The 56,450-nt window shown below is 68.4% G+C and carries 51 protein-coding genes, 2 tRNA genes, 1 other RNA gene and 1 pseudogene (2 of these 55 only partly in view); 14 read left to right on the top strand and 41 right to left on the bottom strand.

The features are described from left to right. The 14 genes from ACQUSX_RS13620 to ffs form a co-directional block, all read right to left on the bottom strand. Positions 1–295: the beginning of a thymidine kinase gene (locus ACQUSX_RS13620; RefSeq protein ID WP_428907444.1), read on the bottom strand. The gene continues 335 nt to the left of window position 1, outside the view; only the first 295 of its 630 coding nucleotides appear in the window; its start codon is at positions 293–295; its stop codon lies off the left edge, out of view. A gap of 10 nt (positions 296–305) precedes the next feature. Further along, a complete protein-coding gene (locus tag ACQUSX_RS13615) occupies positions 306–1,778 on the bottom strand; it encodes a malate:quinone oxidoreductase (protein WP_428907443.1) in 1,473 nt (490 codons plus the stop codon). Positions 1,779–1,820: 42 nt separating this feature from the next. Beyond that, a complete protein-coding gene (locus tag ACQUSX_RS13610; protein ID WP_428907442.1) occupies positions 1,821–2,891 on the bottom strand; it encodes an aspartate-semialdehyde dehydrogenase in 1,071 nt (356 codons plus the stop codon). Positions 2,892–3,018: 127 nt separating this feature from the next. After that, positions 3,019–4,305: an aspartate kinase gene (locus ACQUSX_RS13605; RefSeq protein WP_428907441.1), complete on the bottom strand. Its 1,287-nt coding sequence runs from the start codon at positions 4,303–4,305 to the stop codon at positions 3,019–3,021. A gap of 87 nt (positions 4,306–4,392) precedes the next feature. Continuing rightward, positions 4,393–5,316, bottom strand: a complete 924-nt coding sequence (locus tag ACQUSX_RS13600) for a DMT family transporter (protein WP_428907440.1) — start codon at positions 5,314–5,316, stop codon at positions 4,393–4,395. Continuing rightward, a complete protein-coding gene (gene recR, locus ACQUSX_RS13595) occupies positions 5,313–5,906 on the bottom strand; it encodes a recombination mediator RecR (RefSeq protein ID WP_428907439.1) in 594 nt (197 codons plus the stop codon). Before recR ends, ACQUSX_RS13600 begins: the two co-directional genes overlap by 4 nt. Then, positions 5,906–8,368 (bottom strand): DNA polymerase III subunit gamma and tau, encoded by a 2,463-nt coding sequence (locus tag ACQUSX_RS13590; protein ID WP_428907438.1) that lies wholly within the window; start codon positions 8,366–8,368, stop codon positions 5,906–5,908. Before ACQUSX_RS13590 ends, recR begins: the two co-directional genes overlap by 1 nt. 64 nt (positions 8,369–8,432) lie before the next feature. Further along, positions 8,433–10,922 (bottom strand): glycoside hydrolase family 65 protein, encoded by a 2,490-nt coding sequence (locus tag ACQUSX_RS13585; protein WP_428907437.1) that lies wholly within the window; start codon positions 10,920–10,922, stop codon positions 8,433–8,435. Then, the gene (locus tag ACQUSX_RS13580; RefSeq protein ID WP_428907436.1) at positions 10,919–11,686 is read right to left on the bottom strand and encodes an HAD family hydrolase; all 768 of its coding nucleotides are present in this window, start codon (positions 11,684–11,686) and stop codon (positions 10,919–10,921) included. Before ACQUSX_RS13580 ends, ACQUSX_RS13585 begins: the two co-directional genes overlap by 4 nt. A gap of 125 nt (positions 11,687–11,811) precedes the next feature. Beyond that, entirely contained in the window at positions 11,812–13,035 is a 1,224-nt protein-coding gene (locus tag ACQUSX_RS13575; RefSeq protein WP_428907435.1) for an acetate/propionate family kinase, read from the bottom strand. Continuing rightward, the gene (gene pta / locus ACQUSX_RS13570) at positions 13,032–15,137 is read right to left on the bottom strand and encodes a phosphate acetyltransferase (RefSeq protein WP_428907434.1); all 2,106 of its coding nucleotides are present in this window, start codon (positions 15,135–15,137) and stop codon (positions 13,032–13,034) included. The genes ACQUSX_RS13575 and pta overlap by 4 nt, the downstream gene beginning before the upstream one ends. A gap of 4 nt (positions 15,138–15,141) precedes the next feature. After that, entirely contained in the window at positions 15,142–15,783 is a 642-nt protein-coding gene (locus ACQUSX_RS13565; RefSeq protein WP_428907433.1) for a hypothetical protein, read from the bottom strand. Beyond that, on the bottom strand, positions 15,780–16,382 hold the full coding sequence (locus ACQUSX_RS13560; RefSeq protein WP_428907432.1) for a rhomboid family intramembrane serine protease: 603 nt from the start codon (positions 16,380–16,382) through the stop codon (positions 15,780–15,782). The genes ACQUSX_RS13565 and ACQUSX_RS13560 overlap by 4 nt, the downstream gene beginning before the upstream one ends. A 56-nt stretch (positions 16,383–16,438) precedes the next feature. Further along, positions 16,439–16,535: signal recognition particle sRNA small type (ffs, locus tag ACQUSX_RS13555), an RNA gene on the bottom strand. A gap of 80 nt (positions 16,536–16,615) precedes the next feature. Between ffs and ACQUSX_RS13550 the strand changes: the two genes are divergently transcribed. Genes ACQUSX_RS13550 through ACQUSX_RS13540 form a run of 3 tightly spaced genes read left to right on the top strand, consistent with a single transcriptional unit; the run spans position 16,616 to position 21,053 of the window. Then, the gene (locus tag ACQUSX_RS13550; protein ID WP_428907431.1) at positions 16,616–17,596 is read left to right on the top strand and encodes an AAA family ATPase; all 981 of its coding nucleotides are present in this window, start codon (positions 16,616–16,618) and stop codon (positions 17,594–17,596) included. 12 nt (positions 17,597–17,608) lie between these two features. Continuing rightward, positions 17,609–18,796 (top strand): DUF58 domain-containing protein, encoded by a 1,188-nt coding sequence (locus ACQUSX_RS13545; RefSeq protein WP_428907430.1) that lies wholly within the window; start codon positions 17,609–17,611, stop codon positions 18,794–18,796. Next, positions 18,789–21,053 carry a transglutaminase TgpA family protein gene (locus tag ACQUSX_RS13540; RefSeq protein WP_428907429.1) on the top strand — a complete coding sequence of 755 codons (2,265 nt, stop codon included), beginning with the start codon at positions 18,789–18,791 and terminating at the stop codon, positions 21,051–21,053. The genes ACQUSX_RS13545 and ACQUSX_RS13540 overlap by 8 nt, the downstream gene beginning before the upstream one ends. Before the next feature lie 75 nt (positions 21,054–21,128). Here ACQUSX_RS13540 and trhO read toward each other — a convergent pair whose 3' ends face one another. After that, positions 21,129–22,037 carry an oxygen-dependent tRNA uridine(34) hydroxylase TrhO gene (gene trhO, locus ACQUSX_RS13535; RefSeq protein WP_428907428.1) on the bottom strand — a complete coding sequence of 303 codons (909 nt, stop codon included), beginning with the start codon at positions 22,035–22,037 and terminating at the stop codon, positions 21,129–21,131. Positions 22,038–22,124: 87 nt separating this feature from the next. On the opposite strand from trhO, the gene ACQUSX_RS13530 reads away from it, so the two are divergent. Next, positions 22,125–22,212, top strand: a tRNA-Ser gene (locus tag ACQUSX_RS13530). Positions 22,213–22,466: 254 nt separating this feature from the next. On the opposite strand, the pseudogene ACQUSX_RS13525 reads toward ACQUSX_RS13530, so the two are convergent. Beyond that, positions 22,467–22,667 (bottom strand): annotated as a pseudogene (locus ACQUSX_RS13525) (helix-turn-helix transcriptional regulator); the annotation flags it as partial. 62 nt (positions 22,668–22,729) lie between these two features. Here ACQUSX_RS13525 and ACQUSX_RS13520 point away from each other — a divergent pair. Together ACQUSX_RS13520 and ACQUSX_RS13515 are read left to right on the top strand one after the other, a co-directional pair. After that, positions 22,730–23,800, top strand: a complete 1,071-nt coding sequence (locus tag ACQUSX_RS13520; protein ID WP_428907427.1) for an ABC transporter ATP-binding protein — start codon at positions 22,730–22,732, stop codon at positions 23,798–23,800. After that, complete coding sequence (locus ACQUSX_RS13515; RefSeq protein WP_428907426.1) at positions 23,797–24,573, top strand: ABC transporter permease; 777 nt, start codon at positions 23,797–23,799, stop codon at positions 24,571–24,573. Before ACQUSX_RS13520 ends, ACQUSX_RS13515 begins: the two co-directional genes overlap by 4 nt. 36 nt (positions 24,574–24,609) lie before the next feature. Here the strand turns inward: ACQUSX_RS13515 and ACQUSX_RS13510 are convergent, their stop codons facing one another. Continuing rightward, positions 24,610–25,209 carry a GNAT family N-acetyltransferase gene (locus ACQUSX_RS13510; RefSeq protein WP_428907425.1) on the bottom strand — a complete coding sequence of 200 codons (600 nt, stop codon included), beginning with the start codon at positions 25,207–25,209 and terminating at the stop codon, positions 24,610–24,612. Continuing rightward, entirely contained in the window at positions 25,184–25,849 is a 666-nt protein-coding gene (locus tag ACQUSX_RS13505; protein WP_428907424.1) for a phosphatase PAP2 family protein, read from the bottom strand. The genes ACQUSX_RS13510 and ACQUSX_RS13505 overlap by 26 nt, the downstream gene beginning before the upstream one ends. 63 nt (positions 25,850–25,912) lie before the next feature. On the opposite strand from ACQUSX_RS13505, the gene ACQUSX_RS13500 reads away from it, so the two are divergent. Continuing rightward, positions 25,913–26,245, top strand: a complete 333-nt coding sequence (locus ACQUSX_RS13500) for a cupin domain-containing protein (RefSeq protein WP_428907423.1) — start codon at positions 25,913–25,915, stop codon at positions 26,243–26,245. Positions 26,246–26,263: 18 nt separating this feature from the next. Here ACQUSX_RS13500 and ACQUSX_RS13495 read toward each other — a convergent pair whose 3' ends face one another. From ACQUSX_RS13495 to ACQUSX_RS13485, 3 genes are all read right to left on the bottom strand, one after another. Further along, the gene (locus ACQUSX_RS13495; RefSeq protein WP_428907422.1) at positions 26,264–27,232 is read right to left on the bottom strand and encodes a carbohydrate ABC transporter permease; all 969 of its coding nucleotides are present in this window, start codon (positions 27,230–27,232) and stop codon (positions 26,264–26,266) included. Next, positions 27,232–28,578 (bottom strand): carbohydrate ABC transporter permease, encoded by a 1,347-nt coding sequence (locus tag ACQUSX_RS13490; protein WP_428907421.1) that lies wholly within the window; start codon positions 28,576–28,578, stop codon positions 27,232–27,234. Before ACQUSX_RS13490 ends, ACQUSX_RS13495 begins: the two co-directional genes overlap by 1 nt. Before the next feature lie 133 nt (positions 28,579–28,711). Beyond that, the gene (locus tag ACQUSX_RS13485) at positions 28,712–30,043 is read right to left on the bottom strand and encodes an ABC transporter substrate-binding protein (RefSeq protein WP_428907420.1); all 1,332 of its coding nucleotides are present in this window, start codon (positions 30,041–30,043) and stop codon (positions 28,712–28,714) included. 270 nt (positions 30,044–30,313) lie between these two features. Here ACQUSX_RS13485 and ACQUSX_RS13480 point away from each other — a divergent pair, with 270 nt between their 5' ends. Continuing rightward, a complete protein-coding gene (locus ACQUSX_RS13480; RefSeq protein ID WP_428907419.1) occupies positions 30,314–31,318 on the top strand; it encodes a LacI family DNA-binding transcriptional regulator in 1,005 nt (334 codons plus the stop codon). A 58-nt stretch (positions 31,319–31,376) separates the two neighbouring features. On the opposite strand, the gene rplL is transcribed toward ACQUSX_RS13480, so the two are convergent. From rplL to ACQUSX_RS13465, 3 genes are all read right to left on the bottom strand, one after another. Further along, on the bottom strand, positions 31,377–31,760 hold the full coding sequence (gene rplL, locus ACQUSX_RS13475) for a 50S ribosomal protein L7/L12 (protein WP_428907418.1): 384 nt from the start codon (positions 31,758–31,760) through the stop codon (positions 31,377–31,379). Positions 31,761–31,808: 48 nt separating this feature from the next. Further along, the gene (rplJ, locus tag ACQUSX_RS13470) at positions 31,809–32,297 is read right to left on the bottom strand and encodes a 50S ribosomal protein L10 (protein ID WP_428907417.1); all 489 of its coding nucleotides are present in this window, start codon (positions 32,295–32,297) and stop codon (positions 31,809–31,811) included. A gap of 352 nt (positions 32,298–32,649) precedes the next feature. Continuing rightward, on the bottom strand, positions 32,650–33,633 hold the full coding sequence (locus tag ACQUSX_RS13465; protein ID WP_428907416.1) for a hypothetical protein: 984 nt from the start codon (positions 33,631–33,633) through the stop codon (positions 32,650–32,652). Positions 33,634–33,900: 267 nt separating this feature from the next. Between ACQUSX_RS13465 and ACQUSX_RS13460 the strand changes: the two genes are divergently transcribed. Further along, the gene (locus ACQUSX_RS13460) at positions 33,901–34,578 is read left to right on the top strand and encodes a YqaJ viral recombinase family protein (protein WP_428907415.1); all 678 of its coding nucleotides are present in this window, start codon (positions 33,901–33,903) and stop codon (positions 34,576–34,578) included. A gap of 30 nt (positions 34,579–34,608) precedes the next feature. Here the strand turns inward: ACQUSX_RS13460 and ACQUSX_RS13455 are convergent, their stop codons facing one another. Further along, positions 34,609–35,493 carry a LysR family transcriptional regulator ArgP gene (locus tag ACQUSX_RS13455; RefSeq protein ID WP_428907414.1) on the bottom strand — a complete coding sequence of 295 codons (885 nt, stop codon included), beginning with the start codon at positions 35,491–35,493 and terminating at the stop codon, positions 34,609–34,611. Positions 35,494–35,564: 71 nt separating this feature from the next. Here ACQUSX_RS13455 and ACQUSX_RS13450 point away from each other — a divergent pair, with 71 nt between their 5' ends. Continuing rightward, the gene (locus tag ACQUSX_RS13450; RefSeq protein ID WP_428907413.1) at positions 35,565–36,239 is read left to right on the top strand and encodes a LysE/ArgO family amino acid transporter; all 675 of its coding nucleotides are present in this window, start codon (positions 35,565–35,567) and stop codon (positions 36,237–36,239) included. Between the two features lie 61 nt (positions 36,240–36,300). Here the strand turns inward: ACQUSX_RS13450 and rplA are convergent, their stop codons facing one another. The 14 genes from rplA to gabT all read right to left on the bottom strand — a co-directional run bounded on the left by rplA (position 36,301) and on the right by gabT (position 48,684). Continuing rightward, on the bottom strand, positions 36,301–36,990 hold the full coding sequence (rplA, locus tag ACQUSX_RS13445; RefSeq protein WP_428907412.1) for a 50S ribosomal protein L1: 690 nt from the start codon (positions 36,988–36,990) through the stop codon (positions 36,301–36,303). A gap of 11 nt (positions 36,991–37,001) precedes the next feature. Further along, positions 37,002–37,433, bottom strand: coding sequence for a 50S ribosomal protein L11 (gene rplK / locus ACQUSX_RS13440; protein WP_428907411.1), 432 nt, complete (start codon positions 37,431–37,433; stop codon positions 37,002–37,004). Positions 37,434–37,634: 201 nt separating this feature from the next. After that, entirely contained in the window at positions 37,635–38,657 is a 1,023-nt protein-coding gene (nusG, locus tag ACQUSX_RS13435; RefSeq protein ID WP_428907410.1) for a transcription termination/antitermination protein NusG, read from the bottom strand. 41 nt (positions 38,658–38,698) lie between these two features. Then, positions 38,699–38,968, bottom strand: a complete 270-nt coding sequence (gene secE, locus ACQUSX_RS13430) for a preprotein translocase subunit SecE (RefSeq protein ID WP_428907409.1) — start codon at positions 38,966–38,968, stop codon at positions 38,699–38,701. A 41-nt stretch (positions 38,969–39,009) separates the two neighbouring features. Beyond that, a tRNA-Trp gene (locus ACQUSX_RS13425) sits at positions 39,010–39,082 on the bottom strand. A 154-nt stretch (positions 39,083–39,236) separates the two neighbouring features. Then, positions 39,237–39,671: a pyridoxamine 5'-phosphate oxidase family protein gene (locus ACQUSX_RS13420; RefSeq protein WP_428907408.1), complete on the bottom strand. Its 435-nt coding sequence runs from the start codon at positions 39,669–39,671 to the stop codon at positions 39,237–39,239. Positions 39,672–39,709: 38 nt separating this feature from the next. Next, the gene (locus ACQUSX_RS13415) at positions 39,710–40,246 is read right to left on the bottom strand and encodes a DUF2165 family protein (RefSeq protein WP_428907407.1); all 537 of its coding nucleotides are present in this window, start codon (positions 40,244–40,246) and stop codon (positions 39,710–39,712) included. Continuing rightward, positions 40,243–40,440, bottom strand: coding sequence for a DUF4177 domain-containing protein (locus tag ACQUSX_RS13410; protein WP_428907406.1), 198 nt, complete (start codon positions 40,438–40,440; stop codon positions 40,243–40,245). The genes ACQUSX_RS13415 and ACQUSX_RS13410 overlap by 4 nt, the downstream gene beginning before the upstream one ends. A gap of 120 nt (positions 40,441–40,560) precedes the next feature. Then, on the bottom strand, positions 40,561–41,922 hold the full coding sequence (locus ACQUSX_RS13405) for an aldehyde dehydrogenase family protein (protein WP_428907405.1): 1,362 nt from the start codon (positions 41,920–41,922) through the stop codon (positions 40,561–40,563). Between the two features lie 20 nt (positions 41,923–41,942). Next, positions 41,943–43,415: an NAD-dependent succinate-semialdehyde dehydrogenase gene (locus ACQUSX_RS13400; RefSeq protein ID WP_428907404.1), complete on the bottom strand. Its 1,473-nt coding sequence runs from the start codon at positions 43,413–43,415 to the stop codon at positions 41,943–41,945. A 36-nt stretch (positions 43,416–43,451) separates the two neighbouring features. Continuing rightward, a complete protein-coding gene (locus tag ACQUSX_RS13395; RefSeq protein WP_428907403.1) occupies positions 43,452–44,993 on the bottom strand; it encodes an APC family permease in 1,542 nt (513 codons plus the stop codon). A 9-nt stretch (positions 44,994–45,002) separates the two neighbouring features. Then, positions 45,003–45,893 (bottom strand): universal stress protein, encoded by an 891-nt coding sequence (locus ACQUSX_RS13390; protein WP_428907402.1) that lies wholly within the window; start codon positions 45,891–45,893, stop codon positions 45,003–45,005. Then, positions 45,890–47,251 carry a flavin monoamine oxidase family protein gene (locus ACQUSX_RS13385; protein ID WP_428907401.1) on the bottom strand — a complete coding sequence of 454 codons (1,362 nt, stop codon included), beginning with the start codon at positions 47,249–47,251 and terminating at the stop codon, positions 45,890–45,892. Before ACQUSX_RS13385 ends, ACQUSX_RS13390 begins: the two co-directional genes overlap by 4 nt. A gap of 74 nt (positions 47,252–47,325) precedes the next feature. Next, the gene (gene gabT, locus ACQUSX_RS13380; protein ID WP_428907400.1) at positions 47,326–48,684 is read right to left on the bottom strand and encodes a 4-aminobutyrate--2-oxoglutarate transaminase; all 1,359 of its coding nucleotides are present in this window, start codon (positions 48,682–48,684) and stop codon (positions 47,326–47,328) included. Positions 48,685–48,775: 91 nt separating this feature from the next. Between gabT and ACQUSX_RS13375 the strand changes: the two genes are divergently transcribed. After that, positions 48,776–50,278 carry a PucR family transcriptional regulator gene (locus ACQUSX_RS13375; protein ID WP_428907399.1) on the top strand — a complete coding sequence of 501 codons (1,503 nt, stop codon included), beginning with the start codon at positions 48,776–48,778 and terminating at the stop codon, positions 50,276–50,278. A 21-nt stretch (positions 50,279–50,299) separates the two neighbouring features. On the opposite strand, the gene ACQUSX_RS13370 is transcribed toward ACQUSX_RS13375, so the two are convergent. Further along, positions 50,300–51,751, bottom strand: coding sequence for a helix-turn-helix domain-containing protein (locus ACQUSX_RS13370; RefSeq protein ID WP_428907398.1), 1,452 nt, complete (start codon positions 51,749–51,751; stop codon positions 50,300–50,302). A 173-nt stretch (positions 51,752–51,924) separates the two neighbouring features. Between ACQUSX_RS13370 and aceB the strand changes: the two genes are divergently transcribed. The 3 genes from aceB to rraA all read left to right on the top strand — a co-directional run bounded on the left by aceB (position 51,925) and on the right by rraA (position 55,781). Further along, positions 51,925–53,571 carry a malate synthase A gene (gene aceB / locus ACQUSX_RS13365; RefSeq protein ID WP_428907397.1) on the top strand — a complete coding sequence of 549 codons (1,647 nt, stop codon included), beginning with the start codon at positions 51,925–51,927 and terminating at the stop codon, positions 53,569–53,571. A gap of 46 nt (positions 53,572–53,617) precedes the next feature. Then, complete coding sequence (locus ACQUSX_RS13360; RefSeq protein ID WP_428907396.1) at positions 53,618–55,213, top strand: isocitrate lyase; 1,596 nt, start codon at positions 53,618–53,620, stop codon at positions 55,211–55,213. Positions 55,214–55,316: 103 nt separating this feature from the next. Beyond that, positions 55,317–55,781: a ribonuclease E activity regulator RraA gene (gene rraA, locus ACQUSX_RS13355; protein WP_428907395.1), complete on the top strand. Its 465-nt coding sequence runs from the start codon at positions 55,317–55,319 to the stop codon at positions 55,779–55,781. A gap of 17 nt (positions 55,782–55,798) precedes the next feature. Here the strand turns inward: rraA and ACQUSX_RS13350 are convergent, their stop codons facing one another. Then, positions 55,799–56,450: the final stretch of a polysaccharide lyase 8 family protein gene (locus ACQUSX_RS13350; protein WP_428907394.1), read on the bottom strand. It continues 1,757 nt past the right edge of the window; the window shows 652 of its 2,409 coding nt (coding positions 1,758–2,409); its start codon lies beyond the right edge, outside the window; it ends in the stop codon at positions 55,799–55,801.

The raw sequence follows: 56,450 nt of genomic DNA, 5'->3' as shown, positions 1-56,450 counted from the left end.
GCAGGCAGGCGACATCACCCGGCTCCGCGGGAAGCAGCTCGTCCTGACCCTCGTTTCGGACGCGCTCGCGCTCACCCGCGAACAGCTCGCGCGCGTCGTCGGCGGCGCCGATCAGGAAGTCGACCTCGCGGGTCACGCCGAGACGGCTCTCGATCTGCGAGGCGCCCTTCGTGTCGATCTCGGGCTTGGCCAGCAGCACGCGCTGACCGCGCTCCTCGTAGTTGTACGCGGCCTGGAGCAGCGCCGTCGACTTGCCGGAGTTCATCGCGCCGTAGCGGAAGTACAGCTTCGCCACGGTGGCTCCGTCAGGCCGTGAGCGAGAGGGTGGATGCGGTGGTGCTCATCGACTGCTCGGCCGCATCCGCATCGTCGTTGAGCTTCTCGCCCATGGTCGGGATGAGGTCGCGAAGCGCGGGTTCCCATCCGGCGTACTGCTCGGGGAAGCACCGCTTGAGCAGGCCGAGCATGATCGGCACCGCCGTCGATGCCCCCGGCGAGGCGCCGAGCAGTCCGGCGATGCTGCCGTCCTCGGCCGCGACGACCTCGGTGCCGAACTGCAGCACGCCGCCCTTCTCGGGGTCCTTCTTCATCACCTGGGCGCGCTGGCCGGCCTGGATGAGCTTCCAGTCGCCGTCCTTCGCCGTGGGCATGAACGTTCGCAGGCTGTCGACCTTCTTGCCGTGGTTCTTCACCAGCTCGCTGACGAGGTAGGTGATCAGATCCGGGTTGGCGAACGCGACCCGGAGCATCGGCCACAGGTTGTGCGCGCGCACCTGGCCGACGATGTCGAACCACGAGCCGTTCTTGAGGAACTTCGGGCTGAACGTCGCGAACGGTCCGAACATCAGCGATGCCTCGCCGTCGACGACACGAGTGTCGAGGTGCGGCACCGACATCGGCGGCGCGCCGACGGATGCCTGCGAGTAGACCTTCGCCTTGTGCTGCGACACGATCGCCGGGTCGGACGTCTTCAGGAACTGTCCGCCGATCGGGAACACGCCGTATCCCTTGATCTCGGGGATGCCCGAGCGCTGCAGCAGCTTGAGCGCCCAGCCGCCGGCTCCGACGAAGACGAAGCGGGCCTTGACCTGGCCGGGCGTGCGGCCGATGGTGCGGCGGTGCTTGACCAGCCAGGTGCCGTCGGACTGACGCTTGAGGCCACGCACCTCGTGGTCGGTGTACACCTGCACGCCGGAGTCTGCGAGGTGGTCGAAGAGCTGGTGCGTCAGCGCACCGAAGTCGACGTCGGTTCCCGACGGCACGCGGGTCGCCGCGAACGGCTCACCCTTACGGCGCTTCTGCATGAGAAGAGGCGCCCACTTGTTGATGACACGGGAGTCCTCGCTGTACTCGATGCCCTCGAACAGCGGCTGCTGCTTGAGCACCTCGTAGCGCGCCTTGAGGAAGTTCACGTCCTTCTCGCCGCGCACGAACGTCATGTGCGGCGTGGAGTTGATGAACGTTGACGGTCCGTCGAGAACGCCGCGGTCGACGAGCGTCGACCAGAACTGGCGACTCTGCTGGAACTGCTCGTTGATCGAGATCGCCTTGGCGGGGTCGAGCGAGCCGTCCTTGCCCTGCGGCATGTAGTTCAGCTCGCACAGCGCCGCGTGCCCGGTGCCCGCGTTGTTCCAAGGGTTGGAGCTCTCCTGCCCGACGTCGCTGAGTCGCTCGTAGGCGACGATCTTCCAGTCCGGCTGCAGCTCGTGCAGCAGGGTACCCAGCGTGGCGGACATGATGCCCCCACCGATCAGAACGACATCGACGGTTTCAGTCACCGAATCAGTCTAGCCGTCAGTTCCGGCCTGCCTCTCCGCGCGTCAAGCGGTCGGCACGAGCCGTCGAGTGAGCTCCTCGGCGATCTGCACGGCGTTCAGCGCGGCGCCCTTGCGCAGGTTGTCGTTGCTGATGAACAGCACGAGGCCCTTGCTCTCGGGTGCGGACTGATCGGCGCGGATGCGACCGACGAAGCTCGGGTCCTTGCCGGCTGCCTGCAGCGGCGTCGGGACCTCGTCGACGACGACGCCGGGAGCGGATGCCAGGACCTCGTACGCCCGAGCGGGAGTGATGTCGTTCGCGAACTCGGCGTTGATCGAGAGCGAGTGGCCGGTGAACACCGGCACGCGCACGCACGTGCCCGCGACGCGAAGGTCCGGCAGGCCGAGGATCTTGCGGCTCTCGTTGCGGAGCTTCTTCTCCTCGTCGGTCTCGTTGTCACCATCGTCGACGACCGCGCCGGCCATCGGGATGACGTCGAATGCGATCGGGGCGACGTAGTTGTTCGGCTGCGGGAAGTCGATCGATGAGCCGTCGTGCACGAGCCGCAGGGTGTCGCCCTGCGCGAGCACGCCCTCGACCTGTCCCAGCAGCTCCTGTGCCCCGGCGAGACCCGACCCGGAGACGGCCTGATACGTGCTGACGATGAGGCGCTCGAGACCGGCTTCGGCGTGCAGCGCCTTCAGCACGGGCATCGCTGCCATCGTGGTGCAGTTCGGGTTGGCGATGATGCCCTTGGGACGCTCGTCCATGGCATCCGGGTTCACCTCGCTGACCACCAGCGGGACCTCGGGGTCCATCCGCCACGCGCTGGAGTTGTCGACGACGACCGCGCCGGCGGCGGCGAACTTCTCGGCGTAGGCGCGGCTCGCGGTGGCGCCGGCGGAGAACAGCGCGATGTCGATGCCCGTGGCATCCGCCTTCTCGACATCTTCGACGATCACGGTCTCGCCGCCGTACTCGATCGCGGTCCCTGCGGAGCGGGCCGACGAGAACAGGCGCAGCTCGCGAATCGGGAAGTCGCGCTCGGCGAGGATGTCGCGCATCACGGTGCCGACCTGGCCGGTGGCACCGACGATCGCGAGGGAGAATCCGGAGTCGGAGATACGGGTCATGGAATGAGTCCTTGGCGTGGAGACGAGATACGCCAGGCTCAGTCCCAGGGTGCGGTGACTGCGCCTGGCGCCGATGTCAGGGTTGCCGTGAGTCTACCCGCTCACCCGAGCAGTTCGGGCCCGTGGGTCAGCGGCCGGTGCCGGCGTGCACGACGGCCTCGATCTCACTGTCGAGCCCGTAGGCTGCGTGCACGGTGCGGGCGGCCTCGGCGAGGTCGGAGCCTCGCAGCACCACCGAGATGCGGATCTCGGAGGTCGAGATCATCTCGATGTTGATGCCGCCTTCGCTGAGCGCCTCGAACAGGATCGCCGAGACGCCGGAGTGGGTGCGCATGCCGGCGCCCACGACCGAGAGCTTTCCGATCTGGTCGTCGTGCAGCAGATTCTCGAAGCCGACTTCGCCCTGCTCGACCGAAAGCGCCTTGAGCGCCGCCGGCGCATCGGCCTTCGGCAGCGTGAATGAGATGTCGGTGCGGCCGGTGGACGCCGCCGACACGTTCTGCACGATCATGTCGACGTTGGCGCCGGACTTCGAGACGATCTTGAAGATCTCGGCGGCCTTGCCCGGCACATCGGGCACTCCGGTGACCGTGATCTTCGCCTGGCTGAGGTCGGTCGCGACTCCGGCGACGATGGGCTCTTCCATGACTTCTCCCTCGGATGCACGCGGGGCGGTCATGCCCTCGCCAAGAACGTAGGTGCCCTCTGCCGACGAGAACGTCGAGCGGGCGTGGATCAGCACGCCGTGACGGCGGGCGTACTCGACGGCGCGGATGTAGAGCACCTTGGCGCCGTTGGCCGCGAGCTCGAGCATCTCCTCGCTGGAGATGCGGTCGAGCTTGCGCGCGAGCGGGATGACCCGCGGGTCTGCCGTGTAGATGCCGTCGACGTCGCTGTAGATCTCGCAGACGTCGGCCTTGAGCGCCGCGGCGAGTGCCACCGCGGTCGTGTCGGAGCCACCGCGGCCGAGCGTGGTGATGTCGCGGGTGTCGCGGTTGAAGCCCTGGAATCCGGCCACAATGACGATCGCGCCCTCGTCGAGGGCTTCGCGCAGACGCACCGGCGTGACATCGACGATGCGCGCCTTCCCATGGTGGGAGTCGGTGATCATGCCGGCCTGGCTGCCGGTGAACGAGCGCGCCTCGAAGCCCATCGAGTGGATGGTCATCGCCAGCAGAGCCATCGAGATGCGCTCACCGCTGGAGAGCAGCATGTCGAGTTCGCGCGGCGCCGGCAGCGGGGCGACCTCGTGGGCGAGCTCTAGCAGCTCGTCCGTCGTGTCGCCCATCGCACTCACCGCGACGACGACGTCGTGTCCGGCACGACGAGTGTCGACGATGCGCTTGGCGACGCGCTTGATGCTCTCAGCGTCGGCGACGGACGAACCGCCGTACTTCTGCACGATCAGGGCCACGATCACTCCCGGGGACAGCGGGCGGATCCGCCCACGGACATTCTACGGATGGCATCCATGCACCTGAGCGCATGTGTCGCATCACGATCACTGGAGAGGAGGCGGTGCCGCGGGAGCGCGGGGCCTGAGACGGCCGCCGGTGGCGGCGAACCAGCATCCGATCAGCACGATCGGGAGGCCGATGACCAGGCCCGGCGTGATCGGCTCGGCGAGGAACACGGTGCCGAGAACCAGTGCGACGATCGGGTTGACGTAGGTGAACAGCGGCGCGCGCACGGGGCCTACCTCGCGGATCAGGGCGAAGAACGCGACGAACGCCACAGCCGTGCAGATGACGCCGAGCAGCACGAGCGAGACGGTCGAGCGCAGCGTCGGGACTTCGTGCTGAGTGACCAGCGCGAACGGCAGGTAGCCGAGCCCGATGCCCATCAGAGCGAGGGTGATCGTGCCGATTGATGGCACGTCCGAGAGCTTGTAGGCGATCACGAACGGGGCGATGGCATACAGCAGCGCGGTGAGCAGGATCTCGCCGATCGCGAAGGCACTCGCCCCGTCGCGCGGGAAGAGACCGGGGCCCGCGACGACGACCGCGACACCCGCGAATCCGACCAGCAGGCCGCCGAGGCGCACGGGCGCGAGGGCGGAGCGGTCGCCGCGCAGCAGCGCGATGATCACGGCGAACAGCGGCACCGTGGCGACGAGGAGCCCGGTGAGGCCTGATGGCAGCTGCGTCTCGGCGTGACTGAGCAGCAAGAACGGTCCCGCCATCTCGATCAGCCCGAATGCGAGCACCCACGGCCAGTGCTTCCAGGCGGCCCTGAGCGCACCGGCGCGGATCGCGAACGGCAGCAGCACGAGAGCACCCAGCAGCGTTCGCGCCGAGACCACCGCGGGCGGTGAGTACGAGGCGACGGCCTCTTTGATGAACAGGTAGGTGATGCCCCAGACGACCGCCATGACGGCGAACAGCAACCACCCCTTCCGGGTGAAGCCCGGGTGCTGCGCGTTCACAGCCTCCGTCGGCCTTCGAAGGCGCGACCGAGCGTCACCTCGTCGGCGTACTCGAGGTCGCCTCCGACGGGAAGACCGGATGCCAGTCGCGAGACCGTGATGTCCATGCTGGTCAGCAGCCGGCTGAGGTAGCTGGCGGTCGCCTCGCCCTCGAGGTTGGGGTTCGTGGCGAGGATGACCTCCTGCACGGTGCCGTCGGCCAGCCGGCTCATCAGCTGTGCGATGCGCAGGTCGTCGGGGCCGATGCCCGCGATCGGGCTGATGGCTCCGCCGAGCACCTGGTACAGGCCGCGGAACTCGCGGGTGCGCTCGATCGCGGCCACGTCCTTGGCGTCCTCGACGACGCAGATCAGCTCTGGATTGCGGCGCGGGTCGCGGCAGATCGCGCAGCGATCCTGCTCGGAGACGTTGCCGCAGATCTCGCAGAAGCGCACGCGGGCGCGCACCTCGGTGAGCAGTTCCGACAGGCGTGCGACGTCGAACGACGGTGTCTGCAGGATGTGGAACGTGATGCGCTGCGCGGACTTCGGTCCGATCCCGGGGAGTCGGCCGAACTCGTCGATCAGCTCTTGAACGATGCCGTCGTACATCAGTTGAACCTCGTCGGGGGCTGGTATGGCTCCTCACGAAGGAACTTCGCGCCGAGCACCTGTCGGATCACTGCCTCACCGCGCCGCTCGACCCCGTCGACCACGCGCGACGCCGATGCCTGTGGGGCGCGCGCGGACTGCTGTGGTGCGGATGCGGGGCGCTGGGCGGGCGCGGATGACTGGGCGAGAGCCGGTGACTGTGCGTGCACCGGCGTCGAGGGGCCGGATGCCTGTGACGGGCGACCCGGTCGCGCTGCGGGCGGCTCGTCGTACATCGGGTCGTACGGCGGCTCGTCATCGTACGGCGGGTGATCGTCGTACGGCGGCACATCTTCGTCGGGCAGCGGGGGCGCGTCCATCCTGTCGATGGTTCCGTCGACGGGAGGGCGGGGAGCGGAGGCCGCAGCCTCGACCTCGGCGGGCTCTTCGTCGACGGGGAACTGCTGCTGCGCGGCGGGCGACGCAACCAGCGTCGCGGACCGCGCGGCTGTCTCGACTGCGGCGGCGGGTGTCACGACTTCCGCGGTAGGTGCCGCGGATGTCGGAATCGGTGCGACCGCCCATTCGGTGACGGCTGCAGACGACGGTCGCGAACCGCCGGAGCCGCCCTTCTCCGCACCCCCGTTCGAAGGGCCGCCGTTCGGCGGTGAACTCGGCGGGACGCTCTGCTGCGGGGCGCTCTGCGATGGCGTTCCGGCTGCGGGATCCGGTGCGCTCATCGGATTCGCCCAGCCTGCGGCGGGAGCGTCGTCTCCGGCGCTCGGTGCCGTGCGGGCGGGAGCGGATCCAGTCGGAGCGGGGCCCGAGGGCGCGGCCGCTCCCCCGCCTCCGCCGCCGGGAGGCAGCGGTGCGGGACGGTACTTCACGGTCACGCCGAGCTCCTGCTCGATGGCGGTGCGCAGGTGGTCCGAAGGCCCCTTGCCGGGCGTCGAGCCCTTGAAGCGGGTGACGTCGCTCGGGCTGGAGAATCCGAGCGTGAGCACCTCGCTCTCCGCGTCGTAGGCAAGCGGCTGGATGCTGGTCGCCATCAGCCAGGATGTGCGGCTGATCGATTCGAGCCTTTTCAGCACGGCGGGCCACGCACCGGAGATCCGCTCGATCGTCACCGGGCCGGTCGGCTCGGGCGCAGCCGCCTCGGCCACATCAGGCTCGGGCGCAGCCGCCTCGGCCACAACAGGTTCGGGCCCAGCAGTCCGGGGTGCAGCAGTCTCGGGTGCAGCAGCGGGCGCAGAATCAGCGGACTCGGTCGAAGCAGTGGGCTCCGGCGCAGAAGCCTGTTTGGGCGCGGGTGCGGGCGGCGTGGGCTTTACGGACGCAGGAGCAACCGCAGCACCAGCACCGGCCGCACTCGCAGCATCCGACAGCGCCCCGGCAAGCACGCGAGCGACCATCAGCTCGAGGTGCAGCCGTGGTGAGGTCGCTCCCGTCATGTCGTCGAGCGCGAGGCTGACCAGATCGGCTGTGCGAGACAGGCGGGCCGAGCCGAAGGCTGCGGCCTGCGACTGCATCCGCTGCATCTCATCGGCCGGGATGCCGCGCAGCACGGCCGACGCGCCGTCGCCGACCGCGGCGATCACGATCAGGTCGCGCAGCCGCTCGAGCAGATCGTCGACGAAGCGACGCGGATCCTGTCCGGTCTGCACGACGCGGTCCACGGCGGGGAATGCCGCTGCGGCGTCATCCGCGGCGAGAGCGTCGACGATCTCGTCGAGCAGCGCGGCGTGCGTGTAGCCGAGCAGCGCGACAGCGCGCTCGTACGTCACGTTGCCCTCCTCGGAACCGGCGATCAGCTGGTCGAGCAGCGAGAGCGTGTCACGGGGAGAGCCGCCGCCGGCGCGCACGACGAGCGCGAGCACCCCCTCGGCGACCTGCACGCCCTCCTCGGCGCACAGCTTCTCGACGTACTCGAGCATGGCCGCGGGCGGCACCAGCCGGAACGGGTAGTGGTGCGTGCGGGAGCGGATGGTGCCGAGCACCTTCTCGGGCTCGGTCGTCGCGAAGATGAACTTCACATGCGCCGGCGGTTCCTCGACCAGCTTCAGCAGAGCGTTGAAGCCCTGCGGCGTCACCATGTGCGCCTCGTCGAGGATGAAGATCTTGAACCGATCGCGGCTGGGAGCGAACGTGGCGCGCTCGCGCAGATCGCGAGCGTCGTCGACGCCGTTGTGACTGGCCGCGTCGATCTCGACGACGTCCAGCGAGCCACCACCGGCGCGCGACAGCTCGACGCAGCTCGGGCAGACGCCGCACGGGGTGTCGGTCGGGCCCTCGGCGCAGTTCAGGCAGCGCGCGAGGATGCGGGCTGACGTGGTCTTTCCGCATCCGCGCGGGCCGGAGAACAAGTACGCGTGGCCGACGCGATCACCACGAAGGGCGGTCATGAGCGGATCAGTCACCTGGGACTGCCCGATCATCTCCCCGAAGGTCTCGGGCCGGTAGCGGCGGTAGAGAGCTGTCGTCACCCGTCCAGCCTACGGCGTGCCGCCGACGTTGACTTCTGCGAGGAGCGTGGGGAGCGCGCGCGGATCAGTCCTCGAAGATGCCCACGATCGGGATCGTGGTCGTCGTCACCGGCACGGATGCCGACAGACGCGTGCCATCGTCGCGACGGGCGTCCTCGATCTGGCGCAGCGTCGGGCGTCCTGGCCGCAGCGGGCCCTGACCGGCCAGCGCGACGACGGCCGGCTCCCCCACCGCGGCCCGGTGCGCAGCACCCCGCACGGTGAAATCGACGGCGTCGCCGGAGCGCACCTCGACGCGCAGCGCGTCGCGGGTGAGCGTGACCTGCACATCCGACCCCAGCCACTGCAGCGGGTACGACAGCTCGGGCCAGTCGGCGGGCAGTCGCGGGTCGAAGCTCAGCTCACCGCTGTGATCGCGCATGCCGCCGAAGCCGCTCACCAGCGTCGTCCAGATCCCACCGGCGGATGCCACGTGCACACCGTCGGCGGCGTTGTGGTGCAGATCGCCGAGATCGACGTACAGCGCGTGCTCGAAGTACTCCCGGGCGAGATCCTGATACCCGACCTCAGCCGCCATGATCGACTGCACGACGGCGGACAGCGTGGAATCCCCCGTCGTCAGCGGGTCGTAGTACTCGAAGTCGGCGAGCTTCTCCTCCGGCGTGAAGTGGTTGCCCTGCAGGAACAGCGCCAGCACGACGTCCGCCTGCTTGAGCACCTGGAACCGGTAGATCACCAGCGGGTGGTAGTGCAGCAGCAGCGGGCGCATGTCGGCCGGCGTGCCCTCCAGATCCCAGACCTCCCGCTCCAGGAAGAAGGCATCCTGCGGATGGATCCCCAGCGACTCGCTGTACGGGATGTGGATCGCCTCGGCCGCACGCTCCCAGGCGTCGCGCTCACCGGCATCCAGCCCCGTCCGCTCCACGAGCGCGTCGTACGCCGCGGGATCCTTCTCAGCCATCTCGCCGACGATGCGCGCCGCGAAGCGCAGGTTGAAGCGCGCCATCACGTTCGTGAACAGGTTGTCGTTGACGACGGTGGTGTACTCATCGGGCCCCGTGACGCCGTGGATGTGGAACGAGCTCTCGCCGTTCGTCCCTCGCCAGAATCCGAGGGTCGCCCACAGCCGCGCCGTCTCGACGGCGATGTCGGCGCCTTCGCGGCGCAGGAAGTCGAAGTCTCCCGTGGCGCGCACGTACTTGCCCAGCGCGAAACTGACATCGGCGTTGATGTGGTACTGCGCGGTGCCGGCGGCGTAATAGGCTGAAGCCTCTTCGCCGTTGATGGTGCGCCAGGGGAACAGCGCACCGGCCTCGTTCAGCTGAGACGCGCGCCGACGGGCGGCCGGCAGCATGAGCACCCGCGCGCGCAGCGCGTTCTTCGCCCACTGCGGGGAGGTGTAGGTGAGGAACGGCAGCACGTAGATCTCGGTGTCCCAGAAGTAGTGGCCGCTGTAACCCGATCCGGTGAGCCCCTTGGCCGGCACCCCGTTGCCGTCAGCGCGCGAGGCCGCCTGCGCGAGCTGGAACAGGCACCAGCGGGTTGCCTGCTGCAGGTCGTCGTGACCGGCGATGCGCACATCCGAGCGCGCCCAGAACGCGGACAGCCATTCCGACTGAGCCTCGAAAAGGGCATCCGCACCCTCCACCGCGACGCGGTCGAGCGAGCGGCGGCAGCGATCCACCAGTTCACGCGGGGGCACCCCGCGCGAACTGTGATAGCTGACGATCTTGCTGATACGGATCGGCACGCCCGCCTTCGCCTGAACACGGAACACGTTCTTGGCGATGTCCGGCTCGATCAGCGAGCGGGCGCTGTATTCGTTCTCGGTCTCGATGATGTGGTCGGCGACGACGGCGACGGTCATCCCCGAATCGGTCACCCGGTACGACAGCGCCGAACGCAATCCGTCCTGCCAGTACTCGACCGGCTGCAGCACCCGCTCGGTGATCTTCTCGGCCTTGCGCGGGTCGAAGCCCTTGTGCTCCGACTTCGACGCCATCGGGTCGCCCGCGTAGATGCCCGCGCCGTCCTGACGGTTCAGCAGCTGGCAGCTGATCGTCACCGGGGCGTCCGCATTCTCGACCGTCACCTCGAGTCGCAGCACGGCGAGGTGCCGCTCATCGAAGCTGACCATCCGCTCGTCGCGCATGCGCACCCGCTTGCCGGACGGCGTGACCCACACGACCTCGCGCGTGACCACGCCCGTGCGCATGTCGAGCTCGCGCGAGTAGTCGTGCATCTCGGTCTCGTCGAATGACAGCGGCTCGTCGTCGATGTAGACCCGCATCACTTTCGCATCCGGGGCGTTGACGATCGTCTGCCCCACCTCGGCGAAGCCGAACGCCTGCTCGGCGTGCCTGATCGGCCACGTCTCGTGCAGCCCGTTGATGAAGGTGCCGTGCTCGTGCGCACCCCGGCCCTCGATGTGGTTGCCGCGCAGGCCGAGGTAGCCGTTCGCGACGGTGAAGACGGTCTCGGCGACACCGTCCTCCTCATACCGCGACTCGATGAGTCGCCAGGGGTCGACGGGGTAGCGGTCGCGGTCGATCACTTCGGCCCTCTCCGGTCGCTCAGTGCATCGCCTGCGTTCTCCAGCAGGCGGGCAAGGTCATCGACGATACAGGTTGCGCCGGCTGCGCGCAGAGTCTCCGGTCCCGCGCCGCGGTCGACGCCGACGACGTCCGCGAAGCCGGCGGATGCAGCGGAGGCGACACCGGCGACGGCATCCTCCACGGCGACAGCCGCCGCGGGGTCGACTCCCAGCATCCGAGCGCCTTCGAGGAACATGTCCGGCGCGGGCTTGGAGGCGAGGTGATCGCGCTCGGCGACGATCCCGTCGACGACGATGCGGAAGAACTCTCGGATGCCCGCGCTGGTGAGCACCTCCTCGGCGTTCTTCGAGCTCGACACGACGCCCATCGGGATGCCGACGTCGCGCAGGCTCTCGAGCAGCGCCAGCGAGCCGGGGAACGGAGCGATGCCCTCGCTGCGGAGTGCTGCGGCGAAGGCGGCGTTCTTGCGGTTGCCGACGCCGCAGATCGTCTCGGCCTCGGGCGGATCGGTGACCTCGCCCCACGGGATCTCGACGTTGCGGCTGTGCAGCAGGCTGGCGACTCCGTCGTAGCGCTTCTTGCCGTCGACGTACGCGTAGTAGTCGGTGTCGGTGTACGGCTCGGTGATGCCCCAGCGTGCGAAGACCTCGTCGAACACCTTCTGCCAGGCGCGCATGTGCACCTCGGCGGTCGGGGTCAGCACTCCGTCGAGGTCGAAAAGCACACCACTGGTGCGGTGCAGGTCTGGCAGTTGTTCAGGCACGGTTCCTCCTGGCTCAGATATGCGGACTGGCGGGTGTGCGGACTGGCGCGGGTGTGCACGATCAAGCGTAGTGAAGTCGGCGGCGGGTTCTCTGCCGGTTGTGCCGGATGCCCGGGTGCCGGCGCTCAGATCGCGCTGAGGGTCTGGCGCGCGATCTCGAGTTCTTCATCGGTGGGGACGACCAGCACCGCGACGCTCGAGTCGTCTGTCGAGATGCGTCGGATGCCACCGCCGCGGGCGGCATTGCGCTCGGCATCGATCTTCACGCCGAGGAATCCGAGGGTGGCCAGCGCATCCGCGCGCACATCGATCGCATTCTCGCCGACGCCAGCGGTGAAGGAGATGACGTCCACGCCGCCGAGCTGCGCGATGTACGCGCCGGCGTAGGCGCGCAGCCGGTGGATGTAGACGTCGTAGGCGAGCGTAGCCGCCTCTTCGCCGGCTGCGCGGCCCGCGAGGATGTCTCGCATGTCGCTGCGTCCGGCCAGTCCCAGCAGTCCGCTGCGCTTGTTGAGCAGGTCGTCGAGTCGCTCTGCGCCGAGCCCGGCGCGACGCTCGAGGTGCAGCAGCACGGCGGGGTCGATGTCGCCGGTGCGGGTGCCCATCACCAGACCCTCGAGCGGTGTGAACCCCATCGAGGTCTCGACTGAGCGGCCGCCGTCGATCGCCGTCACGGATGCGCCGTTGCCGAGGTGGAACACGATCTGGCGCAGGTCTGCCAGGTCGCGGTCGAGGAACGAGGCGGCCTGCTCGGAGACGAACTTGTGGCTCGTGCCGTGGAATCCGTAGCGGCGGATGCGATGCTCGCGGGCGACGTCGGCCGCGAGCGCATAGGTGTACGCGGCGGGCTCGAGTGTCTGGTGGAATGCGGTGTCGAAGACTGCCACGTGCGGAACATCCTGGAACGCGGTCTTCGCCGCCCTGATCCCGGCCAGGTTCGCCGGGTTGTGCAGCGGCGCCAGCACGATGAGGTCTTCGATGTTGATCTCGACGAGCGGCGTGACCACCGTGGGTTCGAAGAACCGCGCGCCGCCGTGGACGACGCGGTGCCCAACAGCGACAGGCGGATGCTGGTCGAGCGACGGCCCGTGCTCGGCGAACTGCGCGAGCATGACCGCGAACGCCTCGTCGTGGTCGGCGATGACCCGCTCTTCGGAGTGCTTCACGTCGAGCACCGTGGGCACGGGTTCGCCGGGTTCGGCGATGACACGGGCGGTGTGGGAGATGATCCCACTTCCCTGGCCGATGCGCTCGATCAGGCCGCTGCCGAGTTCGAGCCCCCGGTCCGGATCGATCAGGCTGTACTTCAGCGACGATGATCCGCTGTTGATGACCAGGACGACGCTCATGCGCTGACTCCCTGCGCCTGGATGGCGGTGATCGCGACGGTGTTGACGATGTCTTCGACCAGCGCGCCGCGCGAGAGGTCGTTGATCGGCTTGTTCAGGCCCTGCAGCACGGGGCCGATCGCCACGGCTCCCGCCGAGCGCTGCACGGCCTTGTAGGTGTTGTTGCCGGTGTTGAGATCCGGGAAGACGAACACCGTCGCGCGCCCGGCGACCGCGGAGTCCGGCAGTTTCGTCTTCGCGACGGCTGCGTCGGCCGCCGCGTCGTACTGGATGGGTCCTTCGACCGGCAGCTCGGGCATCCGCTCGCGCACCAGCGCCGTCGCCTCGCGCACCTTGTCGACGTCCGCACCCGAACCGGACTCCCCCGTCGAGTACGACAGCATGGCCACGCGCGGATCGATGCCGAATTGCTGTGCGGTCGCGGCGGATGAGATGGCGATGTCGGCGAGCTGGATGCTGGTGGGGTCGGGGATCACGGCGCAGTCGCCGTAGACGAGCACGCGGTCGGCGAGCGCCATCAGGAACACACTGGAGACGACCTCGACACCCGGCTTGGTCTTGATGATCTCGAACGACGGGCGGATGGTGTGCGCGGTCGTGTGGGCAGCGCCCGAGACCATGCCGTCGGCGAGGCCCAGATGGACCATCATCGTGCCGAAGTACGACACGTCGGTGACGGTGTCGGCTGCCTGCTGAACGGTGATGCCCTTGTGCGCGCGCAGTCGCGCGTACTCGGCGGCGAAGGTCTCGACGAGCCGTGGGTCGGTGGGGCTGAGCACCTGCGCCTCGCCGATCTCCAGTCCCAGCGAAGCCGCGCGGGTGCGGATCTCGGTCTCATCCCCCAGGATCGTCAGGTCGGCGACGCCGCGGGCCAGCAGGATCGCTGCGGCGCGAAGGATGCGATCGTCGCCACCTTCGGGCAGCACGATGCGCTTGCGCTGACTGCGGGCGCGCTCGATGAGTCCGTACTCGAACATCAGCGGCGTGACGACGGTCGACTGCGCCAGGCCCATCTCGATGGTCAGCTCGGCGATGTCGACGTGGGTCTGGAACAGGGCGAGCGCGCTCTGGTAGCGCTGGATGCTCTCGGCCGTGATGCGTCCTCGCGTGTTCATGATGCGCACGGCTGTGTCGTAGGTGCCCAGGTCCGTGGCGATGATCGGGATGCTGACCCGGAAGCCGTCGAGCAGCTGCACGATCGGGTCGGGCAGCTCGAACGGGCCGTTGATGACGATTCCGGCCAGGTCAGGGAAGGTGCCGGATGCGGCGGCGAGCAGCGTCGCCAGCAGCGTCTCGGTGCGGTCGGCGGCGATCACCACGACAGCGCCCTCGGTCAGTCTGGGCAGCACGTTCACCATCGACATGCCAGCGATGACGATGCTGTACGCGTCGCGGCCGAGCAGCTCATCGCCGCCGCGCACGAGCCTGCCATCAACCGCCTGCAGGATGCCGCGCATCGACGGCGCGACGAGCGCGCGATCCTCGGGGATCGCCCAGACCGGAGTGCGTCCGTCTTCGACGCGCTCGATGATCTCGGTGAGCGCGTCGGGCTCGGCGCGGTTGACGATGACGGCGAACAGCTCCGCGCGCTCGGCCGCGAGCTCGGCCATGGCGAGCGCGGCGATATGCTCCACCTGGGCGGGCGTCCGCGCCGTGGTGGTGCCGAGCTGCTCGGCCTGGTTCTGCCGGTCTCGGCCCGAGAGCACGAGCAGCACGGGCACTCCGAGGTTCGCAGCGATGCGCGCGTTGAAGCCGAGCTCGGCGGGTCCGGCGACGTCGGTGTAGTCGCTGCCGATCACGATCACGGCGTCGCACTGCGCCTCGACGGCCTTGAAGCGGGCGACGATCGTGGCGAGCGCTCGGTCGGCATCCTCACGCACGTCGTCGTAGCTGACGCCGATGACGTCGTCGTAGTCGAGCTGCACCCCGTCGTGGGCGAGCAGCAGGTCGAGCACGAGATCGCGCTCCGCGGTCGAGCGGGTGATCGGGCGGAACACCCCCACTCGAGGCGATACGCGCATCAGGGCATCGAGCACGCCCAGCGCGATCGTGGACTTGCCGGTGTGCCCTTCGGCGGACGTGATGTAGATGCTGCGTGCCACCCCTTCAGCCTAGGGGCGCAGTGCACTCACCCGACAGCGCATCGACGACCGCCTCAGCGTCGTCGGCGAACTGCGCATAGTGCTCGGGGTCGGTGTTGACCTGCACCCGGTGGATCGCCTGGGAGGGCGGCTGCTGCGCCCAGCCGGCGATCCGCGCGAGCTTCGCATAGAACAGCGACGCAGCCGTGGCCGGATCCATCCGCTGCTCGACGCTCCCCCACCAGGCCTGCTGCTGGAACAGGCCGATGCTCGAGGTGCGCGTGCCGTCCGGGTTGGTGACGCCGGAGGTCTCCCAGTCGCCGTAGTCGATGTTGCGCAGCGAGCTCTCACCCATCGCCGCCATCACACCGATGATCTGTCCATCGCGCTCGAAGCCCATGCCCTGTGCGGTGCGGACGATCACGGCCGCGTTCTCGAGCTGCTCGCCGTCCCAGCCCGCGATGCCTGCGTCGGGGAAGTCCTGCGGCTGGGCGACGCAGTACGTCTCCTGCCGCGGTGACATCGCCCACGCCAACGCGACGAGCAGCGCGGACGCCACGATGGCGACGGATGCCGTGATCGCGACGACCCGCAGCATCCGACGTCTGCGTCTGCGACGTGCCGCGCGTCTTCGCAGCTTCGCCGCGCGGGTGCGGCGCTCGCTCACGCCGCCCGGTCCGCCCGCCGGCCGGAGAACGCCATCAGTCCGCCGCCGATCGCCCCGAACAGATGCGCCTGCCACGAGACGCCGGCACCGGCCCCGAAGATGCCGGTGAGCATCGACGCGCCGTAGAGCACGGCGACGATCAGCGCGATCGCCGCGTAGGCGATGCGATGCGCGACGCGGCCGGGCGCGAAGACGCGCATGATGATGTAGCCGAAGTAGCCGAACACGAGAACGGATGCACCGACGGTCAGCGTGCCGGGAGCGTTCACGAACCACGTGCCGATGCCCCCGACGAGGGCGACGACCGCAGTGACGGCCCAGAAGCGCTTCGCGCCTTCGACCGCGACCAGGCAGCCGAGCACGAGAAGCGGCACCGAGTTGGCGATCAGGTGCGCCCAGCTCGCGTGCAGCAGCGGACCAAGCACGAGCCCCTGCAGACTGCCGAGGTCCCACGACCGCAGACCCCAGCCGGTGAACGAGCCGGGCAGCACGGCATCTGCGAACTGGATGACCCACATCAGCGCGAGCAGCGCGACCGGCGCGAAGAAGCGCGCGAACGACGACGACGTGCGTCGGGCGGGAGCAGGGGATGCTGTCACAGAACGATCCTCGCAGGGCATCCGGTGAACGAGCCGAGATGGGGCTCCGAGGGGAAAGAAAAGACCCTCCGCGCACCCGACAGAGCCCGGTTACCCTTGCTACGTTTCCGTCCTGGGGGAATTGGCCTGGATGCCGTCACGCGGAGAGCCGTCGATCAGTCTACCCGACGCCGCCGAGCACCTCATACCGGGATACGATCGACACACGCACCGTCGCGCACGAGAGGCATCGCATGCACGAGAACGACCCGTCGATCACTGCCGAGCAGTTCGCCGAGCACACCTCACGGATCATCGACTCGGTGTCCTCTGTGATCGACGGCAAGCCCGAGGCGGTGCGCAGCGCGCTGATCTGCCTGCTCGCCGAGGGACATCTGCTGATCGAGGACGTGCCAGGAGTCGGCAAGACGATGCTCGCCCGCGCGCTGGCGGCGAGTGTGGATGCCACGGTGCGGCGCATCCAGTTCACCCCCGACCTGCTGCCGGGAGACGTCACCGGCGTCGCGGTGTACGACCCCGTGAACCGCGAGTTCGAATTCAAGCGCGGGGCGATCTTCGCGCACATCGTCATCGCCGATGAGATCAACCGGGCATCCCCCAAGACGCAGTCCTCGCTGCTGGAGGCGATGGAGGAGCAGCAGGTCACCGTCGACGGCGCCACCCACCACCTTCCCGAGCCGTTCCTCGTCGTCGCGACGCAGAACCCGCTCGAGATGGAGGGCACGTATCCCCTTCCCGAGGCGCAGCGCGACCGGTTCATGATGCGCATCTCGATGGGATATCCGGATGCCGCGGCCGAGACGCTCATGCTGCGACAGCGCGAGATCTCCAACCCGCTCTCTGCGATCACGCCGGTGACGGATGCCGCCAGCGTGCGGCAGCTGATCGCGTGGGCGCGCCGGGTGCACGTGGCCGAGTCGCTCGAGGAGTACGCCGTGAGCCTCGCCCAGGCGACCCGGATGGACCCCAGCCTGCACCTCGGGGCGAGCCCGCGCGCGACCCTTCAGCTGGTGCGCGCGGCGAAGGTCGCCGCCGCCCTGGACGGTCGCGACTTCATCGTGCCGGACGACCTCGCCGACCTGGTGATCCCCGTCTTCGCCCACCGCCTGCTTGCTGCCCGCGGCGTGCACCGCGCCGGCGCACAGCCTGTCGAGGCGGCGCTGCGCCAGATCATCTCCCGTGTGCCCGTGCCGTTCGCCGGCGCGCGCGTGTGACGCCGGCCGATCATGAAGCGTCGACCGCTCACGGCCCGAGGGTGGGGATGCCTGCTCGTGGGCATCCTGCTCGCCGTCGCCGCCAACGTCATCGGCGCACGCCCGCTGCTCTACATCGGCGTGCTGCTGATCCTGCTGCCGCTGATATCGCTGCTGGTGACGTACCTGCCGCGCCGCCGCGGTGAGGTTGCCCGGCAGATCTCCACCGACCTTCTCGCCGTCGGCGAGACGTCACGGGTGAGCATGCGCTTCGACCTGTACGCCGTGGGCATACCGCAGGGCAGCTGGCGAGACACCCTGCCGGATGCGGTCCGCGGCGATGCCAGCGGCGAGTACCCGACCGAGTCGCCGCTGCTGCGCTACGACGTCGAGGGCGTGCGCCGCGGGATCTCGACGCTCGGACCCCTCGTGCTGCGCACCGTCGACCCGTTCGGGCTCGCCCAGCGCGAGCAGGAGTTCGGCGACACCCGCACCATCACGGTCGTGCCGCAGGTGGTGCCGCTGCCCCCGCTGCCCACCAAGGTGGGCGCCGCGGGTGGAACAGCCCAGACGCGCTCCAGCCGGCTCGGGCAGGGATCCGACAACCTCATTCCGCGGCCGTACACCTCCGGCGACTCACGACGCCGCATCCACTGGCGCGCGACCGCACATCGCGGCGACCTGATGGTGCGGCAGGAGGAAGAGGAGGCCAGCCCCGACGCCGTCGTCGTGCTCGATCGCGCAGCCGCGCGCTGGGCACGCCCGGCCGACGAGCCGGACCCGGCGTTCGAGGCGGCCGTGTCGCTGTGCGCCTCCGCGGCGCTGCGATTCGTGCAGGACGGCTACAGCGTCGACGTGCTCGACAGCACCGGCGCGCTGCTGGGTGCGCTCCGAGGGCACGAAGACGACCGCGACGGGCTGATGGTCGCTCTCGCCACGGTCGGCCCACGCGGCGAGCCGCGCGACCTGCGCACCCTGGTCGGCAGCACACCCCCGGGCCCGCTGGTCGTGATCACCGGAGGGATCGATGAGCCGGATGCCGCACGGCTGAGCACAGCAGGCGCTGCCGCACCCATGCTGTTCGCCGCAGGCGCCGAACCGGGCGCGCTGCAGGCGGCGGCCGCGCACGGCTGGAACGTCGCGCCGCTGACGGACGCGGGCGCGGATCTGGAGTCGGCGTGGTCGGATGCCCTACCGATGGCCAAGGCGCCCCATGTTTGACACCGCGACCAAACCCCCAGATGCGGCGATCGCACGCGACGCCGCTGCTGGGCGTGCCAGCCCCGGCCCCGTCGGACCGAGCATCCTGGCAGCCGCGGCCACACTGGTCGCGATGTGGCCGTACACCGGCGTCATCATGTCCGGCGTCTGGACCTTCGTCGTCGTCACCGTCATCGTCGTGGTGGCCATCGCCGGCATCATCGGGCGGATCGTCTTCGCGCGGCTGCGCGATGGCATCCAAGATCTGCTCACGCTGCTGCTGCAGGTGTTCGCGACGGCGATGGCGTGCACTGCCATGCTCGTCAGCGAGACCGCGCTGTACGGCGTCATCCCGACCCCGACATCGGTGCGCCTGATCGGGCTGCGCATGCAGCAGGCGATCGATGAGATCGCGACCGGAGTCGCCCCGATCGCGGCATCCGTCGCCATGGCCACCGCGCTGGGACTGCTGTTCGCCGTCGTCGCGATCCTCGTCGATCACCTCGTGTCTCACCGCCTCATCATCCTGACCGTGCTGTTCACCTCGCTGCTGGGCGTGCTGCCCATGCTGATCTCGTTCGGCGCCGTGAACATGGTGTGGTTCCTGATGCAGTCCGTGATGATCCTGCTGGTGCTGCGCTTCGGTGCAAGGCACGATCGGCGCTCTCCGTCGCGCTCGAGCTACCTGGTCGCCAGCGCGGCGGGCATCGCCGTGATCGCGCTGACGATCGTGGCGACGCCCGTGCTGCCGATGGGTTCCGCGCTGCCCGGAACCGGGCCGACGCTGACGGTGCGCGCCGACCTGCGGCTGGGCGATGACCTTCGTCGTCCGGAGAGCATCGAGGCGCTCACGCTCGTGACGAGCGGATCCACCGCTCCCTATCTGCGACTGGCCACGCTGTCGAGGTTCGACGGCGAGATCTGGCGTCCCGATCGCACCGACCGTCAGCCACTCGCCCGGGGCTTCGGCGAGCGCGAATGGGACGAGGACATCGACACCATCGAGCGGCGGGTGTCGATCCGCGTGCTCGGCGTCTCCAGCGACCGGCTGCCGGTGCCATACGCGGCCGAACGGGTCAGCGGAGTGGACGCCGACTGGCGGGCCGTGCCCTTCAACCGCACCGTGGCGAGCAGCAGTCTTGATGCCGCCGGCGCCGACTACACCGTGCGCACCGCCACGGCCGCTCCGACGCTCGAGCAGGTCAGGGCATCGTCGGCTGCGAATGCCGGTCGCGTCGCGCCGCCTGCCGAAGACCTGCCCGCCATCATCGGAGAGACCGCCCGCGAAGTCACCGCGGGCGCGAACACCGATTACGACAAGTTGCTCACGCTGCAGGACTGGTTCCGCAGCGAGTTCAGCTACTCACTCGAAGCGCCTGTCGAGGAGGGCTTCGACGGCACCGGCGCGGATGCCGTGGCCACCTTCCTCGAGCAGCGCACCGGCTACTGCGTGCACTTCGCCGGCGCCTTCGCGCTGATGGCGCAGACGCTCGACATGCCGGTGCGGATCGTCGTCGGGTATCTGCCCGGCGTCGCAACGGATCAGCGCCGCGACGATGACATCGTCTACTCGGTCTCGAGCGATCAGCTGCACTCCTGGCCCGAGGTCTACTTCACGGGCATCGGCTGGGTGCCCTTCGAGCCGACCGCGACGCTCGGGACTCCGACCGACTTCGCATCCGAAGCGGCCGGCGGCGGCAGCGGCGAGTCGCCGGAGCTGCCCGAGCCGTCGGCTTCGCCTTCCGCCACGACCTCCGAGGCGCCCACCGGCGGCCCCGACCGGCTCGACGAGCAGTCGATCGGCGACCAGCAGCTGCAGACGCTGAACCCCATGCCGGTGCTGCTGACCGCGCTCGGCATCCTCATCGTCGTGCTGCTGCCCGCGCTCGTGCGCGCGGGCCTGCGGATGCAGCGGTTCGGCCGCGCCCGTCAGGGCGACGCGATGGCGGCGTGGCGCGAGCTCGCTGACACGATGGCCGACCTCGGACTGACCCTGCACGATGCGGACACCGCGCGCACGCGCGCCGAGAGGCTCGTCACCGAGCACGACGCGGACCGAGAGGCGATGGATGCCCTGGTGCGGGCAGTCGAGAGGCGCAGTTACGCGCGCCCGGGCGAGGCGTCGGATGCCGGAGACCTCGCGACCCCGCTCCGCACGGTGCTGGCTCAGTTGCCGGAGAGCGTCGACGGACGGCGTCGGATCACGGCGCGGATGCTGCCCGCATCGCTGTTCCACCGGGTGCGGATCGGCGAGCTGGAACTGCTCGGGAAGCGCTGAGCCGTTCGTGTTTTCAGCGGGCGTCAGCGACCGATGGTGTCAGCGGGCGTCAGCGACCGATGGTGTCAGCGGGCGTCAGCGACCGATGGTGTCGGATGCCGCGTGCTCCTCGCACGGAACCGTGTCGCACGCGGCGCAGACGACGAACTGCCGACGGCACGAGAGGTCGGGGCAGTTCGCCGTGCGGTTGGTGGCGGCGTGGCATCCGACGCACTCCCCGATGACGGCGGCGTGGTCGGAGAAGTCGACCGAGCCGCGCTTGTCGAACACGTACAGCGACCCCTCCCACAGTCCGTCGTCGCCGTACTTCTCGCCGTAGCGCGCGATGCCGCCGTCGAGCTGGTACACCTCGCCGAAACCGCGGGAGACCATCAGACTCGACAGCACCTCGCAGCGGATGCCGCCGGTGCAGTAGGTCACGACGGGCCTGCCCCTGAGATCGTCGAAGGTGCCGTCGTCCAGCAGCCGCACGAAGTCGCGGGTCGTGTCGGTGTCGGGCACGATCGCGTTCTTGAACCGGCCGATCTCCGCCTCGAGCGCATTGCGCCCGTCGAAGAACACGACCTCGTCGCCGCGCTCGGCCATCAGCTCATGCAGCTGCTCGGGATCGAGCCGTTCGCCGCCGCCGACGACGCCGCGCTCGTCGACCCGCAGCTCACCCGGGGCGCCGAAGGAGACGATCTCGTCGCGCACCTTGACGCTGAGCTTCGGGAAGTCAGTGCTGTAACCGTCGGCGTCGATGCCGGTGCCCTCGCTCCACTTGATGTCAGCGTCCTTGAACGCCGGGTAGTCACGGAAGCGCCGCAGCCACTTCTTGACCGCGGGCAGATCGCCGCCGAGGGTGCCGTTGATGCCGTGCTCGGAGATCAGGATGCGCCCGCGCAGCTTCAGCGCCTCGCCGAGGTCGCGCTGCCACAGCCGGACCGCATCGGGATCCGCCAGCGGCGCGAACGCGTAGAACAGGACGATCTTGGGTGTGGGCACCAGGAGATTCTACGTCGGGCGGTCTGAGCGGCCCCCGGGCGTTCGTGAGCTCTCGACGCATCGGATAGGATGGACAGGTTGTTTCCTGGTGACGTGTCCGAGCGGCCGAAGGAGCACGCTTGGAAAGCGTGTGTTGTGCAAGCAACCGAGGGTTCGAATCCCTCCGTCACCGCCAATCGTCCTGAGGGGGTTCCGCGCCAGCGGGACCCCCTCAGGACGTTATCCGGCCAGAACGTCCTATTCCCACGATGAGCCTGCGTCTGGTGCTTCACGACGCGGCGGCGGGGGCGCGGCATCCAGCGCGCGCAGCACCCGTTCGAGCGACTCGCGCAGCTCTGAGCGCTCCGGCTCGGGAAAGTCGGTGACGTATTCGACGCCTGCGGGGATGTACAGCATCCCGTACAGTGCCTCGCGCCAATCGCCGCCGCCGCTTCCCGCCTCGAGCCGGTAGCCCCCAGCCGAGCCCGGAGCGGATTCGACCCGGTAGCCGAGCGCGCGCAGGCGGTCGACGTCGCGACGCACGGTGCGCTCGGTGACAGAGAGGCGTCTGGCCAGTTCCGCGCCCGACCAATGCCGGTGCGTCTGCAGCAGGTTGAGCAGTGCGAGCGCGCGCGAGGTCGTGTCGGTCATGCATTCAAGATTGCCTGGTTATGCGGACGGAATGTGTCCGCATTGGTTTCTACGATCGGCGCATGGCACACGAACACATCATCGAAACCGAGGGCCTGACGAAGGTCTTCACTGTCAAGAAAACGAAGGTCGCCGCCGTCACCGACCTCACCTTCACAGCAAAACGGGGCGAGCTGGTCGCGTTCCTCGGCCCGAACGGCGCAGGCAAGTCCACCAGCCTGCGCATGCTCACCACTCTCATCCCCGCCACCTCCGGCACGGCACGCGTGGTCGGTCACGACATCCGGACGGATGCCGCGGGCGTGCGTGCCCGGATCGGCTACGTCGGGCAGCTCACCAGCGGCAGCTTCGCGCAGCGCGTGCGCGACGAGCTGCTCAGTCAGGGCGCCTTCTACGGGATGTCCGCGAAGAGCAGCATCCGCCGCGCCGACGAACTCATCGAGTCGCTCGACCTCGCGGGCTTCGCCACCAGGTCGGTGCAGCAGCTCAGCGGCGGCCGGAAGCGTCGCCTCGACATCGCGCTCGGGCTGATGCACGCGCCGCCGCTGCTCTTCCTCGACGAGCCGTCGACGGGGCTGGACCCGCAGAGCAGGGCGAACCTGTGGGAGCACATCCTGCAGCTGCGCCGGCAGCACGGCACCACGATCTTCCTCACGACCCACTATCTGGAGGAGGCGGATCGCTACGCCGAACGTGTGATGGTCATGGATCGCGGGCGCATCATCGCGGATGACCATGCAGACGCGCTGAAGGCGACGCTCGCGGGAGACGTGCTGTCCTTCGGATTCGCAGATGCCGCGCAGGCGGCCGCCGCGCAGCCGGTCGTCGCCCGGCTCACGCCGCGTGAGGTGACACTCGACGGCGCCTCGCTCTCGCTGGCCGTCCCCGATGGCGATCGTCTGCTGCCCGCCATCATCAGGGAGCTGGATGCCGCGGGCATCTCCGTGCACAGTGCAACCGGAGTGCCGCCGACGCTGGATGACGTCTTCCTCGTCCTCACCGGGCGCACGCTGCGCGACGCGGGCGAGGGCGACGGTCCCGGAACGCCCGCCGAACACGATGCCGGCGCCCCGGCATCCGACAACCCCGATCGCACGACCGGGACCGAGTCCCAGACAGGAGCACTCCGATGACCACCGACACCCTTGTGCGCGCGAACCTGGTGCGAGACACCCGCAACGTGCTCGTGCGCGAGCTCAAGCCGACTCTTCGCGACCCGTTCACGCTGATCTTCAGCCTGCTGCAGCCGCTGGTGTTCCTCGGGCTGTTCGCCCCGCTGCTCGTCGGCGGCTCAGGTCAGGCGGCCGCCGAGACACTGCAATGGTTCGTGCCGGGCGTGCTGGTCATGATCGTGCTGTTCGGCACCGGCGCGACCGGCTCCAATCTGCAGTACGAGATGATGACCGGCTCACACGAGCGCACCCTGGTCGCCCCGCTGGCGCGCTCATCGCTGCTCATCGGCCGGGCACTCAAGGAGATCGCGCCGATCGTCGTGCAGGCTCTGATCATCGTGCTCATCGCCTGGCCGTTCGGCTTCACGATCAACCCGCTCGGGATGCTCGTCGGGCTCGCGCTGCTGGCTGTGTTCGGCGTCGGTCTCGGCTCGCTCTCGTACGCTCTCGCCCTGGCGACGAAAGACCGGGAGTGGCTGTTCTGGGGCGTGCAGCAGTCGCTGATCTTCCCGCTGCTGATCCTGTCGGGCATGCTGCTCCCGCTGGACGAAGGGCCTGCGTGGATGCGCGTGGTCGCCTCGGTCAACCCTGTGAACTGGGTCGTCCAGGCCGAGCGCGCGCTGTTCGCCGGCGACTTCGCCGAGACCGCTGTCGCATGGGGATGGCTGTCGGCGGGAGCTGTCGCCGTCGTCGGATTGATGATCGGCATCCGCGCAATCCGCCGCAGCAGCTGACCACCGATCCGTGGGCTGTCGGCCGCGGGGTGTGATTCAGAACCTCACGCCGTACATGGTCGTGTCGGCATTCGACTCCAGCAGGTGCATGCCCATGCGCTCATAGAACGCGCCGGCGCCGGTGTTGCTGGGGTTCATGCCCAGATGAAGCCCCGGCACGCCGCGGCGGCGCAGCTCGGCGAACAGCGTCTCGATCAGCTGGCGCCCCAGCCCCAGCCCCTGGGTCTCGGGAAGCAGGTCGATGTGCAGGTGCGCGGGGTACTCGGCAGCGTGCTTTTCGTTGCCGGGTGCCCGCCGGCTCGCGTAGCCGATGATCCCGTCCTGCCGGGTCGGCTCGGCCGCCCCCGACAGCGGGTAGACGCCCACCTTCGCCGGCCACCACTCCTCACGGAACCACTGCTCGAAGGCATCCGTGTCGTCGGTCGCGACGATGTACCCGATGGTGCGTCCGTCGTCCGACTCGACCACCCAAGCCAGGCCGGGCTGGTGCACCGCGTACGGCACGGCGAACACGTCGCCCCACAGCCGGTCGTCGGTGAAGATGCCGGTCGCATCGGCACCGGCATCCGCCGTCTTCACGCAGATGTCGTAGAGCGCGTCGCGATCGGCATCACGGTAGGGTCGGATCTTCGGCACGGCTGCTCCTCGGCGAGGCGGTGGGTGGATCCGTCCAGCCTAGCGAGACCCAGCCCGCCAGCATCCCCGCCACGAGCAGCGCCGCCGACGCTCCCACCAGCGCTCCCGCGACGGTGTCGGTGATCCAGTGCACCGAAAGGATCGTGCGCGACAGCGCCATCACGGCCACCCACAGCGCGCCGATCAGCGCCACCCACACGCGTGGGAAAAGCAGCCACAGCACCACCGCGATCGTCGCCGCGTTCGACGTATGCCCCGACGGATATGATCCGAAGTCCGACGCGACGAGCATGTCGTCGGGTCTCGCGCGGCCGAAGATCTGCTTGAGCAGCTGGGTGAGTCCCGCGCTGACGATGAACGCCGAGGCCGCGAACACCGCACTGCGCCATTGCCGCATCAGCACGAGCACACCCACGATGAGCAGCGGCACGACGACCACCGCGATCCACCCGCCGCCGACGCGGTTCATGACGTGCGCGATCGACAGCATCCATGGCTGCCGCAGCTGCGCCATCGTGTCGTTCCAGAAGACGTCGAAGGCGTTCGTCGCTCCCGCCGGCAGCGTGACGACGAGAATCCCCAGCGACACGGCCACGGCGAGCAGCGCACCTCCGGTGATCAGCAGTGAGCGTCGCGTCATCGTCCCATTGTGCACACCTTGCGCGTCACCCCCAGCGGGCCGCGCCGACGCTATCCTCGGGCTATGAGCGCCGATCCGTCTGTCCTCCTGGCCGCCTCTGCCGCCGAGTTCGCGGCCGCGCATCCGATCGAGGACGGGCGCGTCCGTCCGCACCGCACGCTCGACGGCGACGGCTTCAAGATCCGCACGCTCACGATGGGCGAAGGTGCGGTCATGCGCGAGCACCGCGCGCCGGTTCCGATCCTCGTGCAGGTGATCAGCGGACGCATCCTGTTCCGCGTCGGCGGCTCGGAATACGATCTCACCGCGGGCGGCGCGATCCAGGTGCCAGCGGGCGTCCTCCACGAGCTCGAGGCTGTGGAGGACGCCCACGTGCTGCTGATCCTGCTGGGCTGATTTCGGCTGCTGGGCTGATCAGCCCTTGGTCGCGCCGGCCAGCAGACCGCGGACGAAGAACCGCTGGAGGGCGAAGAACACGATCAGCGGGACGATGATCGAGATGAACGTACCGGCCGACTGCAGGAACCACCGGTTGCCCCACGTGCCGGACAGCGAGTTCAGCGCCTGGGTGATCGGCAGTGCGCCGGGCGAGGCGAAGATCGTCGCCACCAGCAGGTCGTTCCACACCCAGAGGAACTGGAAGATGCCGAACGAGGCGATCGCCGGCATCGCCAGTGGCAGCACGATGCGGAAGAACACCTGGCCGTGACCGGCCCCGTCCACCCGCGCCGCCTCGATGATGTCGCCCGGCAGCTCCGAGATGAAGTTGTGCAGCATGAACGTCGCCAGCGGCAGAGCGAAGATCGCGTGGGCGATCCACACCCGGGCGAAGCTGTAGTCCACGTCGTTCAGCCCGAAGCCGGGGAAGATCGGCACGTCGTTGATCGTGAGTCCGTTGGAGAACAGGCTCAGCAACGGCACGAGGGCCATCTGCAGCGGCACGATCTGCAGGGCGAAGACGAACACGAACAGCATGTTCCGGCCCTTGAAGTCGATCCACGCGAACGCGTAGGCGGCGAGCGAGGCGAGGGTGATCGGGATGATCGTCGCCGGGATCGTGATCGCCAGAGAGTTCACGAACGCGACGGCGAGTGTGGTCGAGGTGCCTCCGGCCGTCAGCGCCTCCACGTAGTTCTCGAGCGTGAACTCGGGGTTCGCGAACGCCGTCCACCAGCCGGTGGACTGCGTGTCAGCGCCAGGACGGAACGAGGTGACGAACAGGCCGAAAGTGGGGATCGTCCAGAAGACGGCGATGATCACCGCGGCGATCGTCGCCCCACGCGAGGTGAGCTTCTTGCGGGCGATCGCCTCGTTGCGTCTGGTGTCGCGGGCGACCTGACGCTTGGAGCGGTTGTCGGTGACGACGGCTTGTGTGGCGCTCATCAGCGGATCTCCCTCTGCTTGCGCAGCGATTGCGCGTTGTAGATGATCAGCGGCAGCACGAACAGGAACAGCACCACGGCCAGGGCCGAGGAGTGTCCGTAGCTCTGGAAGCGCTGCTGCTGGTTGACCATCTCGAATCCGAGGACGGAGGTGTCGTTGCGGCCACCGGTCATCACCGCGACGATGTCGTAGACCTTCAGCGACGCGATGGTGATCGTCGTCAGCACCACGATCAGCGACGATCGGATGCCCGGAAGCGTGACATTCCGGAACCGCTGCCACGCGTTCGCGCCGTCGAGTTCGGCGGCCTCCATCTGCTCGACCGGCACGCCGTTGATGGCGGCCGAGAGGATCACCATCGCGAAACCGGTCTGGGTCCAGATGAAGACGATCAACAGCATGAAGGTGTTCACCAGCGGCTGCACGGCGAGCCAGTTCACCGGCTCACCGCCGAAGAACGTGACGATGGCGTTCAGCAGGCCGAGCTGGTCGCCCTGCCGGTAGTCGTACACGAACTTCCAGATGATGCCCGCGCCGACGAACGAGATCGCGACCGGCATGAATACGAGGACCTTGAGCACCTTCTCACCGCGCGCCCGGTCGATGAAGACGGCGTATGCGAGACCGATGGCGACCGAGAACGTCGGTGCCAGCAGCGCCCAGATCAGCGTGTTGATGACGGAGGATGTGCCGACCGGGTTGGTGAAGACCCAGATGTAGTTCTCAAGGCCGACGAACTCGTCACCCCTCTTGTCGAAGAACGACTTCACGAACGTCGCGATGGCCGGGTAGATCAGACCCATCAGCAGCATGATCGATGCGGGCGTCATGAACAGCATCAGCTGGAACAGGTATCCCGCGCCCTGGCGTGATCGGTAGTCGGCGAAGAAGAGCAGGCCGCCGACCAGCAGTGAGATCGCCACGACGTACAGCACCGCGTTCTGGTACGGGCGCAGCAGCAGGAACGCGAGCAGCGGGATGATCAGACAGGCGACCAGTCGCATGATGAAGTAACCGCGACCCGGTCGCGGTGCGTACTCGATGAGCACGAGCAGGATCGCGACGACGACGGCGAACACTGCGACGAACACCGGGATCTGCGCGAGGGGGTGCATTCCGCCCAGTGCCACGAAGAAGCTGTTCAGCGAGAAGCCGATGGTGGTGCGCACCGGGTCCTCAACCGGTGCCGAGAAGATGAGGAGGAAGAACAGTGCGGCGACGACGACGAATCCGACGATGACGACGATTCGGGTGGTCCTGCGCCCCTTCTCGTCGACGCCGTGCGTCGTGGTCGGCGGGTCCGTCTGCTCTCTGGTCCCAGGGTTGTCGACAATCGTCTGCGACATGTGATCGCCCTTCTGAGTACGTCTCCGGAGCGCCGCCCCAGTGCGGCGACCCGGCTCGGGTTGCGACTGCAGGGTCGGGCGTGGGCCCGACCCTGCAGCCATCAGCAGGTAGCGCTCAGACTAGCGCCGAGTGCTAGTTCTCGTAACCTGCCTGGATGTTCGAGAGCACGTCCTCCGTGGGCGTGCCGTCGATCCAGTCGACCATTCCCTTCCAGAACGAACCCGATCCGACCGTGGAGGGCATGAGGTCAGAGGCGTCGAAACGGAAGACCGTCGCATCGTCCTGCATGATCTCCATGGCCTCCTGGAGGAACTCGCTGGATGCGAGGCTCGCGTCGGCGTTCTTGTTGGCCGAGATGACGCCACCGAGCTCGACACGCGCGTCGGCGAACTCAGGGGATGCCATGAACTCGAGCACCTGCTGAGTGGCATCTTCGTCGTTGAACGCCGCGACGAACTCGCCGCCGCCCTCGACCTGCAGAGCGCCCTCGTCCATGCCCGGCATGATGAACGCGTAGACGTCACCGTCGGGCGCGACCGTCGGGGTTTCACCGTCGGCGTTCTCCACGTCGAGGAAGTTCGCAGACAGGAACGACGCCTGGTGCGTCAGCGCGCAGCTGCCGTCGGCGACCTTGGCGGCGACGTCACCGAACGCCGTCGAGTTGATGCTCTTGACGTCACCGAAGCCGGCGTTGACGTAGTCCGGGTTCAGCAGGATCGAGCCGACCGCGTCGAACGCGTCCTTGATCTCGGGGTCCGTGAACATCACGTCTCCGGCCACCCAGTCGTCGTAGACGTCGGGACCGGACTGACGAAGCACGAGGTCCTCGATCCAGTCGGTGCCGGGCCAGCCCGAGGCGTCTCCGGATGCGAACCCGGCGCACCAGGGCGTCTCACCCGTCTTCTCGCGGATCGTGTCGGTCAGGGCGATCATGTCGTCCCAGGTCTTGGGGACCTCGACACCCCATTCCGCGAAGTCGGAGGGCGAATACCAGATGTAGCCCTTCAGGTTCGCGAGCATCGGCGCCGCGTAGAACGTGTCGTCGAACGTGCCGTAGGTCTTCCAGTCCTCAGACCAGTTCTCGTCGACGGCCGCTTCGACCGCCTCGGGAGCCGCCTGGACCTCGCCTGTCTCGACGAGCGTCTTCAGCAGACCGGGCTGCGGGACGATCGCGATGTCGGGCGCGTCACCGCCGGTCACCTTGGTGACGATGTTTCCCTCGAAGCCCTTGTCGCCGGTGTATTCGACCTTGATGCCGGTGTCTTCGGTGAACTTCTCGAAGGACTGGTTGAGGGCATCGGCCTCACCGCCGGTGATGCCTCCGGAGATGCGGACCGTCTGGCCCTCGGCGCCTCCTCCGCCCCCTCCCTCGGGAGCTGCCTCCGCGCAGCCGGACAGGGCGATTGCCGCTGCTCCGACCAGCGCGAGGGGAGCAAGCAGGCGATATCGCTGTGACAGAGCCATGTGTTTTCTCCTCTTCGGGTGGATCCCTGGTTCCCAAAGTGGCGAATTCCGCGTACGTTGAGGAACCGATTCCAGAACAACCTACTTGCCCCGGACGTCCCCACACAATGCCAGCAGAAGACATTTGAACAACTGTTGTCCATACGTGATGCATTGCATGGGAGCGCTCCCAAAGCATAACCTGTGGAACCGGTTCCGTTCGATCTTTGATCTCGATGCGCCTCTCAATGCCCGATTTCTCGCGACGAACGCCTGCGAAAGTGAGGAGCGATGAGCACGATCGCCCATGTCGCCGCGCGTGCGGGCGTCTCCAAGGCGACCGCGAGCCGCGCGCTCAGCGGTGGCGGCTACGTCTCCGCCGACACGCGCGAGCGCGTCCGCGCCGCTGCGAAGGAGCTCGCGTACGTCGCGCACTCCTCAGCGATGAGCCTGGCAACCGGCCGTTCGCTTTCGGTCGGGGTCATCATGCCGTCGCTGCATCGCTGGTTCTTTGCAGAACTGCTCAGCGGCATCCAGGAGGGCCTGCTCGCCTCCGGACACGACCTCGTGCTCTACGGCATGCGGGAGGGGTCCGCCGAGCGCACGAAGCTCTTCGAGCAGGTGCTCCCCCGGCGCCGACTCGACGGGATCATCGCCGTCGGCATCCAGCCGAGCGCACATGAACTCGAGCGCCTCCGGCGCGTCGACTCGCCGCTGGTCACGATCGGCGCGTACAGCGAAGGCAGCTCCGCCGTGTCGATCGACGACGAAGCCGCCGGACGGATCGCGACCGAGCACCTGATCGACCTCGGCCATCAGCGCATCGCCTTCCTCGGCGGCAGGCCGGATGCCGCCACCCACGCGTATGGCGACGGACGCCGCCTGGCGGGCTATCGCGCCGCCATGGTCGCCGCAGGCCTCGAAGAGCAGTCCCGTCACGAAACCGGCGGGGTGACCATGCCGGACGGATACGAGTCAGGCGTGCGGATGCTGGGCGATCGCCAGCGCCGGCCCACCGCCATCGTCGCCGTCTGCGACGAGGTGGCGGTCGGCGCGATCATCGCGGCCCGGCGGATGGGCCTCGCCGTCCCGTCGCAGCTGAGCGTCGTCGGCGTCGACGATCACGAGAACGCGGAGATGTTCTCGCTCACGACCGTCCGCCAATCACCGCGCGCACAGGGCGTCGCGGCGGTGGAGGTGCTGCGTGACCGGATGGATGCTCCGGATGCGCCGCTCGCGCGGCGGGTGCTGCTGTCCGAGCTCGTGGTGAGATCGTCGACCGCGGCTCCGCGCTGAGAATACGCAGAAGGCCCCGGGATGACTCCCGGGGCCTTCGATGTGCGTCAGACGCGAATTACTTGAGGGTGACCGTGGCGCCGGCGGCCTCCAGGGCCTCCTTCGCCTTCTCAGCGGTCTCCTTGTTGGCGCCCTCGAGGACGGCCTTCGGAGCACCGTCGACGACAGCCTTGGCCTCGCCGAGACCCAGCGAGGTCAGCTCGCGGACGGTCTTGATGACCTGGATCTTCTTGTCGCCTGCAGCCTCGAGGATGACGTCGAACGAGTCCTTCTCCTCCTCGGCCTCGGCAGCGCCCGCGCCACCAGCAGCGCCGGCAACGGCGACGGGGGCGGCGGCGGTGACGTCGAACTTCTCCTCGAACGCCTTAACGAACTCGCTGAGCTCGACAAGGGTAAGGCCAGCAAACTGCTCCAGCAGCTCCTCAGTGGTGAGCTTCGCCATGATGTATCTCCTAATAGATGGGGTTTATGTGGGGAAGACGCCGGTCGCTTACGCGGCCTCAGCGGTCTCCAGCTTTTCGCGAAGCGCGTCGATGGTGGCCGCAGCCTTGCCCATCGTCGCCTTCATCATGCCCGCTGCCTTCGCCAGCAGAACCTCACGGCTCTCGAGCGAGGCGTACTTGTTGACCTCGTCGGCGTCGAGGGTCTTGCCCTCGAAGACGCCGCCCTTGATCACGAGAAGCGGGTTGGCCTTGGCGAAGTCACGCAGAGCCTTGGCAGTGGCGACGAAGTCACCGTGCACGAACGCCACGGCCGACGGGCCCTTGAAGCCGTCGTCCAGCGTCGTGATCCCCGCGTTGTTCGCGGCGATCTTGGTCAGCGTGTTCTTCACCACGGCGTATTCCGCGTCCTGACGGATGGTGTTGCGCAGCTCCTTGAGCTGGGCAACCGTCAGACCGCGGTACTCGGTCAGCAGGACGGCGTTCGAGTTCTCGAAAGACTTCGTGAGCTCGGAAACCGTTGCATCCTTCTGCGCCATGGTCACTCCTTACGTGTACGGACACCACGCGGATGCGGGGCGTCGACCTCGACTGCCCCACGACATAGGAAAAGCTCCGGCGCAAGCGCACGGAGCTTCAAGAAGTATCTCGCACACCTGCGCGGGCCCCTGCGATGCAGTGCTTCGATCCTCACGCGCTTTCGCGCACGATGATGACCGGCGGTCTTCGGTTGCGTCTACTCTACGGCATCCGCTCCTCTCCCCCAAATCTCCCCGCGTCGTCTCCCTTCTTCGTCACCGCCCCTGTTGAGCTACGCGGCCCCTGCTCAGTTGCGCGAACCAGCAGGGGCCGCGTAGCCGGGCAGGGGCGAGGGCTGCGAGATCGACGTCGCTAACCCGGAGGACGGATGCCGAAAGCAGCCAACTTCGCCCCGAAGACCTCAGCGGTCCTGATATCCGGCGACCCCCACCGCGCCATGCGCCAGCCGGTGACGCCGCGGATGTCGTCCTCGCGCCACTTCTCCTCGAGGACGACATCCTCGGCGCTCATCGTCCCCCGCAACTGGTCATCGAGGTACTTTGCTCGGCCGTCGAACTCGCCGAAGCAGCGCGAACGGCGGAACCCGAAGTCGAGCCAGTAGTCGTCACCCTCCGATCCGCGCACATGCACCTGCAGCTCGGGTCGGGCGAAACCGAGAATGGCCAGGTGCAGCCTGCTCACACTCTCCCCCGGCAACTGCGCACGCCCGTCCGCGAAACCGATGATGCGCCTCGCACGCACGATCCCCGGCCTGCGCGCGCGTTCCGCACGTTCGGACATCCGGCCCGCCCACGCCTCGGCGGCATCGGCATCGAGCGTCTGGCCACGAACCGACTCCCTGCGCAGCGCGGCGTCCGCCGCTGAGAGCGAGACCGTGCCCCTGCTCGTGCACGCGAGATCCAGCACCGTGCGGTCGAGCGAGGTGCATCGGATGCCATCGATCTCGACGATTTCGGCGGGATCGATCGGGATGTTGTGCCAGGTCACGCCCGCGACGGTCCGACCGTGCCGCGTGCCGAGGATCGCCGCGTGCACGTTCTTCGGCGCCAGCCGGGAAAGCGGCAAGGCATGCAGGACCGCGGCAGAAGGCCCCCAGAACACCGGTCCCGGCTCGACGGAGTTCAGGTGCGTCGCCACGACCTGCACGAGATGGCGCCCCTCGTTCCAGAGGGCCTCCCAGTCCTCCGTGCGCACGTAGCGGTCATTGCGCACGCGGCGGAACACCTGGACGGACACCAAGCGCGCTATGTCGCGCTCGGTGTGTCCGCGCTCACGCAGCTGAGCTCGCGTGAGGATCAGAGCGTGGGCTTGTGCAATGTCGATTGCCTTCGGCATCCACCGATCTTCCGGCACCGACGGACCCCGATCGGGTTATCCCCAACCGCACTGCTGTATTCACCTGCGACCGTCGGTTGTGCATAAACGAGCGCGGCATCCTTCCGCTGCGTTCGGCCCCTGCTCAGCTACGCCGCCCCCGCTCAATTGCGTAGACGAGCAGGGGCCGGGTAGCTGAGCGGGGGCGGCGACGGAGGTCTGTGCGACGGATGCGCGGGGCGGCGTGTACGGGACGAGGAGGCGGCGGATGAGGGGTAACCTCGTGGAGTGACCCCGGAACTCGAATCGCGCATCGTCGCGGACTCCCGCGACCGGGTCAGCTGGCTCCGCGCGCGGGCACGCGGGATCACGGCGACCGACGTCGCAGGTCTCTCCGGAGAAAGTTCCATCACGCGCGCTGCGGACGCCAAACTCGGCGGCGGTCCGCGCTTCGGCGGGAACGCGTACACCGACCACGGTCGTCGCCGCGAGCCCGAGATCGCCGCCTGGGTCGCCGCGACCCACGGCATCCTGCCCTCGTCCGCTCTGTTCCACGCCGAGGTCGAGAAGCGTCACCTCGCCACTCCGGACGGGATCTGCGTCGACGGCGGCAGCCGCGTCCTGCTGGCCGAGATCAAGACCACCAACAAGTCCTGGCGCACGATCCCGCGCACCTACCTGCGTCAGGTGTGGTGGCAGCAGCACGTCCTCGGTGCAGAGCGCACGCTCTTCGTCTGGGAGGAGCACGACGACTTCAACCCGATCCACGACGAGCCGCGCTCCGTGTGGATCGACCGCGACGAGAAGGAGATCGGGCAGCTGGTGGGACTCGCCACACGCCTGATCGACGAGCTCTACCGTCGCACCACCGGTCAGACCCCTCCGCCTCGCGAAGCGCTGCCGCCCAGCAGGCGCAATGCGCTGCGCGAGCGCGACATGTTCCGCGCCCTCGCCCTGTCGGACTGACGGCCCCCGCGACTGACTCCCGCGTACCGCTCAGGCCGGAGCAAGCACCGTGCGCGCCTCCGCCGCCACCTCGGCGGCGATCGCATCGAGCAGGGGCGAGCGCAGGTTCCACTGCTGCCAGTACAGCGGCACGCGGGTCGAGGGCCCGCCGAGGTCCACCAGCGAATCGATGCCCTGCACCACAGGGATCAGACCCCAGCCGAGCCCCAGCCGCACCGCCTGAGCGAAGTCGTAGGATGCCGGCACGTAATGCCTCGGCACCGCCCACGGGTCCACACCGCGCACCCGCAGCCAGTCGTGCTGCAGGGTGTCGCGGCGGTCGAAGTCCACGAAGGGCGCTGCGCGCAGGCGGTCGGCGGCGACGCCGTCGGGGAACCACCGATCGATGTACTCGGCGGTGGCCATCGGACGATACTCGAAGACGCCGAGCGCCGTCACCGCGCTGCCGCCGACCGGAGCCGACTCGCTGGTGACCGCCGCCATCACCTGCCCTGACTCCAGCAGTCTGGCGGTGTAGTTCTGGTCATCGCGATGCAGGTCGAGGTCGACGTCGTACCTGCGGGCGATGCGCGCGATCGGCTCGAGGAACCAGGTCGCCATTGAGTCCGCGTTCACGGCGAGCGGCACGCGGATTCGCGGGATCGCGTCCTCTCCGGCATCCAGGCCGAAGGCGGCGACCGTGTCGCGCTCCAGCAGCTCGACCTGCCTCGCCAGCCGCACCAGTGCCTGACCCGCCTCGGTCGCCCGGATCGGACGCGAGCGCACCACGACGACACGGCCGAGCTGCTGCTCGACCGCCTTGATGCGCTGGCTCACCGCCGACGGCGTGATGTGCAGGCGGCGCGCGGCGGCGTCGAAGCTGCCTTCGTCGATGACAGCGGCGACGGTGGATGCCAGTTGCGCGTCGATCTTCACATGAGCAAGGTTAATGCAGGCGCAGAGAACATAACTGGTGCTCACCGTGCCGCGCCGCCTAGCGTGGAACCATGCTCACCTTCCTCGCCGGGCTCGGCCTCGGGCTCTCGCTGATCATCGCGATCGGTGCGCAGAACGTCTTTCTGCTTCGCCAGGGCCTGCGGCGCGAGCACGTTCTCGCAGTAGTGCTGATCTGCGCAGTGTCGGATGCTGTGCTGATCACCGCCGGAGTGGCCGGCATCGGCCTGCTCGTTCAGCAGGCGCCGTGGCTCGTCATCGTGGCGCGATGGGCGGGCGCCGTCTTCCTCATCTGCTACGGCGCGCTGGCTGCGCGACGAGCGTGGCTCGGCACCGACCAGGGCTTGGATGCTGAAGCCGCCGGCCCAGCTGTGACATCGGCGCCTGCCGCGAGCTCTCGGCCGGCGGGCACGACGACGGCGACAGCCTCCCGCCTGGCGCCGGTGGTCATCACCGCGCTGGCGCTCACATGGCTCAATCCCCACGTGTACCTGGACACCGTGCTGATGCTCGGCTCCGTGGCATCCACTCACGGCGACCAGCGCTGGGTCTTCGCGGCGGGCGCGGTGCTCGCAAGCTTCCTGTGGTTCTTCGGTCTGGGATTCGGCGCCCGCCACCTCGGCCGCTGGCTGCGCACACCGCGCGCATGGCGGGTGCTCGATGCGCTGATCGCGATCGTGATGATCGCCCTCGGTGTGAGCCTGGTGCTTCCGGTGCTGGGCGGCTGACCCGAGACGACGAAGACCCCCACCCGAGGGTGAGGGTCTTCGACGCTGTATGCGTGACGCGTCAGATGGCGTTGACGTCCAGCGGGATGCCGGGGCCGAACGTGGTCGACACGGCGCCCTTCTGGATGTAACGGCCCTTCGAGCTGGCCGGCTTCAGACGCACGATCTCCTCGAGCGCTGCGCCGATGTTCTCGTTCAGCTGCTCAGCCGAGAACGAGGCCTTGCCGACGATGAAGTGCACGTTGGCGTGCTTGTCGACGCGGAACTCGATCTTGCCGCCCTTGATCTCCTCCACGGCCTTGGCCGGGTTGGGGGTCACGGTGCCGGTCTTCGGGTTCGGCATCAGGCCGCGCGGACCCAGCACCTTGCCGAGACGACCGACCTGGCCCATGAGCTCAGGGGTCGACACCGCTGCGTCGAAGTCGGTCCAGCCGCCGGCTACCTTCTCGATCAGCTCGGCGCCACCGACCTCGTCGGCGCCAGCGGCGATGGCGGCCTCAGCAGCCGGGCCGTTGGCGAACACGATGACGCGGGCGGTCTTGCCGGTGCCGTGCGGGAGCATGACGGTGCCGCGCACCATCTGGTCTGCCTTGCGGGGGTCGACGGCGAGCTTCAGCGCGACCTCGACGGTCGAGTCGAACTTCGCCGAACCGGTCTCCTTGGCCAGGGCGACAGCCTCAGCAGGAGTGTAGAAACGGTCTGCCTCGATCTTGGCGAGGGCAGCCTGGTATGCCTTGGACTTGGTAGCCATTGTTCTCTCCCTCAGTCCTCGACCGTGATGCCCATGGAACGGGCGGTGCCGGCGATGATCTTCGACGCTGCGTCGAGATCGTTCGCGTTCAGGTCGGGCTGCTTGGTCTCAGCGATCTGACGGACCTGCTCCTTGGTGAGCTTGCCCACCTTGACGGTGTGCGGCGTGGCCGAGGCCTTCTGCACACCGGCGGCCTTCTTGATCAGCTCAGCTGCCGGCGGGGTCTTCAGGATGAACGTGAAGCTGCGGTCCTCGTAGACGGTGATCTCCACGGGGATGACGTTGCCGCGCTGCGACTCGGTCGCGGCGTTGTACGCCTTGCAGAACTCCATGATGTTGACGCCATGCTGACCGAGCGCGGGGCCGATCGGCGGCGCCGGGTTGGCTGCACCGGCGTTGATCTGAAGCTTGATCAGGCCGGTCACCTTCTTCTTCGGTGCCATTCTCTTTCCTTTCATCGAGTGGATGCCCGAGAGCATCCCTCTCCCGCTTCCCCGGCATCTCCGGGGCGCGGTTCGGTTCGCGCCGAAGCGCAAACCATACAAGTGTACCCGATCATGCGAAAGCGGCCGCCCCCGAGGGAACGGCCGCTTTTCGAAGCACTTCGACGCGGTTCCTGAGCCTGTCGAAGGGCTGTGACCGAGTCAGGCCATCTTGGTGACCTGCTCGAACGACAGCTCGACCGGCGTCTCGCGCTCGAAGAGCGAGACGAGGACGGTGAGCTTGCCGCTCGCGGCGTTGATCTCGCTGATCGTGCCGGGAAGGCCGGCGAACGAGCCCTCCTTGATGGTGATGGTCTCGCCGACCTCGAAGTCGACCTCTGCGGCCATCGGACGGGCGACGGCGACGCCGCCCTTGGCTGCGATGGACTTCGCGGTGGGGACGTCCTTGACCTCGACGAGCGCCTTCAGCATGTTGAAGGCCTCCTCGAAGCGAAGCGGGGTCGGGTTGTGGGCGTTGCCCACGAAGCCGGTGACGCCGGGCGTGTGGCGGACGACGGACCAGGTGTCCTCGTTCAGCTCCATGCGCACCAGCACGTAGCCGGGGATGCGCACGCGCGTGACCATCTTGCGCTGGCCGTTCTTGATCTCGACGACGTCCTCCATCGGGACCTCGATCTGGTAGATGTCGTCCTCGACCTCGAGCGTCGACTTGCGCTGCTCGATGTTGGCCTTCACCTTGCGCTCGAAGCCGGCGTAGGAGTGGATGACGTACCACTTGCCCGGCAGCATCCGCAGATCCATGCGGAACGCCTCGTACGGGTCCTCCTCGACGTCGGACTCGTCGTCCGCGCCGGGCTCCTCGTCGGTGTCGGGGCCGTCGTACGGAGCCACCTCTTCGGCGGCCGCGGCCTCTGCTTCGGCGGTCTCTTCCGCCACAGCGTCGTTAAGGACCTCGGCGGCTGCTTCAGTCTCAGCCGCTTCGTCCAGGTTCAGAGCGTCGTTCACGATCGCATCCGCCTCCGGGTCTTCGATGATGTCGTTCGTGTCGTCGCCGAAATCCTCGGCAGCGTCCTCGTCGCCCTCGATGTGCAGCGCGACGTGCTCCGCCGAGGTGGACGACTGCTCCTGCTCAGCGAGGACGTTGCCCTCCTGGGACTCGTCCTCTTCACTCGACTGCTCTGCGGCGGTCGCCCAATCCGCATCGTCGGAATATCGTTCAGACACGTTGCTTCTTTCCGTTCACTGCGACGTGCGTCGCAAGTGCATCAGCCGACCGGGACTCCGAACACGATGTGTGTCACGGAGCCGAAGGCCCAATCCAGGCCGTACACCAGTCCCATCACGATAAGCACGAACACGAACACCACGACGGTGAACTTGATCAGCTCTTTGCGAGTCGGGGTGACGACCTTGCGAAGTTCGCTGATCACCTGGCGGAAGAACAGTGCGATGCGTCCGAAGAAGCCGAGCTTCTTGTCGCGCAGGGCGTAAGGGCCTGCTGCAGCGAGTTCGCCGCCAACGTCGTCCTGATCCATCCTGCACGTACCTTTCGTGAGTCAGCTTGTGCGCTGACGCGCAGGGCGGACAGGAATCGAACCTGCAACCTGCGGTTTTGGAGACCGCTGCTCTGCCAATTGAGCTACCGCCCTAGAGACCGTCCGGTCTCGGGGTTCTGCGCCCTTCGTGCGCCATCGGAGGCACGGCGAAGGATGCAGACAACTGCCTCATAAGTGTACGGCATCCAGGCCACGCGACCGAACCGAGCCACACTCCCGCGTGCGTCGCACCGGCATCGGCGCGGCCTCAGTACTCCGAGACGCCGTAGCGCTCGGGCTCGCCGGAACGCCGGAACGCGCGTCCGGTGAGCGTCCCCGGAGTTATGCGCACGTAGTTGTACTTCAGCGTGGGGATCCACGGCACCAGCCCGAGCTGGTCGGCGGCCTCCCGCTCGGCGAGCGTGTCGATCTGTCGGGCGCTGCCGCGCACGATGACGCTCCACGCGTCGGCATCCGTGTGGTCGTCGACCTCGAACAGCACCTCGTCGCTCACGGTCAGCTCGACGAGCTTGCTGCCCTCCGCCGTGCGGAACACGATCGACCCCCGATCCACCACGTAGTTGACCGGGAAGATGTCGATCACGTCGCCGACATGGGTGACCAGCCGACCCAGCTCCTGCTGCGCCAGGCGCTCCCAGCATTCGTCCTCGCTCAGCCGCGTCACAGGGTCGTCGGTGCTCATGCTCCGATCATCCCGCAAATCCTCCGAGCGTCAAGGGGTCACCGGCTCAGGTCAGCGGCCCCGTCGCTCGGCACTGGCTGTCGCACCGGCTCGTTCAGCGCCAGCAGCACGGCGAAGCCCGCCCACAGGGTCACGATCCCCATGGCTGTGTCCTTGCCGTTCCAGGTGCTCGATTGCCACATCGCGAACCACTCGGAGCCGATGACGATGAAGCCGATGAACCAGATCGCGAAGCCCAGCGCGAACGCCGCGTAGCCCCAGATCCTCGCCCGGTCGTAGTCGACGATGTCGGCGTTGCGGCGCAGGAAGAGCAGCACGCCGCCGTACAGCGCAAGCCCGGCGAATGCGCCCTCGGCGATGATGATGCCGATGTATCCGATGGTGTGCACGACGGGACTGTCTATCGCGCGCCACATCAGCGCGTTGCCCTCGAACGTGGTGTCCATCGACAGCACGTGCACGACGAACTGGTAGTTGGAGTCGTAGTCCATCAGGTTGCCGGCGAACACGAACAGACCGAACAGCCCGGCGATGAACACGACGAATGCCTGCAGCAGGCGCAGCGGATGCCTCATTGCACTTGACCCTTTCGCACGAAGACGAGGTCGCCGCGTGGCTCGGTGTGATGCTCGAGCAGGATCAGCTGCACGAAGCTCCATCCCTCCGCGGCGCGCTCTGTGATGATGCTCCGATAGTCGAACGCGAACTCCCAGCCCTCGCGACTGCGTCGGAGCGGAACGCTGGCGAAGGAGTACTCCGGAGTGGTCATGCTGTCCCTCCCATCGCGCGGCGGAAGCCCTCTGGGGCTGATGGTAACGGCATTCCCCCGCAGAAGCGAGAGGCCCTCCGAGCCGCGCAACGCGGGTGCGGAGGGCCTCTCGCGCGAGACTCACGCCTTGCGGATGAGCTTCTTGTTGACGAACTCGTCGGCGGCCAGCAGACCCATCTCGCGAGAGGTGCCGCTGCGCTTCACCCCGCCGAAGGGCAGCTCGGGGCTGTCGGCGAGCACGAGGTTCACGTAGACCATGCCGGCCTCGATGGCATCCGCCACCCGATCGGCCTGCTCGGCGTCCGTCGTGAAGACGTACGAGCCGAGCCCGAACGAGGTGTCGTTGGCGAGGTGCACCGCGGCCTCCTCATCGGCGACGCGGTAGACCACCGCAGCCGGTCCGAACAGCTCTTCACGGTACACGTCCATCTCACTCGTCACGTCGGCCAGCACCGTCGGCGCGAAGAAGTTGCCCTCGCGCGTTCCGCCGGCCAGCAGGGTCGCCCCCTGCTCGAGCGCCTTGTCGATCTGCGCCTGCAGGTGCTCTGAGGCGGCCTGCGACGAGAGCGGTCCGAGCACCGTGCCCGCCTGCGCCGGGTCCTCGGCCGAGACCGCGGAGAGGGACGCGACGAACTTCGAGGTGAACTCGTCGTACAGCCCGTCGACGACGATGAACCGCTTCGCGCCGTTGCACGACTGGCCGTTGTTGTCCAGGCGCGCCTCGACCGCGGCCGCAACGACAGAGTCGAGATCGTCGGTGGACAGCACGATGAACGGGTCCGACCCGCCGAGCTCCAGCGCGACCTTCTTCAGGTTGCGGCCGGCGACCTCGGCGACCGCCGCACCGGCGCGCTCCGAACCGGTCACCGAGACGCCGTGCACGCGCGGATCGGCGATGATGTCGGCCGCCTGCTCGTTCGTGGCGTACACGTTGACGTAGGCGCCGTCCGGAAGCCCGGCGTCGCGGTAGAGCGTCTCGAGGAACGCCGCCGACTCAGGGCACTGCGGTGCGTGCTTGAGGATGATGGTGTTGCCGACCGCCAGGTTCGGGCCCGCGAAGCGCGCCACCTGGTACGCCGGGAAGTTCCACGGCATGATGCCCAGCAGAGCGCCCAGCGGGGCGCGGCGGACGACGGCCGTGCCGTCGCCCAGGATGTCGAGCGGGGTGTCACCGGTGATCTTGTCGATGTTGTCGGCGTTGTACTCGATGATGTCGGCGGCGAAGTCGACCTCGCCCTCGGCCGCCGCGATCGGCTTGCCCATCTCGCGCACGATGATCGCGGCGAACTCGTCGCGGCGCTCGCGGTGCAGCTCGGCGATCCGCCGCACCACGGCGGCGCGGTCGGCGGGCGCCGTGGCCGCCCAGGTCACGGCTGCGGCGGCCGCCCTGGCGACGGCATCCTCGATCTGCGCATCGGTGAAGATGTCGAACGTGGCCTCTGTTGCTCCGGTGGCCGGATTGACGACGGCGTAGTCGGTCATGTCGGTTCCTCTCAGACGTGTCACGCGGGGATCAGCGTGTATTTGGTGGACAGGTACTCGTGGATGCCCTCGGCGCCGCCCTCGCGGCCGACACCGGACTGCTTGACACCGCCGAAGGGGGCTGCGGCGTTGGAGACGACGCCGACGTTCAGGCCCATCATGCCGGTCTCGAGGGCGTCGATCATGCGGTGACCCCGCCCGAGATCCTCGGTGAAGACGTAGGAGACGAGCCCGTACTCGGTGTCGTTCGCGAGACGCACCGCCTCGGCCTCGTCGGCGAATGTGGCGATCGCCAGCACCGGGCCGAAGATCTCCTCGCGCAGGATGTCACTTCCGGCGGCGACATCTGTGATGACGGTCGGCTCGTAGAACGTGCCGGCGCCCTCGAGCGCGTTGCCCCCGGCGAGCACCCGTGCACCGCGGTCGACCGCGTCGCCGACCAGCTCGGCGGCCTTGCTGACGGCATCCGAATCGATCAGCGGTCCGATGGCGACGCCGTCCTCGGTGCCGCGACCGATCTTCATCGCCTGCACGCGCTCGGTGACGCGGCGCGCGAACTCCTCGGCGACCGCCTCGTGCACGATGAAGCGGTTGGCTGCGGTGCAGGCCTGACCGATGTTGCGGAACTTGGCGGCCATCGCGCCATCCACGGCCTTGTCGAGATCGGCATCCTCGAAGACGACGAACGGCGCGTTGCCGCCGAGCTCCATCGACACGCGGAGGATGCCGTCGGCGGCCTGCGCGATGAGCTTGCGGCCCACCTCGGTCGAGCCGGTGAACGACAGTTTGCGCAGGCGCGGGTCGGCGATGATCGGCGCCGACAGTGCGCTGGAGCGCGACGTCTGGACGACGTTGACGACGCCTGCCGGAAGCCCCGCCTCTTCGAGCAGCTTGGTGAAGAACAGGGTCGTCAGCGGCGTCAGTGCCGGCGGCTTGATGATGACCGTGCACCCGGCGGCGAGCGCAGGTGCGATCTTGCGGGTCGCCATCGCGAACGGGAAGTTCCACGGGGTGATGAAGAACGACGGGCCCACCGGGCGCTGCGAGACCACCATGTGGCCGGTGCCTTCGGGGTTGATGCCGTAGCGGCCGTTGATGCGCACGGCCTCCTCGCTGAACCAGCGCAGGAACTCTCCGCCGTAGGCGACCTCTCCGCGGGACTCCGCGAGCGGCTTGCCCATCTCGAGCGTCATCAGCAGAGCGAGGTCCTCCTTGTGCTGCTGCACCAGGTCGAACGCGCGGCGCAGGATGTCACTGCGGGTGCGCGGCGCCGTGGCCGCCCAGGAGTCCTGCGCGGCGACGGCTGCGTCGAGAGCGCGGATGCCGTCATCGGCGGTCCCGTCGGCGATCGATAAGATCACATCGCCGGTCGCGGGGTCGCGCACGTCGAACGTGCGCCCTCCATCGGCGTCTATCCACTCGCCGCCGATGAACAGCCCGGTCGGTACCCTGCCGAGCAGTTCCTGCTCGTTGGATGCGAGTGCGGTGCTCATGAGTGATCCTCGATTCTCTGTGGGGAAGGGTGCGGGTCAGCGTCGGCGCAGGCTGGGCGGGGCATCCATGCTCAGTGTCTCACCGCGGAAGAAGGCCGGGCGCCGAACGGCGTTCCAGATCATCACGACGATGCCGACGACGATGATGACCATCCCGAGGATGAAGACGATTCCCACGCCGCCGATCTCCGTGCCGGATCCGTACGCCGGGTCCATCGAGTCGATCAGCGTCGTGAAGAACAGCACGGCGAGCAGGATGCCGCCGACGAGCGGGAACAGGAAGGTGAACAGCGCGTTGCGCACGGAGTCGAACCACTGGTGGCGGAAGTACCAGACGCACGCGAACGCCGTGATGCCGTAGTAGAAGCAGATCATCATGCCCAGCGTGAGGATGGTGTCCCACAGGGTGTCCTCGCTGACGACGCGCATGATCGCGTAGAACGCCGAGGCGACGACGGCGGAGGCGATCGTGGCGTAGCCGGGGGTGAAGAACCGCGGGCTCACCCTCGCGTACGCCTTGGGAAGCGCCCCGTAGTGGCCCATCGCCAGCAGCGTGCGCGCGGGCCCGACGAAGGTCGACTGCAGGGAGGACGCCGAGCTGGTCAGCACGGCCAGCGACACCAGGAAGGCCAGCGGGCCGAGGATCGGACCGGAGAGGTGGAAGAACACGTTCTCCTGGATGTCGGCGTTGCCGAGCCCGAGCGTGCCGGTGCCGACGCCGGCGAACATGATCATGGCCACGGCCAGCAGCAGGTACAGCGACACGATGGTCAGCACCGTGGCGGTTGCCGCGCGCCCCGGCGTCTTCTCGGGATTCTTGGTCTCCTCGTTCATCGTCAGGGTGACGTCCCACCCCCAGAAGATGAAGATCGACAGCGAGAGCCCGGCCGCGAACGCGCTGAACGACGAGACGGCGAACGGGTTGAACCAGCTCGGGTCGAACGGCTGGAAGTCGAAACCGCCGCCGGAGACGGCCTGCGTGATGGCCGAGACGGCGAAGAACACCAGCACGAGCACCTGGAAGCTCACGAGCCAGTACTGCAGCTTCTGGGTGGTCTGCATGTCGCGGTACGAGATGAATGTCGCGCCGAGCATGAACAGCAGGCACACCGCGATGTTGATCCAAGTGACACCGGCCAGATCGGCGAGCGCCGCATCACCGGTCACCTGCGCGAGCAACAGGAACAGGAAGTCGACGGCGACACCGGCGAGGTTCGACAGCACCAGGATCGTGGCGACCACGAGACCCCAGCCGGCCATCCACCCCACCCAGGGGCCGAACGCGCGGGCGGCCCAGGTGAACGAGGTGCCCGAATCGGGCATCCGACGGTTGAGCTCGCGGTAGCCGAACGCCACGAGCAGCATCGGGATGAACCCGACCAGGATGATCGCGGGGATCTGCTCGCCGACGACCGACGCGGTCGGACCGATGGCTGCGGTGAAGGTGTACGCCGGGGCGATGCACGAGATGCCGATGACGATGGCGCCGATCAGCCCGACGGTGCCGGCGCTCAGTCCCTTCTTGGAGATGCCCGTGGTGACGGGATCCGGCACGACGGTGTGCGGGGTTTCGGACATGGGGGCCTCTCAGGCCTTTCCTGTTCCGCGCGTGCGCGGAACGACGATCATGGGTACGGGCAGCTCGTGCAGCATCTTCGCGGCCGTCGAGCCGAGGAAGAGCCGCCGCGGCTGGGCGAGACGGCTGGAGCCGACCAGGACGATCTCGCCCGGCTCCCAGGGCAGGTGCGCGACGGCATCCTCCACACTGTCGCCCGTCGCGCGCTCGAGGGTGGCTTCGACGCCGCTGGGGAGCGCTTCGCGCGCCTGAGCCAGCACATCGCCGCCGTGTGTGTTGCGCACCAGGGTGATGGCGCCGGTGTCGAGACCGGCGGGGACATCGAACGGAACCAGTGAGATCAGTCGCAGCGAGCCGCCGCTGGCGCGGGTGAGTGCGATCGCCTCCTCGAGCACGACATCGGCGCCCTCGCGCTTGCCGATCGCCGCGCTCACGCGCGTGATCGGCTGGTCGGCGTCGACGCGGTCAGCGGAACCGGCCGTGGCGAGTGCGACGGGGATGGTCGAGGAGTGCACCAGATCGGATGCCACGGAGCCGAGCCTATGGCGACCGAACCTGCTTCCCGCCGCCGCACCGACCACCAGCATCCTCGCATCGAACTCCTCCCCCGCGCCGATGAGCCCCTCTGCGAACGAGTCGTTGAAGCGGACGTGCGCGGACCGGACGACGTCGTCGGGGATCGCCTCGGTCGCCTGACGCAACCACTCCCGCGCCTGTGCGCGGATGTGGTCCTCGTACGCGCGCTCGGGCGGTACGCCCGCGCTGCGAGTGCCCTCCGACGGGAGCACGATCACGAGGTCGAGCCGCATTCCGAGCCCGCGCGCCAGCCGGACGCCGAGTGCCACGGCATCCGCCCCGGCGGGGGTGGCGGTGTAGCCGACGACGATCGAGTGGGTGCTCATGAGCGCCCCTGGATGATCTGGGAGGCGGCGAGGCGGCCCATCCGGATGGCGCCGTCGACGTGCTGGTAGCCGGCGCCGGCCATGTCGCTGCACGCGAAGCGGATCGGGCCGACCGGCGTGCGCAGGTCGCTGCCGTAGCGGTGCAGCCCGCCCATGTCGAAGCTCGCCGCGTATGCGCCGCGGGTCCACTCCTCGCTGCCCCAGTCGCTCTCGTAGTAGACGACCGGGTTCTTCGCCTCGGGCCCGTAGTAGTGCGAGAGCGATTCGAGGATGCGCTCCCTGCGCTCCTCGGCCGTCAGTGCGAAGAGGTCGTCGGCGTTCTGGTCGCTGACGAAGCCGACGAGCGTACCCCGCTCATCGCCGTGGTTGGTGTTGTCGTACGCCTCGTGCGAGAGCTCGTACGGGCTGAAGGCCGTTCCGCTGAGACCCTGCTCGCGCCAGAACGGGCGGTCGTAGACGGCGTGCACCTTGATGACGAATCCCATCGAGAGGTGCTGGTGCAGCTGGTGCTGCCGGCGCGGCAGCGGCGGAACGAACGAGATGCGGTTGTAGAGCACCGGCGCCAGCGCGATGATCGCGTGGCGTGCGCGGACGGTGAGGCTGTCGGTGTGCGCGACGACACCGGCATCGGACCACTCGAGCGCGCGCACCGGCTGGTTCAGCAGCACGTCCTCGCCGAGGCGCTCGGCCAGCCGCAGCGGAACCTGCTGCAGGCCTCCGACGACGCGCTTGTCGAGGATGAAGTCGGCGTCGACGAGGTTCGAGTACGAGCCGGCGGATGCCGCCATCAGCAGGGACTGGAGCAGCGAGAACGCGTGCGTCGGCTTGGTGAGCATGGCAGAGCCCGTCGCGAATGCGAGGTTGCGCACCGCCTCGTCGTCATCGGTCTGCGCTCGCAGCCAGGCGTCCCAGGTGATGGCATCCCATTCGGCTGCGCTGGGGTGCTCCCACGGTCTGTCCGGATCGATCTCGGCGACCATCGCGTCGAGCCGCTCGGTGATCTCGGCGATCGCCTTCTCCGTCTCAGGCGCGACCGGGAACATCTCGCCGGTGAAGCGGTGGGCGGTGCCGTCGGGCCCGACGTAGACGCTGTCGCCCTCGCGGTACCGGCTGAACGTCTCCAGCCCCAGTTCGGCGATCGTCTCGATCAGGGCATCCTGATCCGGCGAGACCCACTGTCCGCCGATCTCGAGCATGGCGCCGTCGACGACGTCGGTCCACACGCGACCGCCGACGCGGTCGCGTGCTTCGAGCACGGCGACGGACAGGCCGGCCTTGCGCAGTTCGTTCGCGGCGGTGAGTCCTGCGGCCCCGGCGCCGATGATCAGCACGTCGCGGGTGAGATCCTGCTCCGTCATTGCAGCTCCTTCGAGGTGAGGGGTTGGTGGTTCGGCTGCCGCCCGCATCCCCCGATTCAGGCGGCAGCCGGGTCTCAGGCGGCGGCGAGCGCGGCGGCGACGACGTCGAGGCCCTCGGCCAGCAGGTCATCGTCGATGGTGAGCGGGGGCAGGAAACGGATGACGTTGCCGAAGGTGCCGCAGGTGAGCACGATCACGCCGGCGGCGATGCACGCCTTGGCGACGGTCGCGGTGAGCGCGGCATCCGGCGCTCCCGTGGCAGGGTCGACGAACTCGGCGGCGACCATCGCCCCGTGTCCGCGCACCTCGCCGATGCGCTGGTCGGCGGCCTGCATCGCACCGAGGCGCTCGGTGAGGATGCCGCCGAGCTGCTGTGCGCGCTCGACGAGCCCCTCGTTCTCGAATGCGTCGATCGACGCGATCGCCGCGGCGCATGCGATCGGGTTGCCACCGTAGGTGCCGCCGAGGCCGCCGGCGTGCGCGGCATCCATGATCTCCGCGCGGCCGGTGACGGCAGCGAGCGGCAGACCGCCGGCGATGCCCTTGGCTGTGGTGACCAGGTCGGGCTCGATGCCGAAGATCTCGCTGGCGAACATCGCCCCCGTGCGGGCGAAGCCGGTCTGCACCTCGTCGGCGATGAAGACGACGCCGTTCTGGCGGCACCAGGCCACGACGTCGTCGAGGAAGCCGTCGGCAGGGACGATGAAGCCGCCCTCGCCCTGGATCGGCTCGATGATGACGGCGGCGAGGCTGTCGGCGCCGATCTGCTTCTCGATCATGGTGATGGCGCGGGCTGCGGCCTCGGACCCGGTGAGTCCGTCGCGGTACGGGTACGAGCCCGGCACCCGGTACACCTCGGGGGCGAACGGTCCGAAGCCGGACTTGTACGGCATCGACTTCGCGGTCAGCGCCATGGTGAGGTTGGTCCGGCCGTGGTAGCCGTGGTCGAACGCGACGACAGCCTGGCGACCGGTGTGCTTGCGGGCGATCTTGACGGCGTTCTCGACGGCTTCCGCGCCGGAGTTGAACAGAGCGCTCTTCTTCGCGAAGCCACCCGGCGTGAGACGGTTCAGCGCCTCGGCGACGTCGATGTACGCCTCGTAGGGCGAGACCATGAAGCAGGTGTGGGTGAACTGCGCGGCCTGTGCGGCGACGGCCGCGGCGACCTTGGGGTGCGCGTTGCCGACGCTGGTGACGGCGATGCCCGAGCCGAGGTCGATCAGGGAGTTCCCGTCGGCGTCGACGACGACGCCTCCTCCCGCGGCCACGACGGCGATCGGCATCGAGTGCGCGACGCCGGAAGCGACGGCATCCGACTTGCGGGCGAGGATCTCAGCCGAGCGCGGGCCGGGCAGCTCCGTGACGACACGGCGGACCTGCTCGAGGGTCGGTCCGCCGACAGGGATGGTGGAGGTCGCGTCGGTGATGGTCATGAGGCGAGAGTACGTCCCGGCCGCACCGGCTGCACTCGCCAGTGCGTACAATCTTGTCAAGCACTTCGCCGACGCGTATAACGGAGTATCTGTGGAACCACCCGTGAACCCCACGCTGCGCACACTGCTCGCGCGCCGCGATCTGCGCCTCTCGCTGATCTCCGACGAGCGGACGCTGGCCGAGGGCGCGCTCGACCGGCCGATGCGATGGGTGCACAGCTCGGACCTGACCGACCCGACTCCGTTCCTCGCCGACGACCTCGTGCTGCTGACGACAGGGACGCAGTTCGCTCCCGGCGATGCGGGCGCCGTCGGCCAGTACGTGGCGCGCCTCGCCGCGCGCGGCGTGAACGGGCTGGGCTTCGGGTCCGGGGTGCACAGTCAGGGCATCCCCTCCGAGCTCGTCGATGCCTGCGCGGCGCAGGGACTTGCGCTTTTCGAGGTGCCGTACGACGTGCCGTTCATCGCGATCGCCCGAGGGCACGCCGAGGCGATCGCGGCGCAGACCTACGCCCGCCGCACGTGGGCGCTGGAGGCGCAGCGTGCGCTCGCGATCGCGGCGCTGCGTCCCCACGGCCTGGAATCGGCGCTGACCGAACTGGCGAAGAGGCTCGGATGCTGGGTCGGGCTGTTCGACGCCGCCGGGGCTCTTGTCCACGAGCATCCGCGCGACGCCGGCGGAGCGTCGCCGACGATCGCCGAGACGGCGAGCACGCTGCTGCACAGGGGCAGCTCGGCCAGTCGCACCGTGGACGACGCGGATGCACCGCACACTCTGTTCACGCTGGGGCACACCGGACAGCTGCGCGGGGTTATCGCGATCGCGGCATCCGCGCACGATGCCGAGACTCGGGCCGTGGTCACTTCGGTGATCGCGATGGCCGGCCTGTCGATGGAGCAGGGCGTGGCCCTCGCCCGTGAACGACGTCGACTGAACTCGCAGCTGCTGGCCTCACTGCTGACCGACGACCCGGCTCTGGCGCGGCGCGTGCTCGGCTCGCTGCCGGCCGCCCCCGTCGTGGTCGCGGTCTGCGATGACGCCGATGCCGCACCGGTCTCGCAGTGGTGGGAGCGGCGTCGCGCCGACGGCCCGGCGGCCTTCATCGCCGAGGGCGCGGGCGATCTGACGATCTGCGTGTCTGCGGAGGACGCATCCGTTCTCGATGAGCTGGCCGGTCAGCTCGAGGTGCGGGTCGGCGTCTCGGCGCCATCCGAATACCGGCTCTTCTCGCAGGCGCACGCTCAAGCGCTCGGCGCGCTCAGGCGCGGGGCAGGACACGGGTCCGTGCGCTACGCGGATGCTGTGCGCGGCGGCGTGCTCGACGCGCTGGCATCCGGCGAGGCGCAGCTCGTCGCGGCCGCACGCCTCGCGCCGCTGCGCGGCCACGACGCTGAGAACGGCACCGAGCTCGAGCACGCGCTGCGCATCTGGCTCGAGCACGACGCGCGCCTCGAGCCGGCGGCGGAGGCCGTCGGCGTGCACCGACACACGATGCGTGCCCGACTCGCGCAGACTGCGCGGGTGCTGGACGTCGATCTGACGTCTTTCCCGGTACGCGCCGAGCTGTGGGCGGCGCTGCAGCTGGCATCCTGAGGCGAGCCCTGGGCCCCGGTGTCAGCGCGGGGCGTGCGCCTCGAGGAACTCGTACACGTCGGTCGTGTCGACGCCGGGGAATGCGCCCGTCGGCAGTGTCGCCAACAGCGTTCGAGGCGTGCGCACGTTCGGCCAGGCCTTCTGCCGCCAGCGGTCCTCGAGATCTGCCGGCGCGCGGCGGCAGCATGTCTCGACCGAATGCTTCGACGTGCCTCGGTTGGTCGTGTCGCGCCCGACGAACCACCGGGTGTCGTCGAAGCGGACCCCGACGCTCACCGAGTGCAGCCCCTCGCTGGAGGGCTCGACGCGGGCCGTGCACCAGTAGGTGCCGTTGCCGGTGTCGGTGTACTGGTAGTACGGGTTGAAGCGGTCCTCGACGTCGAAGACGACCCGGCTCGTCCACCGTCGGCAGCACATCTGCCCCTCGATGGCGCCGAGCCGATCGGTCGGGAAGTTCACGTCGTCGTTCTCGTACGCCTTCGTGATGGTGCCCGACTCGTGCACCTTCAGGAAGTGCACCGGGATCTCGAGGTGGCGGGTCGCCAGGTTGGTGAACCGGTGGGCGGCGGTCTCGTACGACACGGAGTAGGTGTCGCGCAGATCCTCGACCGAGATCGCGCGACGAGCCTTCGCCTCGTGGAGCACCGGCACGACGTGCGCCTCGGGCACGAGCAGCGCGCCGGTCAGGTAGTTCGTCTCCACCCGCTGCCGCAGGAACTCGGCGTAGCTGCGCGGCTCGCCGTGCCCGAGGATACGACTGGACAGCGCCTGCAGCACGGCCGTGCGCGCATCGCCCTTGGCCGGGATGCTGCTGGAGAGATAGAGCCGGCCGTGCGCGAGATCGGCGACGCTGCGGGTGGTCTGCGGCAGGTCGGGCGCATAGTGCAGCGTGAAGCCGAGGTGCGCCGCGATCTCCGACGCCGTGCGCTGTGTGATCGGTCCGCCGGGATGCCCGACTGCGGCCAGGATCTCGGATGCCCTGCTCTCGAGATCCGCGAAGTAGTTGTCCTGCGTGCGCATCAGGTCGCGCAGCTCGACGTTGGCGCGCCGCGCCTCCTCCGGCGTCGCGGCGCGCTCATCGCGCAGCCGCTCGATCTCGCCGTGCAGCGCCAGCATGACCGCGAGCGCGTCGTCGGGCACGGACTTGCCGATGCGGAAGCTGGGCAGCCCGAGCGCCTGGAAGGTCTGCCCCTTCATCGCCCGCTCCAGTGCGATCTCCATGGTACTGCGCTCATCGAGCGGCTCTCCCTCGAGCAGCCCGTCCAGTGTCGTGCCGAGCGCGCGGGCGATCGCCTGCAGCAGGGTGAGCTTCGGCTCGCGCTTTCCGGTCTCGAACATCGAGACCTGGCTGGGGGCGCGATCGATGAGCACCGCAAGGTCTTCGAGGGTCATCCCCCGCGCCGTGCGCAGCTGTCGGATGCGGCGCCCGATCGTGAGGGCATCCGGTTCTTCCGTGCGGTCGGTGAGGGTCATGGCGAGCAGTCTGTCACGAAAGCAGAAATTCGAGCAAACTTCTCCCCGGATTCGGTCGGACAAGCTTCCAGACTTCACCGAAAGTGGGACTACGCCACCGATACAGAAGCCGGTCACCGCCCCGCAAAACGCCGCTCGGTCACCGCTCCCGCACACCGCACGAAGGATCAATCATGAGCATCACCCTCCCCGAGACCCGTTTGGGTCCGACGATCACCATCACCGGTCCGATGCGCGACCGATTCGACGAAATCCTCACCCCCGAGGCGATCGCATTCCTCGCCGAGCTGCACCACCGCTTCGCCGCTCGCCGGCACGACCGCCTGGCCGACCGGATGCGCCGCCGGTTCGAGATCGGCAACGGACACGACCCCCGCTTCCGTGATGACACGGCGCACATCCGCGCCGACGCACACTGGCGCGTCGCCGGAGCCGGACCCGGACTCGAGGACCGCCGGGTCGAGATCACCGGCCCCACCGACCCGAAGATGACCATCAACGCCCTGAACTCCGGCGCACGCGTCTGGCTCGCCGACCAGGAGGACGCGACGAGCCCCACCTGGCAGAACGTCATCGGCGGCCAGCTGTCGCTGCGCGACGCCATCCGCGGCGAGCTGACGTTCACGAGCCCCGGCACCGAGTCCGCACCGGGCAAGGAGTACCGCGTCACGGCGGAGCGCACCCCGACCATCGTGATGCGACCCCGCGGCTGGCACCTCACCGACTCGCACGTGGACTTCATCGACCGCACGGGACGCCGCATGGCGGCATCCGCTTCGCTGCTCGACTTCGGCCTGTACTTCTTCCACAACGCGCAGGCGCTGATCGACTCGGGCCGCGGCCCGTACTTCTACCTGCCGAAGATCGAGTCCAGCGAGGAGGCGCGCCTGTGGGACGACGTCTTCTCGTTCAGCGAGGAGTACATCGGCATCCCGCACGGCACGATCCGCGCGACTGTGCTGATCGAGACGCTCCCGGCAGCCTTCGAGATGGACGAGATCCTGTACGAGCTGCGCGACCACTGCGCAGGTCTCAACGCCGGACGCTGGGACTACATCTTCTCGATCATCAAGAACTACCGCGGCCGCGGCGCCCGCTTCGTGCTCCCCGACCGCAGCGAGGTCACGATGACGGTGCCGTTCATGCGCGCCTACACCGAGCTGCTCGTGCAGACCTGCCACAAGCGCGGCGCGTACGCCATCGGCGGCATGAGCGCGTTCATCCCGAACCGCCGTGAGCCCGAGGTCACCGCCGCCGCGATCGAGAAGGTGTCGGCCGACAAGAAGCGCGAGGCAGGCGACGGCTTCGACGGCACCTGGGTCGCGCACCCGGACCTGATCCCGACCGCGCAGGCCGAGTTCGACGCCGTGCTCGGCGACCGCCCGAACCAGGTCGACCGTCAGCGCGATGACGTGCTGGTGACCGCGGCGGACCTGCTGAACCTGCACATCGGCAGCCCGATCACCGCAAAGGGCGTGCGCGACAACGTGTCGGTGGCGATCCGCTACATCGAGGCGTGGCTGCAGGGCTTGGGCGCCGTGGCGATCGACAACCTCATGGAGGACGCCGCGACCGCTGAGATCAGCCGCTCGCAGGTGTGGCAGTGGATCCACCAGGACCGCTCCACCGAGGACGGCACGCTGATCACGGCCGAGTACGTCGAGGGGCTGATCGGCGAGGTTCTCGCCGAGGAGCGTCGCCCCGACGGCGACCGGTTCGACGATGCCGCCGAGATCTTCCGCGAGGTGGCGCTGCAGGAGGAGTTCCCTGCTTTCCTGACGCAGGCCGCCTACGCGCGCTTCCTCACCGAGACCGACTGAGCCCTCGGGCACAAGCACACATCGCCGCAAGAGCAAAGGACACGACATGACCCGCTACCAGGAAGACATCGACGCCGTCCAGGCGCTGAAGGACGAGCAGGGCTCGGCCTGGAACGCCATCGACCCCGAGGCCGCCGCGCGCATGCGCGCACAGAACCGGTTCCGCACCGGACTCGAGATCGCGCAGTACACCGCCGACATCATGCGCTGTGACATGGCCGAGTACGACGCCGACTCGTCGCTCTACACGCAATCGCTCGGCGTGTGGCACGGCTTCATCGGCCAGCAGAAGCTCATCTCGATCAAGAAGCACCTCAAGACCACCAGCAAGCGCTACCTCTACCTCTCTGGCTGGATGGTCGCGGCCCTCCGGTCCGAGTTCGGCCCGCTCCCCGACCAGTCGATGCACGAGAAGACCTCTGTGCCCGCACTGATCGAAGAGCTGTACACGTTCCTGCGTCAGGCGGATGCCCGTGAGCTCGACCTGCTGTTCACTCAGCTCGACGCGGCTCGCGCCGCCGGAGACGAGACCGCGGAGGAGTTCATCCAGGCGCAGATCGACGGCTACGAGACCCACGTCGTGCCGATCATCGCCGACATCGACGCCGGCTTCGGCAACCCCGAGGCGACCTACCTGCTCGCCAAGAAGATGATCGAGGCGGGCGCGTGCGCCATCCAGATCGAGAACCAGGTCTCGGACGAGAAGCAGTGCGGCCATCAGGACGGCAAGGTCACCGTGCCGCACGAGGACTTCATCGCGAAGCTCAACGCCGTCCGCTACGCATTCCTCGAGCTCGGGATCGACAACGGCATCATCGTCGCCCGCACGGACTCGCTCGGCGCCGGCCTCACGCAGAAGATCGCCGTCAGCCGCGAGAGCGGCGACCTCGGCGATCAGTACAACTCGTTCCTGGACGTCGAGGAGATCACCGAGGACGAGCTGGGCGACGGAGACGTGGTCATCAAGCGCGACGGCAGGCTGCTGCGTCCCAAGCGCCTCGCGAGCAACCTGTACCAGTTCCGCTCGGGCACCGGCGAGGAGCGGGTCGTGCTGGACTGCATCACCTCGCTGCAGGGCGGCGCCGACCTGCTGTGGATCGAGACCGAGAAGCCGCACGTCGCGCAGATCGCCGCGATGGTGGATGCCGTCCGCGCCGAGATCCCGAACGCGAAGCTCGTCTACAACAACAGCCCCTCGTTCAACTGGACGCTGAGCTTCCGCCAGCAGGCCTACGACGCTCTCGTCGAGCAGGGTGAGGACGTCTCGGCGTACGACCGCGACAAGCTGATGAGCGTCGAGTACGACGACTCCGAGCTGGCGCGACTGGCCGACGAGAAGATCCGCACCTTCCAGCGCGACGGATCCGCGCGCGCCGGGATCTTCCACCACCTGATCACTCTGCCGACTTATCACACGGCGGCACTGTCGACGGATGATCTCGCGAAGGGCTACTTCGGCGAAGAGGGGATGCTGGCGTACGTCAGAGGCGTGCAGCGCCGCGAGATCCGCGAGGGGGTCGCCACTGTCAAGCACCAGAACATGGCGGGCTCCGACATCGGCGACAACCACAAGGAGTACTTCGCAGGCGAGGCCGCTCTGAAGGCCGGTGGCCAGCACAACACGATGAACCAGTTCAGTTGACGCGCATCCCAAATACAGGTGATCCGACCGGAACAGGATGTTCTCTCAGAAATCATCCTGTTCCGGGCGGATCTCCTGTTCTCACACGCATGATCGGAGACCCATGACTTCCACCGCCGACCTCTACGACCTGCACGGCGATGACCTGCAGTCGCTCCCGCTGCAGCTGCGCTCGTTCGGCGGCCATCCGCGGTTCGACGGCCCGGTTCGCACGGTGCGGTGCTTCCAGGACAACGCGCTCGTCAAGCAGGTCCTCGCCGCGCCGGGGCGCGGCGCGGTGCTCATCGTCGACGGCGCCGGCTCGCTGCACACCGCCCTGATGGGCGACATGATCGCGCAGAGCGCGGTGGATGCCGGATGGGCGGGCGTCATCATCAACGGCTGCGTGCGCGACAGCGTCGCACTGTCGACGATGCCCCTCGGCGTGAAGGCTCTGGGCACCAACCCGCGCAAGAGCGCGAAGGAAGGCGCCGGCGAGGTCGACGTCAGCATCGAGTTCGGCGGCGTGACGTTCCGGCCCGGCGCACACCTGTACGCCGACGAGGACGGCATCCTCGTCGAGCGGTGAGGCTGCGAGCCGGATGCTCAGCGCTTGCGGACCGAGAACCGGACGGCCTGTCCGGCCATGCCGCGGGTATCGACGCGCAGCCGCACCTCGGCGCGAACACGCGTCAGCGTGACGCGGTCCGCGTCCGGTCCGAACACCCGGTCGCCGGCGATCGCCTTGATGGTGATCTCGACCTGGTCCTGCTTCTGGGTCGGATCGCTCAGCGACACCTCCACTCCGGTGGGCACCTTCTTCACGATGAGCGTTGCGCTGGAGGCGACGCTGATGTGTCCGAACTCCGCGGCTCGCCACACCGCGGCACACACCGTGCCGGACGGAAGCCGGACGGCCTGCGCCGCTGCGTCGTTGCGCAGCACCCGGACTCCGAGGTCTTCGGCGCGAGCGGCCGTCTGCGCCGCATCGGCGCCCGGGAGCATGGCGTACGCATAGGTGGATGCCTCACGGGCATCCGCACCATGGCTGTACGCCAGCGTCGCGTACTGCCGCCGGCGCAGCGCCTGCGTCTCAGGCGCAGACCTCGTCGCGTTGTCGGTCCATCGTCCCTCCCGCTCGGAGACCTCGGCGTGCAGCGCCGGCGAGCCGGGGAGGAAGACGTAGCCGCCCACATCAGGCAGGTGCGCCCAGCGCGCGCGGCGCATCGTCTGCGCCGACGAGACGGCGATGCCGTCC

The organism is Microbacterium alcoholitolerans, from assembly GCF_050408615.1.
In the GTDB taxonomy this organism is placed as follows: domain Bacteria; phylum Actinomycetota; class Actinomycetes; order Actinomycetales; family Microbacteriaceae; genus Microbacterium.
This window is presented reverse-complemented; position numbering and strand designations above follow the sequence as displayed.

Bases quoted from the DNA above. Each gene is read 5' to 3' on its own strand.
- ACQUSX_RS13385 (WP_428907401.1), bottom strand. From the start codon at position 47,251: ATGACGGAGCAGGATCTCACCCGCGACGTGCTGATCATCGGCGCCGGG.
- ACQUSX_RS13360 (WP_428907396.1), top strand. From the start codon at position 53,618: ATGACCCGCTACCAGGAAGACATCGACGCCGTCCAGGCGCTGAAGGAC.
- recR (WP_428907439.1), bottom strand. From the start codon at position 5,906: ATGTACGACGGCATCGTTCAAGAGCTGATCGACGAGTTCGGCCGACTC.
- rplL (WP_428907418.1), bottom strand. From the start codon at position 31,760: ATGGCGAAGCTCACCACTGAGGAGCTGCTGGAGCAGTTTGCTGGCCTT.
- ACQUSX_RS13370 (WP_428907398.1), bottom strand. From the start codon at position 51,751: ATGACCCTCACCGACCGCACGGAAGAACCGGATGCCCTCACGATCGGG.
- ACQUSX_RS13395 (WP_428907403.1), bottom strand. From the start codon at position 44,993: ATGTCCGAAACCCCGCACACCGTCGTGCCGGATCCCGTCACCACGGGC.
- aceB (WP_428907397.1), top strand. From the start codon at position 51,925: ATGAGCATCACCCTCCCCGAGACCCGTTTGGGTCCGACGATCACCATC.
- ACQUSX_RS13420 (WP_428907408.1), bottom strand. From the start codon at position 39,671: ATGAGCACCGACGACCCTGTGACGCGGCTGAGCGAGGACGAATGCTGG.
- rplJ (WP_428907417.1), bottom strand. From the start codon at position 32,297: ATGGCGCAGAAGGATGCAACGGTTTCCGAGCTCACGAAGTCTTTCGAG.
- ACQUSX_RS13400 (WP_428907404.1), bottom strand. From the start codon at position 43,415: ATGAGCACCGCACTCGCATCCAACGAGCAGGAACTGCTCGGCAGGGTA.
- secE (WP_428907409.1), bottom strand. From the start codon at position 38,968: ATGGATCAGGACGACGTTGGCGGCGAACTCGCTGCAGCAGGCCCTTAC.
- rplA (WP_428907412.1), bottom strand. From the start codon at position 36,990: ATGGCTACCAAGTCCAAGGCATACCAGGCTGCCCTCGCCAAGATCGAG.
- ACQUSX_RS13465 (WP_428907416.1), bottom strand. From the start codon at position 33,633: ATGCCGAAGGCAATCGACATTGCACAAGCCCACGCTCTGATCCTCACG.
- ACQUSX_RS13515 (WP_428907426.1), top strand. From the start codon at position 23,797: ATGACCACCGACACCCTTGTGCGCGCGAACCTGGTGCGAGACACCCGC.
- ACQUSX_RS13390 (WP_428907402.1), bottom strand. From the start codon at position 45,893: ATGAGCACCCACTCGATCGTCGTCGGCTACACCGCCACCCCCGCCGGG.
- ACQUSX_RS13490 (WP_428907421.1), bottom strand. From the start codon at position 28,578: ATGTCGCAGACGATTGTCGACAACCCTGGGACCAGAGAGCAGACGGAC.
- ACQUSX_RS13540 (WP_428907429.1), top strand. From the start codon at position 18,789: ATGTTTGACACCGCGACCAAACCCCCAGATGCGGCGATCGCACGCGAC.
- ACQUSX_RS13550 (WP_428907431.1), top strand. From the start codon at position 16,616: ATGCACGAGAACGACCCGTCGATCACTGCCGAGCAGTTCGCCGAGCAC.
- ACQUSX_RS13485 (WP_428907420.1), bottom strand. From the start codon at position 30,043: ATGGCTCTGTCACAGCGATATCGCCTGCTTGCTCCCCTCGCGCTGGTC.
- gabT (WP_428907400.1), bottom strand. From the start codon at position 48,684: ATGACCATCACCGACGCGACCTCCACCATCCCTGTCGGCGGACCGACC.
- ACQUSX_RS13520 (WP_428907427.1), top strand. From the start codon at position 22,730: ATGGCACACGAACACATCATCGAAACCGAGGGCCTGACGAAGGTCTTC.
- ACQUSX_RS13505 (WP_428907424.1), bottom strand. From the start codon at position 25,849: ATGACGCGACGCTCACTGCTGATCACCGGAGGTGCGCTGCTCGCCGTG.
- ACQUSX_RS13480 (WP_428907419.1), top strand. From the start codon at position 30,314: ATGAGCACGATCGCCCATGTCGCCGCGCGTGCGGGCGTCTCCAAGGCG.
- ACQUSX_RS13575 (WP_428907435.1), bottom strand. From the start codon at position 13,035: ATGAGCGTCGTCCTGGTCATCAACAGCGGATCATCGTCGCTGAAGTAC.
- ACQUSX_RS13610 (WP_428907442.1), bottom strand. From the start codon at position 2,891: ATGACCCGTATCTCCGACTCCGGATTCTCCCTCGCGATCGTCGGTGCC.
- ACQUSX_RS13545 (WP_428907430.1), top strand. From the start codon at position 17,609: ATGAAGCGTCGACCGCTCACGGCCCGAGGGTGGGGATGCCTGCTCGTG.
- ACQUSX_RS13415 (WP_428907407.1), bottom strand. From the start codon at position 40,246: ATGAGGCATCCGCTGCGCCTGCTGCAGGCATTCGTCGTGTTCATCGCC.
- ACQUSX_RS13450 (WP_428907413.1), top strand. From the start codon at position 35,565: ATGCTCACCTTCCTCGCCGGGCTCGGCCTCGGGCTCTCGCTGATCATC.
- rplK (WP_428907411.1), bottom strand. From the start codon at position 37,433: ATGGCACCGAAGAAGAAGGTGACCGGCCTGATCAAGCTTCAGATCAAC.
- ACQUSX_RS13495 (WP_428907422.1), bottom strand. From the start codon at position 27,232: ATGAGCGCCACACAAGCCGTCGTCACCGACAACCGCTCCAAGCGTCAG.
- rraA (WP_428907395.1), top strand. From the start codon at position 55,317: ATGACTTCCACCGCCGACCTCTACGACCTGCACGGCGATGACCTGCAG.
- ACQUSX_RS13410 (WP_428907406.1), bottom strand. From the start codon at position 40,440: ATGACCACTCCGGAGTACTCCTTCGCCAGCGTTCCGCTCCGACGCAGT.
- ACQUSX_RS13500 (WP_428907423.1), top strand. From the start codon at position 25,913: ATGAGCGCCGATCCGTCTGTCCTCCTGGCCGCCTCTGCCGCCGAGTTC.
- ACQUSX_RS13405 (WP_428907405.1), bottom strand. From the start codon at position 41,922: ATGACCGACTACGCCGTCGTCAATCCGGCCACCGGAGCAACAGAGGCC.